Origin of the sequence: Dyadobacter linearis (genome assembly GCF_907165045.1) — a bacterium.
Lineage (GTDB): Bacteria > Bacteroidota > Bacteroidia > Cytophagales > Spirosomataceae > Dyadobacter > Dyadobacter linearis.
The window spans coordinates 922743-980413 of sequence record NZ_CAJRAU010000002.1 but is presented as its reverse complement, the minus strand read 5'-3'; the positions used below and the strand labels follow the sequence as shown (position 1 = coordinate 980413).

The window sequence follows — 57671 nt, the reverse complement described above, 5'->3', positions numbered from 1 at the left end:
GGCTCCTGATATGATCAATTGTCGCATCGGGAGCCAGTTTGGCAATATCATCTTACAAGTGCCAGGTCGGGCCGCTCGAATACTTCATTCTCGGGGCGGGTCTCCACCCACCAGATCTTCTCACATTTGGGATCGTAATAGCGGGCGAGCCGACCTTTGAACAGTGCAACCCTAAGAATATCTTTTTTTGCAGGCATCAGATTACTGCCGGCAGCAGAAGTTTGTCGGAACCCGTCAAGGAAATAAGGGGTTTCAGTCAGCTTTGCAAGATCAAAATCGGAAATATCAACCCATTCTACATTTCCAGAAAGTATCGCAGCCGGCGGAGGCGACTTGTACAGGTCGAATGTGAGGTAGGAAATCTCTTTGCAAACGCCGAGCCTTGCCCAGTTTTTTCGCACCTTATCCTCGCTGAGCTCATATGGATAATTAGCAAACGCATCATTGATTTCCTGATGTGTAGCCGGCTTCCCGTCCAGGAGCAGTTTCGTTTCTCCCTCGTACCCCATCAGCTCCTTTTTACGGTCGAAATACCCGTTTTTGAATTTGTTGATCACATTTTTTGGAAATCTTACCTGCGCCAGAAAATCCATTTTGAGTTTATGCTCGGCTAAAAGTGGCGGTAAATGAGTGAGCAGATATTCTTTTACAGCAGCTTTTTCATCGTTATCAGAACCTTTATAGTTAATGAAAAATTCGCGTTTATCTACACCATACATATCCGTTCTCCCCAGCGCATCTTTCGCATTGGGTTTCTGAAAAGTCACACCAAATCCACCAAAAAACAGGCTGTCAAAAACGGGTGTTTCCGTACGGATAAAAGGGTTATAACCGTCGCCGTCATAGCTAAGCGAATAATTGTAACTTGGATAAATGTGCTTTTTATGATCTATTTTGCCCGTCGGTTTCCGTACGGGAAGTGATTCATAATAATAACCGTCCGCGTCTGTTCTGATTGTCTTGACTATTTCATCTTCAAAGGAAATGTTGAGTGGCACATTAGCGAGCGGCTTACCGGTTTTTTGTTCCAACAGCAGGCCTGCAATGTAAATATTCTTCTGATAGATCTGAGGTCCGCCGTTTTCCCAAAACACAACGAAGGGATCCTGTTCCTTTTCCTTCGCAATATCATTCCTGAAAAACAGCAGTAACACGACGAGCAGCGGCATAGCGAACAAGAAACTGATCAGGAAAAATCTGGGCGTCCGCTTCTTATTCATCATGATGATACGTTCTTTCAGCGACGAAAAGTTGAAGCGGTTGGCGATCCGGAATTCGGGTACACCGGCAACTTTTAATAACAAATACTGATAATCTCGCGGGTCTACCTCATTTTGCAGCACCTGATCGTCGGCAATGTATTCCAGGTTCTGACGGATCGCGTGGCGGATCATCCAGGCAAACGGATTGTACCAGTTGAGCACGCAGAGGATTTCCGCCCAGATCACATCAAGCGTATGCCGCTGCCGGACATGGATATACTCATGTAAAATAATGTCCTTCAATTCATCTTCCCCATGCATTTCCGGGTTATAGAAAATCGAGCGGCCAAATGAAAACGGACTGATATTCCGCTTCACGTGATAAATCTTAATATCATCCTCCGAAACCAGCTCCGCCTTGCGCACGATCCTTCGGAACGAGTACCAGTGAAATAGCATTCTCAACAGCATTATCCCCGAACCGATTGCAAGCACAACCAGTATCCAGCTTTCCATCCCGAACTGCGCCTGAGGTGTACCCGCCTGACTGACAGTAACCTGCGGCTGGATCTGCGAGATAGTGGGCACTGCGCTGAACATAGCGGTGCTATCTGCATGTGAGATCGTTTCAATTGTGTGATTGATATCAATAAACGGTACCAGAAAACTGAGCGCCGAAAATTTAAGCAAATACAGCCGGTTCCAGTTATAAAACGTCAGGCGACGGAGGAAGAGCTGGTAGAACAGGCTGGTAAATGCCAGACTGACAGATAGTTTGATGAGATAGTCTAGTACAGGAGACATGGCGGAAAACGTTATATGCGTTATTTTTTACCCTCAATCAATCCGATGATTTCTTTAAGCTCGTCAGCCGAAATCTTGTTCTTCTGTACGAAAAAGCTGACCAGTTCCTTATATGAATTTTCGAAATAGTCTTTCACCACATTTCCCATAAACTTCTGTTTATAAGCTTCTTCGCTGATAGCCGGGGCGTACAGGTATGCATTTCCGATCAGCCGGCTGGCTACGAATCCTTTCTTTTCGAGGTTTTTTACCGTAGAGGCCACGGTGGTGTAGGGTGGAAGCGGCTCGCTCATTACTGCCATGAAAGACTTAATGCTGCCTTCTCCGGATTTCCAGATAGCCTGCATTGCGTCTTCTTCCTGCTGGGTTAACTTTTCCATTGTTACGATGTTTTCGTAAATCTACGAATGTTTCGTAATAGTGGAAGCTTTTCAGGAAAAAATTTAATTAAATCACTAATCCGCGTGCTCGCCTTTATAATACTGTACTTTTTTGAACATCTCGATCAGCGTGCTCACTTGCAGTTTTTCAAAGATCCTTGCCTTATAAGTGCTCACAGAGCTTTCAGTAAGGCCGAGATAGATCGCGATTTCCTTGGTCCAATATCCCTCAATGAGCATATCCATTACTTCCAGTTCCCGCTGGGAAAGGTTTTCAAGGGGATTTTCGCTGATTGTTTTGCTTTCCAGGGTGTTTTTGAGCAGTTGCTGCTGTACTGCGGCGCTCAGGTAGTGGCCGGTGTCCAGCATGGAAAGAATCGCCTTTTTTATCTCGTTTTGCGACGAGCTCTTGGAAAGAAACCCGTTTGCGCCTGATTTTATATAGTGCAGCGCATATATCTGCTCTTCGAGGCTCGAAAATACGAGGATCAGCAGCTTAGGATTCGCATCCCGCAGTTTGGGCATCATATTAAAGCCCTCACCATCGGGAATACTGATATCCAGTAAAACGAGGTCGATCGGGTGGGCCCCTGCGTGGATCATCGCCTCGCGGAACGAGGCAGCTTCGTGCACTACCACAGGCTGCAACAAGTCGGTGACCAGGTACTTCGTAGCCAACCTCACTATCGCATGGTCTTCAACAAGTAAAATATGCTTCATCTGCTAGAATAAAAGGCAAGCCGGAAGAGAATCAGAGTAGCTTTAATAAAACCAGAAGCTACGTAGTATTTCTTCATAAACTACGTAATAATTAGTCAATATTTTCGCAAGTATACAAATTATTTACTACCCTAAACACAAAAAAAGCGCTGCCGAGACAACGCTTTTCAATGCAGCAGCCCCGACTACTTCACGGGCTTTTTGAATATCGCCTGATCTACCGGCGGGTTCACCGCTATTTTGTTGGTGATGAATGACATCGTGCCCATTTGTGCATTCGAAACGTCCATAGTATTTGGAAATTTAACTCCATCTACTTCCTTATAATCGGAAAGATCGATTTCTCCTTCCTGACCATTCATCGAAGTTTTGATCTTGGTGATCAGGTACGTATTTGCGTCAACGTATTCGTCCATAGTCTGTCCTTCTGCGGTGGTCATTTTCAAATGGAAAACATCCTTTTTATCAATCTGCTCTTTGCCTACCAACTCAACTTTGTTGCCTTTTTCTTTGTAATTAACCAATCCTCCGAAAGGATCCAGTGAGCTAAGTTGCTGTTTCACAACATCTGCCGGCATATCCTCAGGTTCGCCGGTGCCGCCCATCATAGTCGGCCGGATCATCCAGCCTTTGGAATCGTCGACCACCTGTACCATCGAATTGCCCATTACCGTAGATTCGTTCCGGAAAGATTTTCCAACAACCAGGATGGTCTTATTCGGGATTTCCATGCCCTGAACCGCCAGGGAACGCTCTACTACCAATGTATTGATCGACTTGATTTTGTCAAGTCCCCCGAGGGCAGCGACGTGCTTGTCTACGATCTCATCGACAGTCTGGGCGAAGGTTCCTGCCGAGATCAGCGTTGCGGCAAAAGCCAGTATTAGTTTGTTCGTTTTCATATTGAAGCTTTATAGTTGGTTAATTAGGTGAAAAAGTTCGAATATAGGTTACCTCGGAGTACCGCCTCCGCCTGCCGGTGCGCCGCCGCCTGATTGTCCGCCGCCACTTCCATCACTCTTCACATCGTCGTTGTTCACCGACTTGGCTTTCCGTTTCGGAGCGTCCATCGTCATTTTGCCGATCTTGTAAGTGAAAGTCAGGCGCACGCCGCGATTGTACATATATATGTCACTTACCTGATTGAATTGAATCGAATTCAGCTCTGTGTGCATTCTGAAACGTTTGCTCAGGAAGTTTTCAGCCGCAAGACCTACACTTCCTTTCTTATTGTTAAACTCTTTTTTCACACCCACAGTGTAAAATCCGAAACCGCCCTGCATTCCCTGCAATTGTACCTGGTTACCCTGCATGAAGCCGAAAGCCTGCGCTCCCCAGCCATTTTTGAAAGTAGCCTGAGAAAAAACACCCCCGCTCACATTAAACCCGGTATTGGTCAGTTCAATTGTCTTTCTGTCCTGTCCGAGTGTCTGTCCGGCCAGTTTAGTATAAAATGCATTCAGGAATACCCCGAAGTTGATCTTGGAAGTAGCTGCAATATTGGCAAAAATGTTTGTACCATAAGCGTGCTGCTTTCCTATGTTCTCGTACGTAGTGACGATCGCGCCGGCGAGGGTATCGGAAGGTGCCCGGACCTGCGAAATTGCATTGTTAGTTACCCGGCCAAAGAAAGTAGCATTTACAAACGTTTTCTTGATGTTTTTGGACAAACCTACTTCAAAATTGTTCGTCAGTTCAGGACGCAGCTCGGGGTTACCGATCGTGATATTCTGCGGATTAGCCGAGTTGAAGTTGGGGTTCAGCTGCTGCAAGCCCGGCCGCTGGATCCTGCGGTTGTAGGCAAGTTTCACCGTGGTTCCCTTAAAGGTTTTGGATGCATTAAAGCTCGGAACAAGCACGCCGTAATTTCCCACACCAACCGAACCTTCATTCGTACTCGCGTCTATAAATGTATGCTCGTAACGGGCACCTCCTTTAAATGTATAGCGACTTTTCGTTGTATAAGTATAGGAAGTATATCCGGCCGCAATGTTCTGGTGGTACGTCAACTCACCTGCCGGCTGATCAGTTTCAGGACGAAAGTCGCCGACTGCCTCTGCAACCAGGAAGCTATAATCACTATTTACCTCGCGGAAAATGCCTTTTGCCCCAAATTCCAGCAATTGGTTCTTTTTGATCGGGGTCTGATAATCGCTCTGAAAAGTAAACTCCTGATTCAGGTTCTTGTTCAAATTCCGCTGGCGGGAAGTCAGTTCGCTGTTTCCGTTTAGAATGTTTGCGTCGAAATCGTTGGTCAGGTCGTTCCGGCTGTAAAGTGTCGAAACGCTCCATTCCTGCTGCGGTTTGAATGTGTGCAGGTAGTCCAGGTTCACATCGACAGTTCCCGACAAATTCCTCGCATCCACGTCGCGGCTCGTAGTAATGTCACTTGATCCCGTTTTCGACAGCCGGGTCATCAGGTCCTGCTGATTACTGAAATTGCGGACACCATATTTAACGCCCGCTGTCAGGCTCTGGTTTTTAGCAATATCATAATCAAAGCCCAGATTATAGTTCCCGAACAAACCACGGCTGCTTCCGTCGCCGGTCTGGCGGGTAACGGTCGACACATTTTCAACGGTACTGGTTTGCTCTAAAGAGGTTTTTGTGATCGTATTATACATTCCGCGACCAAATCCGCCGATCGTAAACCCAGCTTTTCCCTTGCGGTAGCCGCCATTCAGCGAAAGCATCGAGCCCCTGTTACCTACGCCCGCGTCCACATTCAGGTTGAGTCCCTGCAAACTGTTCTTTTTGGTGATGATATTGATGATCCCGCCTGATCCTTCTGCGTCGTATTTTGCTGACGGACTGGTGATTACCTCCACGCTCTTGATCTGATCTGCGGGGATCTGTTTCAATGCATCGGCTACGCTATTCGCGATGATCGTACTCGGTTTGTTGTTGATCAATACCCGGATATTCTGACTTCCGCGCAGCGAAACATTTCCATCCAGATCGACGGTCAGTAAAGGTACTTTACGTAAAATATCAGTTGCGTCGCCGCCTTTCGCAGTAATGTCTTTTTCTGCATTATAAACCAGCCTGTCCACCTTTTCCTCGATCAATGCGGCTTGTCCGGTAACTGTAACTTCATTCAGCGTTTTCGTAGTTGAACTCAGTTTAATGGTACCCAGATCCAACTCCTGACCTTTGGTAAGCTTGATATTGCTTATCGTTTTTTCGCCATATCCGATAAATGAAACCAGGATCTTGTATTCACCTTCCATAATTTTGGTCAGGCTAAACTTACCCTTTTCGTCTGCGACGGTTCCGTCCACTGCCTGGTTGGTCGTTTTGTTGTAAAGCGCAATGCTCACAAATTCAATAGGTTGCGAAGAAGTGGAATCTGCAACAGAGCCGCTGATTTTCGCTGATCCTTTTGGGGTCTGATCTCCGGCCGTGCCCGGAAGTGCTTTGGGTGCCGCTGCGCCCCCGACGGGAAATTGTGCAAAAGCTGGTGATTGAAGTGTAGCCAGTAGAATGGCAAATGCTAGGAGAAATTTCGTCATTTTCATGATATTGTTTTTAACAGCATAAAAATGCGACACAATTTACTGGGCGGAGTATAAATTATGATAAAGGCTAAAATAAGTGGGATAGATGCAGGATATCCGCAGATGAAAGAGAACCGGAATTTGCTCCGGCCTGCGCTTTTAGTAATTTGGGAAAATCGACCAACTGGCGGAGATGAATAAGGTTCGCGACGCCGGTGGAAATATATTTTTGGAAGTGAATTCCTAATTAGATACATTGCCTATGCAGTTGAGAGGTCCTGCCTGATGGACCGCGAGAACATGGTTTCTCCTTAACTGTTTTTTTTATGCACCTGCTATACTGCGACGAATCCGGAAGCGCGCCCGACCCCAATCAAAATCATTTTGTTCTGAGTGGAATATCGCTCTTCGAAAGGCAGGTATTTTGGCTTTCTAATGAACTGGACAGAATCGCGGAAAGGTTTGATCCTGCCGAAATACCTGATGTTGAGTTACACGGAAGTCCAATGATGGGCGGCCGCGGGATCTGGCAGCCTTTTACCAAAGCCGACCGTATTAAGGCGATTGAGGATGCTCTGCATGCATTGGCTAAATCACATCCCTCTAATCGTATTTTCGCATGCGTGGTAAACAAGGCCAAAGTAAGTCCCTTCGACCCGGTAGAGATTGCGTTCGAGCAGGTATCCAGCAGGTTTGACCATTACCTGGCCCGTTTACACAAGAATGGAGACCCACAGAGAGGTATCATCATTTTTGACAAATCAACCTATGAGACTGCATTACAGGGATTGACGACGAATTTCCGAACATTAGGGCATCGGTGGGGCTTGTTGCGCAATCTCTCGGAGGTTCCGCTATTCCTTAATTCAAAAGCGTCGCGACTGATACAACTGGCTGATTTAGTATCCTATGCTATTTTCAGACATTATGAACGTGGTGATGATCAGTTTTTTAAGATAATTGCAGATAGGTTTGACCAAGAGGCAGGCGTTCGTCACGGGCTTTGCGAGCGCTTATGATTTCGTTTACCAGGGTAACAATGCACCGAAATCGTCTTTTGTTTTAGAAATCAGCCAGCCTAATTATGCCTGAAAACGATAAGCAGTTACTAAACCGGCGGGACTTTGTGAAGAGTTCGGCTGCGCTGGCGGTGGCCGGTGCAGTGCCGGGTTCCATTTACTCAATGCCTTTGCAACCACAGAAGATCAAGATCACGCGCGTAGATTCAAATTTTGAAAGGGAGCCTCTAAACCCGTACAGATTCAAAGGAAGCGCGATCACCGACAGCTGGCAGGCGATTTCTATGCTGGAATCGGAGTCGGGTATTCGCAAAGTCGGGCTGGGTACGCAGGGAGTTTTGTGGTCTGACTCCAAAGTTTTCGCCGGGCATTCCGAAAGTGCCGGCAATGCATTAATGTATGCAATGAGCGAGAGAGCACTGCAAATGCTGAAAGGCACCACCTTCACCGACCCGGTGAGTTTACTGGATGATATTTTACCCGAAGTTTTGGAATACGGCAAGAAAATCACAGGCAATCCTGACCTGCGTAAAACGTTCGCTTTAAATGCATTGGTTAGTGTCGATAATGCCGCGTGGCTGCTGTACGCGCAGGAAAACGGTTTGAAGCAATTTGATGAATTGGTGCCGACCGCCTATAAGCCTGGCCTGTCATACAGACATGAGAAAGTGGCGAGTATCCCGTCGTTCAGCGTAGGTACCACCGCAGAAAGGATCAAACAGGCGGCGGAGGAAGGTTATTTTATCATGAAATTAAAAACAGGAGCCGCCGGAACCCAGCAGGAAATGATCGAAAAGGATATTGCATTCCTTACCGCGGTTCACAAGGCAGTCGGGCATTTTGAAACACCTTATACCAAAAACGGTAAGATACCTTACTATTTCGACGCTAATGGCAGATATGAAAAGAAAGAAACGCTGCTCAAATTTCTCGACCATGCAAAAAAGATCGGCGCATTCGACCAGATTGCGGTGATCGAAGAGCCTTTCGAAGAGAGTAACGAGGCATTTGTGGGAGATATGGGCGTGCGCTTGGCGGCCGACGAAAGTGCGCATACGGTGGAAGATGCAGCGAAAAGGATCGAACTCGGCTATACCGCAATCGCCGTGAAAGCGATCGCTAAAACGCTGAGTATGACTATGAAAATTACCCAGCTGGCTTATGAAAAGAAGGTGCCCTGCTTTTGCGCAGACCTCACCGTGAGTCCGATTTTGGTAGACTGGAACAAGAATGTTGCCGCCCGGTTGCAGCCGTTTCCGGGAATGACGGTCGGTTTGCAGGAAACCAACGGGCATCAATATTATAAAAATTGGGAGAGATTGATGAGCTACCACCCGAAAGCGAATAGCAGCTGGACGCGAACAAATAAAGGAGTATACCTGACTGACGCTTCTTTTTATGCGGAAAGCGGTGGTATTCTCGCACCCTCGGCGCATTATGACGCATTATTCGCAACGAACGGATAATACCCGTTCGTTGCGTTTTTCGGTTTATAAAGTCTGTTTCAACGTTTTGAATATCTCTGAATGCGGCTGCTCGCCTTCGTACGTTTTCACCAGGTTGCCCGATTTATCATAAATGGCAATATATGGGAATGAACGGATCTGGTAGTAGCGCTGCACAAGATAGGAGGTACCTTCCGTGCCGACTTTGAAATTCGGATAATTCGTCAGATTATACTGTTTCACAAACGGTTTAAGCATATCCATCGCCTGGAAAGTGACCATTACGACCTGCTTGTTGGCCACGACACTGTAATTTTTGATCAGGTCTTTTGTGAAATCCTGGCAATGGTCGCAGTCAGGTGAAAAATAGATCAGTACGGTCGGGCCTTTCGCGAGCTGGCTCGAAGTATATTGCTGACCGTTGGTAAGCCGGATCTGGAACGGAGCTATTTTGTTGGGAATTGATTGTGCGTAAACTGCCGTCGCAGCTACGAGCATTAGTAAACTAGAAGTCAATTTTTGGATCATTGTCTGGATTCTTTTCGTAAGAATCTGCAAGATATTAATCTTTTGATCGTCTAGCCCGCAACTTTTTCCGTTACTTTTTCAAGAATGTTACGCAGCTGGTGTGCGTGTCTTTTCGAATGACAAATCACGAAGTAAATCCACTCGTAACGCGTCAGTTCGCCAACCTCCGGAAAAGGAAACTCCATACAGGTAACTGATAGATCTTCCGAAATTGCAATCGCCTTAATGGCAGCCCTTTCAGTTTCAAAATCTCTCGTAATTTCTTCCGGATCGTGCGGACCATTCGATGGGATATTGAACTCGGGTGCTTGGAGTTTGGTAGAAAAATCCAGGAAAATATCTTCAATCACCGGTACCATCTGTTGTGGCGAACGCGAAGTAGGAGCGGTTTTGCCCATCAGGACATCCGGCAGGCCAGTTTCAGACTTTAACAAATGCTCCGTTACCTGCCCGGCTGTCCAGCTGCCGGTAAATGGAATATCGTTCACCTGATCGGGCGCGAACGAGGCAAGTACGGATAAATAGTCGGCCGTCGCTTTTTCCAGCTCGGCTGCAAGTTGTTGATTATTCATAATCCGCGCGGTTAATGCATTAATTTTCAGCCAGTTCTTTTATCTTGTCCAAAGCCTTATCCCAGGCTGCCGCCATGTCGTCGTAGTAGTCCACACCCATCGCACAGGTCATACTCATTCTCGCACCGCCTTCTTCTTCTTTCAGGATGTAAGTCTCCTGGTAACCAATCATTTGCTTGGCTATCTCGCTATCGTAATCTTCCACGCCGTCGGTAACGATTCCCGTATATTCAATTGTGATTTGTTCAAACGGGCGGCTTACCTCGATCACACCGACCAACCCGCTTTTCGACCCGTCCGTAAAAAGTGCTTTACTGCCTTCCCGCCAGTCCGTATCGGCGATATTGCCCGCTCCAAATTCGGCCAGCCAAATTCGGTTGAGCCGTTCTTCCGTGATCACTTCCCAGATTTTTGCAGCGGGTGCCTGGATCAATATTGATTTTTCAATGAGCTTGGTTTCCATATAAATTGCGTTTGTTATAAGTTATATTGCAAACTTAGATGAATTAGTAGGAATAAAAGGGGGGTGAAACTGTCAAATTTAGGGTTGAACGCGACAGGTTTTTTTTCTGATATTTGAATTATGAAGCACATATCTGTACTTGTTCCAAGAGGCGACGTTGCGCTCGGAACGATCGAAGGTCCGTTTAAATTTTTCTCTTTTGTAAATGATTTCCTGACCGCAATGGGCAGGGAGCCCGCTTTTCTCGTGCAAACGGTGGGCATTAATAATGATGTGCAAAAGTACGGCGGGGTATTTTCAGTAAGTCCGGAGGCAACTATTAAAAGCCTCAACCAGACAGACCTGATCATTATCCCCGCCGTGAATGGCGATCGGGAAAGTGTGATTGAATTGAACCAGGAGTTTTTTCCCTGGATAGCCGCTCAGCATAAGCAGGGAGCGGAAGTGGCCAGCTTGTGCGTGGGTGCATTTCTGCTGGCAGCGACGGGTTTACTTGCCGGCCGGAGTTGTACGACGCACTGGATGTCAGCGCCGGATTTCAGAAGAATGTTCCCGGATGTAAATCTCATGGACAATCGCGTGATCACCGACGAAAACCGCGTTTACACAAGCGGCGGCGCAAATACATTCTGGAATCTGCTCGTTTATCTGATTGAGAAATATATTGACCGTGAAATGGCGATCTACACGACTAAATTTTTCATGATCGAGATCGACCGCAATACGCAATCGTCATTTATGATGTTTACCGGCCAGAAAGAACACGAAGACGAGGTGATCAGAAAAGCGCAGGAATTCATTGAAAAGAGCTTTCAGGAGAAGATAACGGTTGACCAGCTTTCTGAAATGTTCGCGATCGGACGCAGGAGTTTTGAGAGACGGTTTAAAAAAGCGACTTCCAATTCTGTGATGGAATATATTCAGCGCGTGAAAATAGAAGCGGTGAAAAAGAGCTTTGAGGTAACGCGCAAAAATGTGACCGAACTGATGTACGAAGTAGGTTACACAGATACCAAAGCATTTCGCAGCACATTCAAGAAAATCACGGGTCTGTCGCCGATCGAGTATCGCAATAAATACAACAAAAGCGCAATGTCTGCTTAGGATTGCGCTTTGTAGAGTAATATATATGTTGACAAAAACTAGCCTTCGTGTGTTTGGAATGGCTGGAAACCCAGTTCCATGATAGAGGGCAGGTAGTAGACCTCGTCTTTAAGTACCTCCGCACTATAACCGAAATCCTGCATAAGCCTGATCATACTTGTAGCGCAGATAACGCAGTCTTTTGATGTGATCCGCATGATCCTGTCACAATCTTCCAGATCAAACGTGGCGCGGTAGTCGGGAAAAGAGCGGCTGATGAGCGCCACAAGGAGGTTTGCCTGGTGACGTTTTGATACATTGGTTTTGAAGACTTCTACCATATTCAAGTTCGTTAAGTTAATGTGTGGCCCTGATCAGTCGAATGTCCATCAGTTTCCGCCAGCTACCTTCGCTATACTGCTCCCAGCTCCCGGTTAAAGTTTTGTCGCTATCGCTAAAAGCGCCTTTGAACCGAAGTTCGGAGGAAGTTATTAACCAGTTATCTTCGTCAAAACCGCCGTGCATGACGCCGGATTCGCCTGCGTCATCATAAAAATGCATTGGGTAAGTCCCTGAAAGCGTATCGAATCCGATGATCTCAACACTCTGCTTGCGATCTTCGCCCATCATCACATCCACGGTATGCATAAGAAAATGCCCGCCGGGGAGCCACGCATAATGATCTGTTCCTGCAATATTTACGGTGCCTGACTTTGTAATTAAGGTACCGGTTGTATCCCAGTTTCCTGCAAATCTGTCTAGTAATGACAACTCAGCCGCATTGGTACCATTTTCCATCGCATTATCCAATTTTGAACTTTCGAAAAACCGCTTTGATCAACAATACAAACTAAACACGAAACACCCTGAATTAAAGATGTGTTTTGCGACATAAAAAGGGGGTAATTGTGACAATTGGCCGCAAAAAGCGACTTTTCGGCTTTGGCAAAAATATTATTCACCCCATGCAGTAATTACCAGACTTCGCGATCCGCCCGAATCGCGGTGCTCGCAAAGGTATATTCCCTGCCAGGTACCGAGCGCCAGCTTACCACGACGAATAGGGATCGTCACCGAGCTGCCAAGGAGCGCAGCTTTCAAATGGGCGGGCATATCATCCGACCCCTCATAATCATGTTCGTAATCCGGGTCATTTTCTGGTACAGATTTATTGAAATACATCTCAAAATCAATTCTGACGGTCGGATCGGCGTTTTCATTGATAGTCAACGAGGCGGAAGTGTGCTGGATAAAGACCTGGCAAATACCCGTATTGAGCTGCGCGATCTCTGGAAAAGCATGAAGAATCTCATTGGTGATCAGGTGAAATCCCCGGCGCTTTTCCCGCAAGCGGAGCTCGGTTTGAAATATCTTCATGCTTTTTTAAAGTCGGTTTGCGGCAAAATTACATTTAATTCAGCGCAGGATTAAGACTCCTGAATGACAGAAAGGATATTTCCGGCAGGGTCCGTAAACCACGCGACGACTGGCCCTTCTCCCCGGGAGATATTATCTGCGTCCGTTTTTAGTCCCGGAAAGTCGTAGCTTTCGAATTTCGTACCCTTGCTTTTCAAATCTGCCACCGCCGCTTCAATATCCGGAACCAGGAAATTAAGTACTGTATAAGTTGCAGGAGTATGGTTTGGCTTTTCGTAGATCATAAAATGATTAGCCCCCGGCGCTGCAATGTCCAGCGTGCCCATTTCTGATTCTTGCACCTGCAAGCCCAGCACGTTTTCATAAAATGCTTTTGCCTCTTGCAGATTATTCACCGAAAACCCGCCGAATGCTTTTGTTGGTTTAAACATAATCCTGTTTTTTAGTTATTGATAAAATGAAATACATTTCAGGAACCCGGCACCGTCACTTTTTCGGCATCGGGCTCTGGTTTTACGTACACTTTTGAAAGTTCGTGGTAAGCTGCCGACCGCATTGCAAACAGCGTGACAAACAGCCCGATAACTCCGGTTACTATGAATAAAAGTCCGAGTCCACGGTCTTGCCCGGTTCCAAACCACGGCCCGATCAGGTTCGCGCCGGCGCCGGTTGTCATAAAGGGGTTGAATACAAATTTGGCGATCGGGCCTATCATGAATGCAGTGACCGGAGAGGCGGCTTGCTCAATACTCTGCGCAAACCCAAAAACGCGACCCTGCCTTTCCGGCGGTATTACTTTTTGAAGTATCGTCTGTTCGGTCGCTTCCACGACAGGAATGAGGCAGAGATAAACGAACATTCCGACGGTCAGCAACTCAATAGAGGCTTGTATAGGAAACAGGATCGTGACAACCCACATGACGATATTGGCCAGGAAAAGGGTTTTTAGCGGCTTTTTACCCAAACCCTTTTTTGCAACCACCAGCCCGCCGACAATAAAGCCGAGGCTGAGCACACCCCAGAGAATTCCCCACGTTTGCACGGATACCAGCGCCAGACCGTAAGCGTCCATCAGCGACATAAATACGCCGCCCAGGAAGTTGTTGAAAGTATTGAAAAATATCAGCCCAAATAATCCTGGAACAAGTCCCACTACGCGGATAGTACCTTTAATATCAACACTTTGCGTATGTGGCCCTGCATGTACGATCCCTGGTTCGTGAATATGTATGGTGAGCAAATGCAGGATTACAAGTATCGTCAACCCGATTGCGATGGCGAGCATCCAGAAAATCCCCAGGAAGCCAATTACTAGTCCGCTAAAAATGGAAGCGACCAGAAATGAAACGCCGTTTGCGGTACCTACCATTCCGTTCGCTTTGTCGCGCCCGTCTTCCGGAATCAGTATCGTTACTACCGTCGACAATGCGATGGAGCGGATATTGCCGGTGATTGCGCCAAAAAGTGTCAGTATAATAAACGCCCACAGATTAACACTCGTGTCACTTTTAAACACTTCGTCGGGAGTGCTGGCATAAATGATCATCGCCAGCACATACAGGATCAATGTCAAAACGCCCGATAACATCATCGATGTTTTTTTCTTGTAGCGATCAACCAAAGACCCCAGAAAAAACCCTGAGAATGCGACCGTAGCCAGGTAAACGCCCGCCATCACCGAAGTAGCGATGACAGATTTTGTTTCAAGATAAACCCAGAAAGTAACCGCGAACCAAACGAAATTATTGGTCAGGGAAGCGGCGAGAGAATTAACCAGAACAGCGTAAAACGTCTTCATATTACTTCATGTCAGTTATTTCATGCTGATAATACAAAAGTAGTGATCGACAGGTTTCGTGCGGGAGGCGGTACGGGACAAATTCGGGGGCAGACGTGACAGTTTTAAGCGTCCATGAGGTTACATTTCAGAAAATCAACCAGAATTTTTCTTAAATTTATTCAAATAGTTCTGTTTTAAATTAAACAAGACGTCTCCATGAATAAAATCCTGCTCTTTCTGATTGTACCTGTTCTGCTTTGCTGTAAAAAGGCCCGGGAAGAGGTAGGTTCGGTCATTGAAGTTCCTATCGAAATTGAAGATGGTTTCGGACCGTTTAGTGCTAATTTTTCCATATTCAACGCAGAATACACCGCTGATAATGCGGATGGAGCTGGTTGGATACCTACGTATCGCCCTGTGCGCGGCGTACCGAAATGGGAAGGTGTGGTGAAAAGTATGATCTGGCTGGACGGTTATCAGCTCGTTTACCAAAATTTCCATGAGGGAAAGATCGGTAAGGAAATGTATGAACAACTACAAAAATCGTGGGACTGGGTTCCGGATGAAACTGTGCTATCGAAAAAGCCTCTCAAATGCTTCGTTTACACGGTTAGGGGTAGAGATGAAACCGGGAAGATCGCGGTGATGGTCGACACCAACAATAACCTGGATTTTAGCGATGAAACCGCATTTTATCCCGAACGAATTTATCTCAAAGAAGGCAAATATGACTGGGACTCGGCGGGGGTTTATAAAAAGGTTTTCATGGTGCAGCGGGAGCATGTATTGAGAGGAGAAGTAGTGAAAGACAGTATTCTGATGATTATCAAATATGCGCCAGACGATGAGGAATGGAAGCGTTTCTGGTATGCATTTCCCCGCTACGAAAAAGCCAGGTTCGACTGGAAAGGCAAGGAACACGAGATTGTGGTAAACAATTTTTTCACAAATGCAGGTTTTGAAGAATCAAACATTTTTGTAGAAAAGGATCTCGACTCAAAGAAAAGGCTGGCTGTAATGGACGGCGTTGAGAAGGGCGAACTGATCGAGGTAGGCGGCTTACTGGACAAGAGTAAATTCAGAAATCTGGGCGTCGATCCCCGTACAGGCTCCCTGCTATTGCAGGCAGAATCGGCGGATCTGGATGAATATTCCCTACAAAAAGGCTACGCAATGCGGCCTTTCAAAGCGAAGGATTTTAAAACTGGCAAAGATATCGCGCTGGCTGATTTTCGGGGTAAATATGTATTCATTGATTTTTGGGGAACGTGGTGCGGCCCTTGCGTACAGCAGCTTCCCGGGCTTCGCGAGATTTATAAGGAGACCAACAAAAACCAGGTACAATTTATCGGGATAGTCAAGGATACAGAAGAGCGGCTTGATAAATATTTGACCAAAAACAACCTTGAATGGCCGCAAATCCTGTCTGACAGTGTCAACAAGCTGATCGAAACTTATAAGATAACCGGTTATCCAACAACCATATTACTTGGTCCCGACGGTCGTGTTATTGATAGGAACATTCACGGAGAAGCATTAAAAACCCGACTGAAAGCGATTTCAGCCGGGCCGGTATTATGATGCAAATATTGTCAGATCAGGGATCCATTCGTTTCGGCGCGCCCGGGGCCGCCGCTGGTGCAGCCGGAGTTGCAGATTGTGGCTGCGTTGATAACTGAGAAGGAGATTTTTGCTGAGGCTGACCATTCATAGGAACCTGCTGCCCCGTTTGAGCAGGCTGCCCGTTTGGTGCCTGTTGTGAGTTAGTCTGAGTTCCGGGTGCCGTAGTCGTATTCGTCTGAGTGGTAACGCTGGTCTCCGTGGTCTGAGCGGGATAAGTGCCCGGCTGGCCGTTTTGAGCAGGTAACATTTGTCCGCCCTGTACTGTAATAGTTTGTTCAACCGGCGCAGTGGTGGTTGACTGATATCTTTCCGGAAATGTTCTTGGATCCTGGTTGGAATTTACCTTTGGAACCTGTCCCTCCGCAGTAATATCTCCTCTGGAAGGCTCGAACCCTAAGTTTTGTACCTGAGGAGCGCCTGCCTGCCTCGGCAGATTCGCGGGAGACTGTCCCGCTGCTGCCGGCGCAATCTGGCCCGTAGGCTTGGGTTGATAGCCGGTATGTGCGCCACCTTGCTGGCCGCTATACGCTTTCGGTACCTGGCCGGTAGGAGCGGGCCTGTTCTGGGCAAATCCTTGTGTTGTTACGGTGCCCAGCGCAATGCAAGTGACCGCAGCAATGTGTGTGAATTTCATTTTTTCTGGATTTAAATTGAAATGTGTCAGACTGTTACTGTCTGCGAAGGTACCTACTAAAATTATTCCAGAAAAATATCTGATGCTTAATATACCGGCTTTGGCCGGAGAAATCAGATTTGCGCTTATCACAAACTGATTCCCCAGGCCGATGCTGATTACTATTTACTAACGGTCCCAGAATGCCGGCGGCTCAATGCCGAGTGCTCGCAGGTACACATATCCTTGTCCCCGGTGGTGAATCTCGTTATCGACCAGATACAAAAACAGCGAGTAGATCGGGCCTTCGTACATGCCGTAGGCGTTGTCGTGCTCATGAAATCTTGCAGCCGGAATTTGCGGCCAAATGTGATCAATGTATTCTGTTACAAGGTCCCAAAGATCCAAAAGCTCCTTTTTAGTTGCTGGCGGGGGCGTTTGCGAATCCAGCTGCGGCTCGCCGAAAGTCCAGTCGCCAAATGCGACTCCCCGGATACCCGGCGCCGCGAGGCCGATCATTTCCATCGCCAGCTGAGCAAAAGGACGCATACCACCAATCGAAAAAGCATAGAGCTGTTCCTCAGGAAATGCTTCAATAACCTTGCGGCTGAGTTTACGATGGCCCTGCCAATGTTCCAGTAACTCCGCGGGACTGATAACAGTTGCGCTAATTTCGGTGTCGGTGGCTTGAATGCTGTTCGTTTCCATGTCAAAGGTTGTTTTAGTTTTGATTACCTCACAAACTAAATGCAGCCTTATGACAGCAGTATGTCAGCAGGTTTTTTCTGTTGTTTAAAAAAACCAAAAACTTTTCCGGTTGCCGAAAGGCACAATTTTTTTGACCTTTTATCAAACTAAAAACCAGAAATCATGGCTGAAAAAACCAGTTCAACATCCAGTACGACGGATCATGATGAAATCCGCGCCTGGGTAGAAAAAAGAGGAGGAAAGCCTGCAACCGTGAAGGGAACAGGCAGTAAAAATGACGATACCGGTATTCTACGCATCGATTTCCCCGGTTACAGCGGCGGGGATTCTCTCGAAGAAATCTCCTGGGAAGATTTCTTCGAGAAGTTCGACGAAAGCGGTCTTCAATTTCTGTATCAGGAAGAAACGAGCGACGGCAAGGAAAGCCGGTTCAACAAATTCGTATCGAAATGATCGGAGTGGAATAGATCAGAAAAAGCAGGCCCTTTTTACAGAGCCTGCTTTTTTATACGACAGTCCAGAGACTATCGGTAAAATAGTGTTTGCAGTCCAGAAAATGCTCCATGACAGTAAAGCCGTTTTTCGCAGCAACATTTTCAATTTCCTGTAAAGAATATTTCTTCGAAAGCTCCGTCCAGATCAGTTCATTCCGTTCAAAGGTGTAAACTTCACCCGTTTCTTTTACAAAAACCTGCTGGGGAACAAGGCTTACCAGATAACTTCTCACTTCGCCGTTCAGCGGATTATAGTGTGAATAGAAATCGAAATGATTCGTTTTAAATGTGCCGCCCAATTCGCGATTGATCCTATTTAACAGGTTCATATTGAAAGCTTTGGTAATTCCAGCAGGATCGTCGTAGGCGCAGCGGATCGTCGCTGGATTTTTCTTCAAGTCAAAACCGGTGAGCAACTTATCGCCAGCCTTCATGTTTTTTCTGAAATCGGCCAGAAGCCCATCCACATCTGCGGGTTCATAGTTTCCTATATTTCCACCCAAAAACAAAAATAAACACGGAATACTCGAACCAGACAGTTCTTCCATCATCGAAAAGTAGTTTCCGATTTTCGGTTCAATATGAAGTCCGGGTAAATGCTGCTGCATGTTGACCACCAGCTCGTCAATCGCTTTTTTAGAAATATCGATCGGCACGTAGGAAAACTCAGCGCCTTTCTCGATCAGTGTTTTGAGCAGCTGTCTGGTTTTTACACCATCGCCCGCGCCAAATTCGACGACACTGAAAGGCTTATCAAAATCCAGCATTTTAAAAATCCCTTCTCCCTGCAAAGACAAAATCTCAAATTCGCAGGCAGTAGGGTAGTATTCAGGCATTTTCATAATATCCTGAAAAATCCCGCTGCCAATATCGTCGTAAAAATATTTGGAGGAAATGTGCTTTAATGGGGCAGTTAAGCCAATATGTATATCTGTTGCAAATGAAGTGTCTGACATAAAATGGATAAAGACGATTATTTAGCCAGCCTGATTCCGGTATACTGCCAGCGTTCAGGGGCGTGAAAAAAGTTGCGGTAGGTCCTGCGCGCGTGGTTTGGTGAAGTGGCTACGGAAGCGCCGCGCAATACCATTTGATTGATCATAAATTTCCCGTTATACTCACCGACAGCGCCGGGTGCCTTGGAAAATCCGGGGTAGGGAAGGTAGGCGCTATTGGTCCATTCCCACCGCTGGCCCCAGTCGAGATTGACAGATGCGATCTCCCACTCGAATTCTGTCGGCAGCCGCATTTGTTTCCATTGTGCGAATGCAGCGGCTTCGTAATAGCTTACGTGTCCTAGTATTGCATAAGGATCTACTTTTTGCAGCCCGGCCAGCGTATAATAATGCCACTCACCTTTAACCTTGTGCCAGTACATGGGGGACTGAATACTATTTTCATTTACCCACGACCATCCCTCATCCAGCCAAAGGTTGAAATCCGAGTATCCGCCTGCATTCATAAATTCAATATATTCCCCGGTTGTGACCGGGGATTTGCTGATCTCGAATTCGTGCAGAAAAACCTTGTGTCTGCCCAGTTCATTGTCAAAACAGAATCCGTCGCCTGCAAAACCGATATCATAAACCCCCTCACTGATTTTCAAAAAGCCAGTGTCCGTGTTTTTGCCCGAAAGCAAATTGTGGTTCTCTTTGTAAACGGGGAAAAGCGGATTGTGGCCAAGAATGTATTTAATATCCGTAACCAGTAATTCCTGATGCTGCTGCTCGTGGTGCAAGCCTAGCGTAACCAGCGACAAAGTGTGTTCGTCCTGCTCCGATTCGAGCAACTCAACCATACAACGGTCTACATGCTGGCGGTAAGCGTAAACAGCCTTGGTAGTCGGTCGGGTCACATTTCCCCGGTCAGTGCGCAGGGTTCGCTCGCCGATATTGTTGTAATAGCTGTTAAAAAGGTAGTTGAAATCGGGATCGTATTCCTGGTAGCCGGGCTTGAATTGCTTTAATATAAAAGTCTCAAAAAACCAGGTAGAGTGCGCCAGGTGCCATTTCGGGGGACTTACGAACGGGACGGGCTGCGGAATGTAATCTTCTGTTTCGAGCGGAGCGCAGAGGTCTTCGCTGTATTTTCTGACACTTTGGTAATCGTCCCTAATGCGGTGGTTGGTCATTAGCCAGATAATTTTTTAAATCGGTAATGGTATTGATATGCAATGATTGTGCCTGCTCTTTCCGCATCATCAGCGCGTACGCATTATTGAAGCCGATCGGTTTCAGCCATTGCATCCGGTATTCTTTTTCAAACTCTTTTTGTACAAAAGCAAAAGCTTTTTCCGGGTCGCTGCTCACTTCCTGAATTTGCCTTGGCGTAGGTTTCAGGATCACCAGCAGGCCGGTACCGGTATATTCCGGGTACATATCAATTTCATTATTAGCCAATGCATCAAAGCAGATTTTTGTTCCGCCAAGTCCTGTCCGGCTCACGGTTTTTAGCTCCGTATTTCCTTCAATCAATATTTTATACATACTGATCAGGATATATTGTTCCGCAAAAATCTTCGATCCCAGCCTTACCTGACCCTTATTTCCATTTCGCGGCTCCTTGAAAAGCCCCCTGGAACGCAGAAAATCCGCAGCCACTTTTTCCGGCGACGCTTTCAGGTAGTCGACTTTGTAGTTCAATTCCGTCATCACCGAATCAGTAATCTGGCCCGCCAGCTGGTCGATGGCCGGTTGCAGTTCGGGATATTTTTCCAGTATTTCCCTGCGGATCAACGGAGAAGCGTAATAGGGTGGGAAAATGTGCTGATCGTCTTTGAGCGTGATAAGGTCGTACGCTTTCAGCCGGCCGTCGGTACTGTACCCGCTGATCACGTCGAGTTTTTTCTCAAATGCAGCCTTGTACATCACCGCATCGCTGATAACCACAGTCGGGATATTCAGTTTGTACTTTGATTTTAAACCCAGGTAACCGTCTTCACGCCCCATAAACTCCGGCGTAAAGCCGCCCAGAAGCTTCACATCGGCAATTGGAATAAGATAAAATCCTGAAAGTGTGAGCATTAATACCGGCATTACCACCAGTAACAGCCTGGCTTTGCGCAGGTTTATTTTTTGAACTAATGCGAGCAGCTGATCGATCAGAATGGCCAGTAATGCAGCCGGAATAGCGCCGGCGAGAATCATATTGGTATTGTTGAGGGCAATTCCACCGAAGATAAATTCCCCCAGTCCGCCCGCTGCAATGTAGGCAGCCAGGGTAGCCACACCCACATTGATCACAGCCGCCGTTCGAACCCCGGCCAGGATCACCGGCAATGCAAGCGGCAATTCTACGCCAAAAAGCACCTGCCAGTAGTTCATTCCCAAAGCGCGCGCCGCCTCGGTAACAGCAGGATCGACCTGGCGAATCCCGGTATACGTATTTCGGATAATGGGCAAAAGTGCGTAAAGGAACAAAGCTGTGATCGCAGGGAGCGAGCCAATGCCCAAAGCGGGAATTAAAAAACCCAGCAGCGCAATGCTGGGGATTGTTTGCAATACCCCCGCAATACCGAGCACGGCCCAGGCCAGTCTGTCTTTCCGGGCGATCCATATGCCCAGCGGCAACCCGATCATGACCGCAATCACAAGCGAAACGCAGGTCAACCCGACATGCGCCACCGTCTGGCTCCACAGCTTGTCAGACTGCTGCACCACGAATTCCCAAAGACTTTGCTGCCTGGTCATCTGGTGTTTTTATAGTTATTAAATGACTGAAATATAAGTGTTTGGCTCACCAATCGTATCTCGTTTTCTCTCTTTACCGACAATTCAGTTTGTCCCGCACCAAGTTGCTGCATTCCCTCCCACAAACTCAGGTCTGCCGAAACCGCGCCGCTGCCAATCACTTTCTCCGGTGGCAAACTATCCCAGATATCATGAAATGTAAATGCATTGAGTTCGAGAAACAGGCGCTGGTGATCGAAAAATGAACTGACGAAGCTGTTGGCAGGATTAAAAAGCAACTGCCGGGCAGTACCGGATTGGACGATCCGGCCTTTATCCATTACCGCAATATGGTCGCCCAGCTCAAACGCTTCCTGCACATCGTGCGTCACGAGCACGATCGTTTTACGCTTTAACTCGGGTAATTCGCGGAATTCCTGACGCAGATTGGCACGGGTTACCGGATCGAGCGCGCCAAAAGGTTCGTCCATTAATAGCACCGGTGGGTTGGCAATCAATGCCCTAGCCACTGCAACTCGCTGTTTTTGTCCGCCGCTTAGTTCATCGGGATATTTGGAAGCGAATTCACGGACCGGCAACCGCAACTGTTCGAGCAGCCTGTCGGTGTGCCGGGTAATTTCGGATTGTTCCCATTTCAGCAGTTTGGGCACAATACCTATGTTTTCACGTACTGTAAAATGCGGAAAAAGTCCGTTGTTCTGAGAAACGTAGCCGATCGTCCGCCGGAGCTGTTCGGGATTTTCTGTAAATATATCCTTCCCGTCAATTTCGATCGTCCCCGAACTTGCCTCGATCAGGCGGTTCATCATTTTCAGGGTCGTCGTTTTCCCGCAGCCGCTGGTACCAAGCAGTACCAGTGTTTCTCCTTCTTTTACCTCAAAAGAAATATCCCTGACCGCCTCAACATCTCCATACTGCTTGCTAATGTGGCTTGCCCGGATCATATTTTTTGTAAAGCGGTTCTCGTAAAATGGTAGGATTGGTTATTCAAGAAGCGAAAAAATGCTCGTTTTTACCAGTAAATGCACGTTTTAGTGCGGCTTCGACATGAACAGGTTATTCAAAGACTCGGCATAAGTTGGGTGGGCGAATATACCGTCACGCAGCTTGTCGAAAGTAATCCCACCCATTATTGCGAGTTCCAAAATCGTCACCACTTCGCCACCCTGCTCGGCCAGTACCGCCGCACCAAGTATTTTACCTGATTTTTTGTCTACGACCGCCTTCATCATTCCCCGGGTGTTACCCGTCTCGATGGAACGCGCGACGCTGTCGTTCTTGATTGTGTAAACGTCGATGTCTAACCCTTCGTCGCGTGCGTCCTGTTCGGTCATGCCGATACGTCCCAGCTGCGGGTCGATAAACATACAGTAAGGTTGCTGCCGGCCTTTGATTGTACTTTGCTTCTTGTCAATCACATTAGCCGCAACTACGCGGTAATCATCATAGGAAATATGTGTGAAGGCCATTCCGCCTTTTATATCGCCCAATGCGTAGATTCCTTTGGCGGAAGTTTCAAGCGAATCATTTACAACAATGAAACCTTTATCATCCAATTCGACGCCGGCTACATCCAGGGACAATCTATCGGTGTTAGGTTTTCTTCCTGTCGCAATCAAAATATGAGAATACTCGAAAGAATGCTCCTGGTCGTGTTTTTTAATTTTTGCCAGAATTTTTTCCTCGTTCCTAGTAAAAGCGGTTACCTTTGAATTTATGAGGATTTCAATATTCTCCTCAGCTAAAATCTTGGTGATCTCTGCTGCGATATCTTCATCTTCATGCTTCATGATCCGCTCGGAAGGTTCTATAATAGTTACCTTCGAGCCAAAGCGACTAAACATTTGCCCGAATTCCAAACCAATATAGCCGCTGCCCAAAATCAGTAAATGTTCGGGAATATCTTCAATATCCAGAATGCTGGTTGAGGTCAGATAATGGATTTCTTGTATCCCGGGGATATCCGGAATAACCGGACTCAGGCCGGTATTGATGAAGATAAGCTCGCCGCTGACTACTTCGCTGCCTCCGTCGTTAAGTGAAATCGTGATCTCTTTTTCTCCCGAAAAATGTGCGTCACCATATATCACCTCCAAATTTTCCGTTCCCGCAAATCCCTTTTCTAAACTTCCCCGCATGCTTTTGACAATCTCGTCTTTCCGATCGCGGATCGTTTCGAAGTCTATTTTAATATCACTTGCAGAAACACCCAGCTTGCTGCTATTGCGCGCTACCCAGGCCGCTTTGGCGGATGCAATCATCGCTTTGGTTGGGGAACAGCCGTCGTTTACGCAGGTACCACCTGCAAATCTCCTTTCAATAAGTGCGGTTTTCTTACCCGATTGTGCCAATTTTCTAGATAGAGGAGTTCCTGCCTGGCCGGAGCCGATCACAACTGCGTCGTAGTGCTTCATAGATCTGGGTTTTCTTTTACACTAAAAACAATAAAAGCGTGCCGTTACGACGCGCTTCCATGCAATCTAATATAAATAACGACTAGCTGGCGAAATAGGCGGCTGTACTTTCCCTGTCTATCTGAATCTGCTTTACCAGTAAATCCAGCCCGTCGAATTTCTGTTCGGGTCGGAGGTAATGCAGCAATTCCAGCGTCAGGTCTTCGCCGTATATCTCTTTGTCAAAATCAAATAAATGTGCTTCAATGGTTCTTATGGTACCATCTACTGTGGGGCGCACGCCAATATTGAGCATTCCTTCGTAACGGGTGCCCTGGTGCGTCGCGTAAATAACATATACGCCATTCATCGGTACCAGCTTGTAAGATTCGTGCAGAAACAGATTGGCAGTAGGAAAGCCGATCGTCCGGCCCAACTGTTTTCCTTTTACAACAGTTCCTGATAATGTATAAGGGCGGCCCAGCAGGCCATTTGCCTCTTCAATATGCCCGGTAACTAATGCTTTCCGAATGCGGGAGGAGCTGATCGCGGTGTCTTCAATATCTTCCCGGGGAATCTCTTCGACCTCAAAACCGTAGTTTGCGCAGTTCTTTTGCAAGAATTCGAAACTGCCTTCGCGGTTCCTTCCAAAACGGTGGTCATAACCAATTACCAGCTTTTTTGTACCAATCCTGTCCACGAGTATTTGTTGAATAAATTCGTCGGAAGACAGTTCGGAAAAGGCTCTGGTAAAAGGGATTATCAATAAGTGGTGAATGCCCAGCTTTGCAAACAACTCGATTTTCTCATCGATCGTCGACAGCATTTGGAGTCCCTGACTATCTTCGGAAACTACGGTGCGGGGATGCGGCCAGAAGGTTAGCACCACCGATTCTCCGCCCGATTGCCTGCTGATTTCTAGCAATCGTGAAAGTATTTTATGATGTCCAAGGTGCACGCCATCGAAGGTGCCGCTTGTTACTACGCCATATTCCAGTTTGGAAAAGGAATCCAGGCTGTGATAAATTTTCATTCGTCCACTTCTAAGTTCAGGGCGACCCGTTTCTGATGAATGAAATCGGTGAGGCTCCATGCATTTTTAAGTTCGAATGCGCCTATTCTCGTTCTGCACAATGCACTCAGATAGGCGCCGCTTCCGGCCAGTTCACCGAAATCCCGAACCATACTACGAATATAAGTACCTTTTGAACAAATGATCCTAAAATCGATTTCAGGAAAGCGGGCAGCGTCGATTTCAAAAAGTGAGACTTCCACATTACGCTTTTTGATTTCAGCCACTTCGCCGCGACGCGCTTTTTTATAAAGCCGCTCGCCATCTACACGAACTGCGGAGTAAATAGGAGGTACCTGCTCAATATGCCCTGTCAATTGAATGCGGGCACTTTCCAGAACTTCCTGTGTAATATGGTCGGTTGTATATTCGGCGTCGAACTCAGTTTCCAGGTCGACAGAAGGGGTTGTTTTTCCTAAAACGAAAGTACCGGTGTATTCTTTTTCCTGCGCCTGGTAAGTGTCAATCTGCTTCGTTTTTTTGCCCGTGCATAAGATCAGCAAGCCGGTCGCGAGTGGGTCTAATGTGCCTGCGTGACCGATTTTCTTGAATTTGCAGGCTCTTTTTAGTTTGTTGGCAACGTCAAACGAAGTCCAGGTCAAAGGTTTGTCAATTAAAATGACTTCTCCTTCGTCAGGAATATTGGGATCACTTTGCAAGGTAAAATGGAATGTTGATGAGATAAATGGCGTGACTTAAACTACATCGAGCTTATAGCCGGACGCCAGCAGGCCTAGCAATATCAGACCCAGAATAATACGGTAATAACCGAAAACTTTAAAGCCATATTTGGTTAAAAAGCTGATAAAGAACTTGATAGCTATCATTGCGACTACGAAAGCCACCAGATTACCAATCAATAGCGTTTGAATATCCTCTGCTTTGATAGTATCGTAAGTTTTCAACAACTTATATCCGCCCGCCGCAGCCATAGTTGGAACTGCAAGGAAAAATGAGAACTCAGCCGCCTGCTTCCTCGAAAGCCCCTGCAACATTCCCCCAATAATGGTGGAAGCGGAGCGGGAAACGCCCGGGATCATCGCAATACACTGAAAAAAACCGATTTTCAATGCAGTCCAGTAAGTGACCGGTTTCTCGCGCGTATCATTGGCGATACGGTCAATGAATATCAGGATAATACCGCCTACTAGTAGCGAAACGGCAACAACGACCACATTTTCAAGAAGCGCGTCGATAAAATCATTTAACAGGAAACCGATCACGGCAGCCGGAAGAAAGGCTACGAAAAGTTTGAAATAAAAATCAGCAGTTTGGAAAAAGCGTTTCCAGTAGAGTACAAGCACTGATAGAATGGCGCCAAACTGGATATTGACCGTGAACATTTTGGTGAATTCCAGGTGACTGATCCCCATGAAAGAGGAGGCGATGATCATGTGCCCGGTGGAGGAAACGGGTAGAAATTCTGTTATCCCTTCAACAATAGCTAAAATAATGGCCTGCCAAATACTCATGAATCAGATGGTTTACGTAAGATCGCCCAGAACTCTATAACAAAGCCGATGATCGTCACGATCGGGCCCAATGTCAGTCCCAGGAAGCCGAAACCAAATTCCGTCGAGTCAAAACTCATGATCAGGAAGCCTGCCAGTATTACGGCAATTCCTGTGAGCATCATCACATAATTGGAAGAAGCGAAAGGCAATTCACTTTTTTTGCTGTTCATAACGGTATCTTTTTGTCTTGGTTATTATCAATATAAATCGTCCAGCGCCATGCGAAGGTAGCGTGCAAGTGACTGGTAAGTGCTTGACACACCAATTAATACGCCGAGTGAAAGTACCACTGCTACCAGAATAACGATCTTGTCATATTCCTGCAACATCGCCAGCCCCTCCACATTCCTCACTGCAACCTGCTGCAATCCAATCAGCATCAAACCTGCTAAAACACCGCCAACCAGCCCCTGCACAGCGCCGCGAACTACGTAGGGCCGCTGGATAAATCCGTTGGTGGCGCCTACCAGCTGCATACTGCGAATCAGGAAACGTTGGGAATAAATGGCGAGCTTAATGGTATTGTTGACAAGCAACACAATGATTATCAGCATGATCAGTGCAAAGCTGGCCAGCACCACGTAGATTTTGGTAACATTCCGGTTGATATTGTCGGCCAGATCTTCCTGGTAAACTACCTCATACACGCCGCCGATCTTTTCAAGGTCTTTTTTGATCTGCGATAATTTCGCTTCTTCAAAATAGTCTTCGTGGATCTTCACGCGTAAACTGTTTCGAAGCGGATTTTCACCCAAAAAAGTAGCAAAATCTTCCTTGGTACCTTCTATAAATTCCTTTGCGGCTTCTTCTTTGGATACGTAAACGATAGGCTTTACATCAGGCGCATTCAGCACGAAAGGTTTTACTTTCACTACATTCAAAATCGAATCTTCACCCGCTTTGGTCAGCTGTTTGTCTAGGAAAATGCGGACTTCGATGTTCTGACGAATAATGGAAACCAGTTTTTTAGATTGGATAACAAGAAGTCCGCAAAATCCGATGAGGAAAAGGGCAGCCGTGAGGCTCATCACGATCATCGCATTCGGGTAACTTCCAATCTTCTTCTTTTTAGGCATATCGGCTCTGGATTTCGCTTATTTTAGATGGGATCTATCAGAAACGGACAGTGGCAAAAGTAAGGATTTAATATTCAAAAGAGCCTGATCCGACTGTACGCTTAACTATTTTTAACTTTCTGTTGTGAGAGGCTCAGTTCCTCCGGCCCATTTCATCGCGGATCTTCGCAGCTTTTTCGTAGTCTTCCTTAGAAAGTGCCTCGTCCAGCATTCGCTGCAATTCGTCGAGCGACAAATCGCGGATTACGTCTTTCGATCCGGTTGCCTTTATGGTCTCTTTTATAGCATCCTCATCCTCGTCTTCTTCATCGGTCAGCGAGCTTGAAACAATACCGGCTTCGGATAGAATCGCTTCGTAAGTGAAGATAGGAATGTCGAAACGGAGGCCGATTGCAATGGCGTCAGAGGGCCTGGCATCGATTTCAACTTCCCGCAAACTATCAGTACAAATGATCTTGGCGTAGAAAATGCCTTCTTTCAGATCGGAAATGACGATTTCTTTGAGCGTATAATTCATCCCATCGGCGAAAGACTTGAACAGGTCGTGTGTCATCGGGCGGTTTGGGACTATATTTTCTATCTGCACAGCGATTGCCTGGGCCTCGAAAACTCCAATGATAATAGGCAGGCGACGGTTGCCCAGTTCCTCTCCGAGTACGAGAGCGAAAGAGCCGGCCTGTGATTGGCTCGGGGAAAGACCCAGAATTTCTAACTTGATTTTTTTCACGTTAAAACTAAATGCGCAAGAATGATAAACAGTTGGTGAATTACTTCTGGGCGGAAATTTCATGCAAAAATAAATAACCCGTGCTGCATAAAAAAATCATGCACGGGTTAAGAACGGGTTACAAACGGCCTCGCCGGAAATATCAGCGGGTAATGGTCTGATTTCTAACGTATTTTAAATGTTTTATTTCATCAAATATTCCATTTCGATTGAAAATCACTAGAAATGCTACTTAATAGCCCTCGCCGCTTCCGTCAGCTTCGGCAGAATTTCAAAAACGTCGCCCACTATTCCATAGTCCGCCGCTTTGAAAAACGGAGCTTCCGGATCCTTATTGATCACTACAATGCATTTGGAACCGTTGACCCCAGCCAGGTGCTGAATAGCGCCGGAGATACCGCAGGCGATATAAAGGTTTGGCGCTACTTTGATGCCCGTTTGGCCAATATGCTCGTGGTGAGGCCGCCAGTCGAGATCAGAAACGGGCTTGGAGCAGCCCGTGGCCGCACCCAGTGCATTCGCCAGATCGACCAGCGGCTGCCAGTTTTCCGGTCCCTTCATGCCGCGACCGCCTGAAACGATCACCTGCGCCTCGGTAAGCGAAACTTCGCCGCTCGCTTTCTCGACTTCTACCACAGTGGCCTGAAAATCAGCGTCGCGGAGTTGGGGACTAAATGTCTCAACCGTCGCTTTTACAGTACCTACCGACGATTCATCCAGTTCAATCGCATTCTTTTTTACAACCAGGATTTTAATATCAGATTTGATCTCAACCGTCGAAAATGCTTTTCCGGTAAAAATACTTCTCGTAACCTTGAAACCGCCTTCTGTTTCCGGCAATGCAGTTACACCCGACACAATCCCTGCTTTCAACTTAGCCGCTGCGCGCGCCGCCATCGCATCGCCCAGGCCCGACTTTGGCAATATGATGATCTTGCTTTGGGTAGATTCGGCGGCCTGCACGAGAATATCAGCATACGCCATACTATTTTCGTGAGAAAGCTTTTCGTCAGACGCGTGGAGTACCTTTTCCGCTCCGAAATCGCCTGCTTTTTCCAGCTCGTCACTATCGGATTTTCCAATAGCCAGCACAATAGCCTGTCCGCCCGTTTGGGCAGCGACTTTGGCTCCATAAGCGACTGTTTCCAGTGATGTTTTTTTGATCGAACCGTTGTCCAGTTCTATATATATCAATACTGACATGATTTCTAAATTTAATGGTCAATGGTTTGAAAGGAAGGTTAAAGCACTTTCGCCTCCGTTTGCAAAAGCCGGATCAGCGTGCCCGCCTCGCTTGCAGGGATCATCTTGCAGGCACCTTTCGGGGCTGGCAGTGAATAGTGCTGAGGCTCCGTCATTTCAATTACCGAGACCGGTTCTACTACTTTTAGCGGTTTGGTCCTTGCAGTCATGATACCCCGCATATTCGGGATCTTCCATTCAGCAATCGGCTCCTGACATCCCAGAACAAGTGGCAAATTCGCTGTAAGTATCTCTTTTCCACCGTCGATTTCCCGCGCAATCGTTACAGTGTTTCCTGAAATGTCCAGTTTCATAACAGGCGAATAGGAGCTGATGCCCAGCATTTCGGCCACCAATCCGTGTACTACGCCACTGTTATAGTCGATCGATTCCCGGCCCATTAATATCAGGTCGTAATTTTCCTGCCTGGCGATATCCGCGATCTGAACGGCAGTAAAGTACGAATCCATTGGCTCTGCATTAACCCTAATTGCGTCATCTGCTCCGATGGCCAGTGCTTTACGGATCTGCGGCTCTGCGTCGGCTTCCCCAACGTGAAGTACGGTGAGCGTGCCGCCGGTTTGCTCTTTCAGCTCAACGCCGCGAGCCAGTGCGTAATCGTCATAAGGCCCGATGATAAACTGCACACCGTTTTTGTTCAGTTTGGTATCGTTATCTGTGAATGTTATTTTAGAAGTAGTATCCGGTACATTCGTAATACAAACGAGAATTTTCATGAGTATTTGGTTACCTGTATTAAGTTTGTGACAAAAGCTTCGGCGGGCAAATTAAAAGAAATCAAAATAGTATGCAAGCATAATACTTTGCAATGAACGATACCTTACTAGCCAATTTACTGACGTTTTACGAAGAAGATCCAAACGATCCGTTCAATATATATGCACTGGCGATAGAGTACACGAAATCGGACAGCACGCAGGCTTCCCGATTTTTCGATATTTTGTTGTCGGAGCATCCGGAGTACCTTCCGACCTATTACCACGCAGGCGCATTTTTTGCTGAAATGGAACAGTCCGAAAAAGCTGAGGAAATTTATCAAAAGGGTGTGGAACTGGCGCGCAAGCAGGGGAATATGAAGGCCCTGTCTGAGCTGCAGAGAGCCTATAATAATTTTCTGGACGAGCTGGACGACTGACTTTATTTGCAGCGAAATTTGGATCAGAGGGCCAAAAATCCGTATATTAGCACCTAGTTCTATATTTTGCCAGCTATCTTACGGCATTTATAAAATCTTCCTCATCACAATTTAGCCCGATTTTTTACAAACCTTTCCTTGTTACAGCTCGGAAAGACATTTATTCATGCACAGCATTATGGAAAAGGAGTTATTCATACCACAAGTGGTAAAGTGGGCCAAGGCTCACGGGTTTAAGGAAATCCAGGCAAACATGGAAGGATACGAAACCCCGAAATCGTACGAAAGAGCAGCCGACAACGCAAAGTTTACACCTGACGTTACAGGGGTGAACATGTTCAACCGCCATTATCTGGAAGTTTCGATGAAAACAGATCAGCTGCGGGGAAGTATCTCCAAGTGGAAACTGTTGAGCGAATTGGCAGGCATGAAAGGCGCAAAGCTATATCTCATGGCCCCAAGAGGTCACGTCCGTTTCACCCGCGAGATCATCGAACAGTACAATATTCCCGCTGAGGTGGTGAAGATTGACTGACATTTTGCAGAACGCAACTTGGTTTTGAGTGTCACTAGTTGTGATTAATTGTCACTGGTAGGCGTTGGTCATTAATTGTCACTGTTGTTATGGGTCATTAATTGTCATTCGTAGTCATTTGTTGCTTTATTATTTGGTAACCACAAATGACGAAAAATGACAATCAATGACAACAAATGACCACTAAAAATGACAACTAATGACCACGAACAATGCCAACTGCCACCGTCCAGCTCTCATCCCGGATACTTCCACTCCCCACGATAATCCCTGCTGAGCAATTTATTAGCCTCAGTGTCTCCTTCGATTACCTCTTTCTCTCCGTCCCAGACAATACTTCTTCCTAGTTTATAAGAAAGCATTCCCAGCAATGCGACGTTTGTCGAGCGCTGACCTATTTCTATTTCGCAAACCGGCGGCTTGTTGGTTTTAATCGAATCCAGAAAATTCGCCCATAATTCCTGAATATTCTGATCGTCGGGCTTATTTAATTTTGCGTCTTCATGTATAATTGGTTTGTTTGGATTGGTTGGGTAAAACGTCCAGCCGTCGAGCCAGCCCATGTGGAATGTACCTTCCGTTCCGTAGAAATAAACGCCTACTGCCTGCTGGGGGTGCGTTTTCTCTGCATTGTTAGCCGCAAAATTGCGATGTTCCCATTCTAATGTAAATCCGTCAAAATCGTAAACTGCGACCTGATGGTCGGGCGCGTCGGTACTGTCCTGGCGGATCGCGCGGCCGCCGGTGGAGTATACTTTCTTAGGATACTTTTGCTCCGACCACCATAATACCTGATCAAGCCAGTGAATGCCCCAGTCGCCGAGCGTACCGTTTGCAAAATTCAGGTAATTGCGAAAACCTCTTGGCGTGATCGTCTTGTTATAAGGTACCAGCGGCGCGGGCCCGCAGTAGAAATCCCAATCCAAACCTTTCGGCGGTTCCTGATCGGGCGTTTTCTGGCCTGGTCCGCCACCGTAATGCACAAATGCACGCGCCATTCCAATCTTGCCTGCTTTGCCGGATTTAAGAAATTCCATTCCCGAAACATTGTGAGGCGAAACACGCCGGTGCGTGCCCACCTGTACGATCTTTCCGTGCTTCCGCGTAGCATTCACCATCGCGCGACCTTCTTTAATGGTATGCGAAATAGGTTTTTCGACATAAACATGCGCGCCGGATTCGATCGCGGCAATGCAGCAGAGCGCGTGCCAATGGTCCGGCGTGGCGACGATCACGATCTCCGGCTTTTCTTTCAGGAGCATTTCACGGTAGTCGCCGTATAGTTTCGGTTTGTCAGGAGTCAGTTTAGAAAAAACTTCCGCGCAGGTTTTCAGCTGGTTCTGGTCCACATCGCAAAGCGCGACGAGTTTGGATTCTCCCGCCTGAATAGCACAGCGGAGGATATTGGTACCCCACCAGCCGGCGCCGATCAGGGCGGTTTTATAAGGTGCGGCTCGTCGCAAAGCCGTCAATAGAGGCAGCGCAGAAAAAGCAGCCCCCGCCAAGGTCGATTGTTCTATAAATGTTCTACGGTTCATGGGGGTGTTTTTGGTTCGGTTTTGGTTCGGGTGGTTCGGTGTTGTTAGGTATTGTTCTTATTTGCTTCTAGCAACTCCTAACCTATTTACCTTTTAGCTTCTCGACCAACCAGTTATTCATCACATCTTTTTCTTCCTGGTAAGTCCAGTGGCCGGTGTCTTGATACAGTTTGAGCTCTTTTGGGGCTGTGGTCACATTGTATGCAGAGTACATGGAAGTGGGAGGGCAGGTTTCGTCGTTGAAACCCCAGATGTAAAGTCCGGGTACTTTCACTCTTCTTGCGAAATTTACCACATCATAATAGCCTACTGTCGCCAGTTTTTCTTTTGTATTATTTGTTTTAATCCCGTTTTTGTCAAAATAATGCGGCCAGCCGCCGGCCCGTCCGTGCAGGTAGCCAGTCACGTCACTTAGTGCGGGGTAGAACGCGCCCAGCCATTTTACACGTGAGTCCAATCCTGCTGTGATGATCGATAATGCACCGCCCTGACTACCGCCGGTGACAGCCAGATTGGTACCGTCAAATTGAGGCAGGCTTACTAAGAAATCATTCGCCCGCACGCAGCCGAGGTAAACTCTTTTGTAGAAAAATTTATCCTTATCATCCATATTATAGGCAGGATAACCATTCAAAATGCCTTGTCCGAGATCTGTATAAACCGACGGGTCCATCGTTACGGGAATGCCGTGAATACCAATTTCAAGTGTAATAATATCTTTGTCCGCAGTGGATACATCGCCATAATAGGCCCGCACTCCCGCACCTGGCACGCGAAGTAACGCCGGATATTTTCCTTCTTTTTTAGGTATGCTCAAAATACCGTAAACGCGGGTACCCGGTCTGCTGTTTTGCAGATTCAGATGGTAAACGTTCGTCTTTTCAGTACAACGTTCGGGGATGAGGGTCATTTTCGCATCCATTGGCACGGCCGCCAGTTCCTTTTTTGCATTAGCCCAAAACGCGTCGAAATCTTCCGGATTTGAAACGGTAGGTTGTATTTTCAATGGATCAAAAGCAGCTGTTGCCAGGCCGCGGTATTCGCCTCCATCTACATTTGCCCAAACAATACATCTGAGAAATCCAGGCGTTTTCAATGTCCCACCGTCGATTGTGAGTTTTCCATCGGCGGCAGTTTTGGTTTCCTTAATTGTTGGTTCCAGCTTTTCCAGCCCAATTTCATATCGTAACTGCGCATTTTTGACGGGATACCCATTTCTGAGCACTTGTACGGAGAACTGTACTTTTTCACCCGTTTTATAAGTCCAGTCTTCCCGGTCGGCGGTGACGATCACTTCGATGGGCCGGCGGACAGGCTGTGCGTGTACGGATATGATCGTGATCCAAAGCAAAAATTGGAGGAGCAGCAAGCGATTTCTCATAGGGCAGGAATTGATCTGTCTTGTTTTATAGATAAATTTAACGTTGACAGGTAAAGTGACCAAACCGCCAAATCTTTGTCCGGTGGCCGATAATTTTTCCAAAACAGAGTAATTTGCTTCCTTGAACTGGAATTGTTTTGCCTCAAAAAATAAGAATGCATTGGAATTAACAAGAATCAACAAGTTCATCAGCGAAACGGGTTTCTGTTCCCGCCGTGAAGCGGACAGGCTGGTGGAGCAGGGAAAAGTGACACTGAACGGAAAAGTGGCGGTCTTAGGTGATAAGGCTTCCACAGAAGACGATGTGCGCGTGAATGGGAAACCATTGAAATCTAGGAAGCCGGCGGTTTACATTGCGTTCAACAAACCAGTGGGAATTACCTGTACTACGGAGCGGAACATAAAAGGTAACATCATTGACTATATCAGGCACAAGGAACGGATATTCCCGATCGGCCGGCTGGACAAGCCTTCGGAAGGACTGATCTTTCTAACCAGCGACGGGGATATCGTCAACAAGATCCTGCGCGCGGGCAATAATCATGAGAAGGAATATGTGGTAACTGTAAACAAACCTGTTACCGAAGAATTTATCAGGAGAATGAGCTCCGGAGTTCCGATCCTGGGAACAGTTACAAGAAAATGCGCTGTGCGAAAAGATGGAACGCACGTTTTTACGATCGTACTAACCCAGGGACTCAACCGCCAGATCCGTCGGATGTGCGAATTTCTGGGTTATCAGGTGACCAAACTGAGAAGAGTGCGTATTATGAATGTGAAGCTTGAAAACCTGCAAATCGGAAAATGGCGCGATCTGACCGAAACGGAGATGGAGCAGATCAATGCGGCGATTGCGGATTCGGTCAAAACAGAAGAAGGTTCTGCGATTGAAACCTGGGAAGAGTAGATAGTACTTCGAGATCAATCAATATGAGCTAACAAGAAAAAAGGGATTTGTGCGGGAATTGTCTAAATTTAAAATGGAATATTGATAGCAACTTTAAATCACCCGCCCGATGAAAATATTACTGATTTTTGTGCTATTCTTTTTTTTACCGCAAGTTTTGTCGGCGCAGAAAGGCAGAGAATCGTATCAGGTAGGCTCCGCGACTGATGTGAATAAGGTAATTCCGTATGCCGGGCGCTATCAAAATCCTGCATTTACCGATGGGCAGGTGCATTTCAGGAACGGGAAGACTTCTAATGCAAAAATGAACTACAATCTGGTGCACGGCGAGGTGATGTTCATCAGTTTACTCAGGGACACTCTGCTATTCGCTGACAACAATTTTGTCGACCGCGTGCAAATCGGAAACAGCGTGTATTATTACAATCCCGGCCACGGACACATTGAGATCGCAGGAGATTACGGCGATCTTAAGCTGGGTAAAAAGCAATTTCTTTCGCAACTGGGACACGAAAAATATGCTGCTTATGGACAGTATTCGAGTACTGCTGCCATTTCCAGCTATTCCACTTTTATGAATAAGCAAGGAGAATTCAGGTATCTGGATACAAATGAGAAAGTGTTGATGAAAAGAAGGGCTGTGTATTTTCTGATAGATAAAAACCAGCGTTTCTATCTGGCTAACCGGGCCAATCTATTGAAAATATTCCCTTCGCAGAAAAGTGCGATCAGCAGGTTTTTGAGGGATAACGAGATCAATCTGGAAGTTGAGCCGGATCTTGAAAAAACACTTGAATTTTGCAGTACTCTTTGACTGCTACGGTTGGTTTAAGTTCGCTGCCCGCGAGCTTTTCCAGCATAAGGGTTTACATTAAAATGTTATTGACAGGTGTAATAGGAGCGGGGATATTTGTTTCTTTCAGCATCTCACGCAGGTCTATCTCGATCGTGCGGCAGATGGACGTCATCGGAACATCATTTAGCGCGTTTTCAAATGGATTTTCGCTGGTATCGCCTACAATTTCCATCGTATAAAAAACCCAGGAAATAACCATATAACTGGGAATAGCGAGCCAGATAAATATGTTTCCCAGCTTGGCAAATTCGTTGATCAATCCAAAAGGCAATGCAATAATGAACAGCCACACGAAAACCTTACTGAAGTAGGCATATTGCCGTGGAAAAGGAAAATTCTTGATTCGTTCGGCTGCACCCTGCTGGTTATAAAATTCCTGCAGCACATTCATCATATGGAAAAAGAATCGCTCTCTGATCCTCCCGGCCTTGAATTCTACATCCAGTTCGCTAGCCTGCGCCTTCATGATATGAGTCGCGGGGTTCTTGCGTTGCAGGTAATAGGCAGCTTCGTTTTCGGGCAAAAACCGGGCAAGCATGTCCTGCATGGATTGGTCCGGATCAATATGTTGCGCTTCCACCACGTGATGCTCCACCGTATTCAGATCATTCCACACACTTTTTGAGCGAAGCTGAATGCGGACTGCGTTGATATAGGCAATATGCCGGTGGATCAACCTGGCTTTCACCGAGCCTTCGCCCGTTTCCTCCGATTGAATGTAGGTACATGTGAACGCACCCCAGGTTCGGCTCGCATTCACGATCGCTCCCCACACTTTCCTGGCCTCCCATAACCTTTCGTAGGAAGAATTATTTTTAAAGCCGACATAAAAAGCAACCGCCGTACCAATTAACCCGATAGGAACAAATGAAAAACCAAGTGGTACTCCGGTCCAAACGCTGATCCAGCAAAGGACAGCCGAATAGAAGAAGAAAAATAAGAGCATTTTCCAGGAGAAGGAAAGTACGATCCGGAGCTTTATCTCACGTGCGGTATACATAATAGGTATGGTAAAAAACGAATAGGAATGTAATCTGTCAGAATATAGGACATGCGGAGCCAACTATTTCCGTGAACCGGAAAATAATGCGGATAAAACAGAAAAATCGGGCTGCTACTTCGCTATGCCAGTTCTTCAAACCACTTCTTGAAAACCGGCACCCTTTCCTTGCTGATCAGGATCTGATTGGCAGAAGCCGGCGATGTGCGGATCAGCAACCTGCCGTTGAAGTACAGTTCTATCTCGGTAATACATTGCCGTGAAATAATGAACTGGCGGTTGGCGCGGAAGAAATTGTTTGTGTCAAGCTGATTTTCGAGCTCTTCCAGAGACTTATCTATCACAAAATTCCGGTCGTCGTGCAGCGTTGCGACTACTAGTCCATTTCGGATCGTCAGCCACGCAAAGTCCAGGTCACGCAGCGGGATCAGCTTGTCGCGATAAGGGACCAGAAAGCTGCGCCGCGGACTTCGTTGGTTCAAAATCTGCGTGTGCATCAGCTCTTCGAGGTATTTCACTTTCGTGATCGCATTCTCTTCATTAAGCTGGTAATACTTGTCCAGACCGAATTTCAGAGCTTCCGGGCGGATCGGTTTCAACAGATAATCGATGCTATTGAGCTTGAAAGCACGCAATGCATATTCGTCGTGGGCGGTCGTGAAAATGACGGGACAGCCGATCGAGATTTGTTCAAATATCTGAAAACAGGTGCCGTCGCCAAGCTGCACATCGAGAAAGATCAGGTCGGGTACTACATTGTTTTCAAGCCAGGCTACCGCCGTTTCCACACTTTCAATAACGTCCAGTATTTCAGTTTTCGGGTCGATCTTCTGGATAAGCTGCGTCAAATATTGCCCTGCCGGCTGTTCGTCTTCTACGATCAGGATTCTAGTCATGGAGCTTCAATCAAAGGTACTTTTACTGTAAATTGTTGTTCGTCTTCCGTGAGGGAAGGTTTTTGCCCGGTCTGTATCTTGTAACGTTTGTCGAGGTTTTGCAACCCAATACCCGTCCCGCCCGAGTTGGCTTTCTTGTTGAGTGTGTTCATTACGATCACCTGTTTGGCCTGCTCATTAAGTCTGACCTCAATAAACAGGATCTGGGAAGAAGTGATCACGTTGTGTTTGATCGCATTCTCGATCAGGATCTGCAACGAAAGTGGGATCACGTACCACTGTTTGGTGGTTTCGGTACCCACAAATTCGAAGGCCAGTTTTTCCCCAAAACGCGCCTTATGAAGGTCCAGATAAGCTTTCGCTGCGGCCAGCTCATCACTTAAAAGGATCAAACTCTGGTTTTGTACTTTCAGGTTGTACCTCAAAATGTCAGAAAGATCGAGCACAATGCGCTGCGCGAGGTCAGGGTTCGTCGCGATTGAGATATTAAGGATATTTAACGCATTGAATAAAAAATGCGGATTAAGCTGATTACGAAGGGCTTCCAGTTGCGCTTTGAGCTGCTCCCGCTTTAACTGCTCGTTTTCCAGTCCGATCCTGTGATTTTCCTGGGTGGTCAATAAAAAATTGCGAAATGCAAGGATCGCGAGCAGTAAGAGCAGATGGTACAGGTAATAAACGACCCGAAAAATGAGGATATCCGAGTTATTATCATCCAGTGCGAGTTTAAGCTGAAAAAGGATTTCATTAATCGAAAAATAAAGGAAAACCATACTCAGGATCTGCACCCAGGTACGCTGCCTGTTGAACCAGCTCGGAACCCGGTAAGTGTAGTGCAGGCAGATATAGATAAATATCCAGGAAAACTCGAAACTGATAACGAACTGAATGCAAATATCCAGGAGTCCCGACCAGATACGGGCGCGGTCGACCAGGTTGGGCCAGGTGAAGATCAGCCTGGGAATGGTGGCAAAGAGACTTAAGATAAAACAGAGACGCCAACCTAATGACATCCCGTTTTTGTAATTCAAATCCTGGTTCATACCGGACTGGCGAAGAGTTCAGTTTCTATCCGGGATGATTTCGAAGTGAGGAAATAATGTTGGGGAAGGAGATTGGCTACGGCCACGATGAGTTCAGTCTCGGCAGGAGTCCATTCTCTGATGTTCAGATTGTCTTCAATGGCCATATAGCCCAGCCATTTCGTGCCTCTTCCGATCGGTGCCGCCATTAAAGACTGGATTCCGTGACGCCCCAGCCACTGTCGCTCGGTTGCTGGAAAAGCGTCCAGCCGTTCAGCAACTGTATGGCCCTGTTCAAATGATTTTGTCCAGTGATCGAAAAAGGGTATTTCTTTAGGATTTTCAGTGAAAAGCATTTTCGCAGCCACACCCGCTGCGGATACCTCGATCATTTGACGGATCACAAAGGTATTGTCGGGCGCATGCAGGGCGGAGCACAGGTAGATCCTGCTCAGGTCCATTACTTCCAGCAGCATTTCAAACGCTTCTGTCGTGAGCGCGTCCGCTTCTTTCTGGGTACTTGCCCCCGAAAGCAGCTCCATACAGCGGTTCAGGGATTTTTTATATAAACTATCGTGATTTCTAAGATGTGCATTGATATCCTGGCGCGCATTACTCTGCCACTTTTCGATCGTATTTTCCAATGCAGGTATCCAGTCGAGCCGGCTATAACAATTAATGTAGTAGTTACTGTCCTGAATAGCGAGCACTTTTTCAGAGCTTACCGGGCATTGTCCTTCCGAAACCACCATGCAGGGAAGCTGGCTGCCCAGCACAGTCGCCAGGTCGCTGATCGCGCCGTCGGGCAATGCATAATTTGAAATGAGCAGGTCGTATTTCGACTCGCGGAATGCCTTGATCGCAGCTTGTTTTGAATTAACCTGCCTGATTTGAAAATGATAGCCCGCGTTCGTGAGGGATTCTTCCAGAAGATTGAGCCATTGTTCATTCATCGCTACAATCAGAAGCTTCAACGGTTTCATTTAGAAGGGATTTTTAGGTGGAAATGGGTAAGGGAAAGACTTAGCATGTGCAATTACAATAATACTGATAATAGTAGAAATAATACTAAGAGAAATCTGCAAAAATGGGCAAAAAAGTGAAAATACACTTTACAGGAATATAATGTGAATTGACTACGGATTCAACATCGTACGTAGCAGCCTGTTCTACAATGCTTTATTGCCAAAAAGCCGGTTTTGCCACATTTGTGGAAGCTTCGGCCGCTGAATGTGAAATTTCATAATGCGTTTTGGCAACTTCACAGAAACATCGTCGGTTTGAGGTCAGGAATCAACCGGTTCAACCTAAGTTTTTTCAGTTTCAATAACTATTTGGAACCCTGCGGCCCTTCTTGTAGAGATATTTATGAAACGAAACGCAAACAAAGTGCTGAAAAGGGCGATAGGCGCCGCTCATTCCCGGTCCGGCCAGACGATATTCTTACTCAACGTTAACTTAAATTTCTAAACCTTACCCTTAATCATTTCCACTCTTTATTCCATTAAAAACCGCTCTCATTATGTCTAAAAAAATACTGGCTGTTCTTTCTGAGTATGGATACTGGGGCATTGAGCTCGTAGGTCCCCTCGAAAAGCTTGAAGAAGCAGGCTACACGGTTGAATTCATTACCCCAAACGGCAAAAAAGCCGAAGCCCTGCCCCCCAGTTACGATACTACTTATGTAGATCCTCCTCTCGGTGTTTGTGTTACCACCCCGCTCGCAGCGGAAAAAGTGAAAGCGTTTGAAGTGTCTAACAGACTGGAAACAAGGCGTAATTTGTCGGAAGTGATTCCGCAACGCCCGTATTTCTCGACGCCCGACTTCCTGCGCGCATTTGAAAAGTATTACAGCGACCTCAAAATCGCCCAGGAAAGTGTAACAGAAGAATATGCTGCATTACTCCTTGTAGGCGGCAGCGGCCCGATCATTGATATGGTCAACAACCAGCGCGTTCACGATTTGATCCTTGCGTTTTACAACAAACAAATGCCCGTTGCCGGAATCTGTTACGGCGTTGCGCCCCTTGTTTTTGCAAGAGATTTCAATGAAAGAAATTCAATTATTAAGGGAAAGCACGTGACCGGTCACTGTATCGAGTACGATTACCAGGACGGTACCGGCTTCCTGCACACAGATCTGAATATGGGCCCTCCTCCATATGTGTTGGAATACTTGCTTGCCGATGCAGTTGGCCCCGAAGGTCAGTACCACGGCAATTTTGGAAAAGAAACTTCTGTTATTGTTGACTACCCGTTCATTACGGCCCGTTCGCTTCAATGTTCATTTGAGTTTGGTGAACAGTTTGTGAATGTGCTGGACAAAGGTCTCACGCGTTATGGCTGGTAAAACCGGGAATCAGAAGATCGTCGAACAGTTTCTGGCCGACGGAATGGACTTCATGTTTGGCAATCCCGGCACCGTGGAACAAGGTTTCCTCGACGCGCTGGCTGAGTACCCGGACATGAAATACATATTGACCTTGCAGGAAACCATTGCGGTAATGATGGGCGACGGTTATGCGCGGGCCACTCAGAAACCCACCTTGGTACAGCTGCACAGCTCGCCGGGAATCGGTAATGCGGTGGGTGCGGTGTACCAGGCCAAGCGCGGACACGCGCCGCTGGTGATCATCGGCTCCGACGCAGGGGTGCAGTACATGAATATGGATGCGCAAATGGCGAACGATCTGGTAGCGATGATGGCGCCGGTAACCAAGTATGCGACCATGGCCACTTCGTCAAAATCGCTTTTGCGGACTTTGCGCCGCGCGGTGAAAATAGCTACTACTGCGCCAATGGGGCCGGTTTATGTGTGTTTGCCCATGGACGTGCTCGACGAGATCAACGACGAGCCGGTATTTCCAAGCTGCATTCCTTCCACCCGCGTAATACCTTCTTCTGATTTGATCAGACAGTCGGCGGAAATGCTTTTGAGCGCTGAAAAGCCGATGATATTCGTCGGTGACGGCGTGGCTTATTCTGATGCAATACCCGAACTGACCAAAGTAGCTGAGCTGCTGGGTGCCGAAGTGTACGGGGTTGAATTTGGTGACGTGGTGATGGACAATACCCACCCGCTTTACCAGGGAACGACGGGCCACATGTTTGGCTCATACAGTCACCCGATCACGACAAAAGGCGATGTAAACCTGATCGTCGGGACCTATATGGTGCCCGAGGTTTTTCCTGAGCTGGGGGATATTTACGCGCCTGATGCCAAAGTGATCCACTACGATCTGAATGCGTACGAAATCGCCAAGAACCACCGGGTAGACCTGGGCATTGTGTGCGACCCTAAACTTTCGCTGATTGAACTTGCAGAAGTGATCGAAGCAATGATTTCGCCTGAGCAAATGGCGGATGTGATCCAACGTATAGAGGACATCGGTAATGCGAAAACCGAGCGGATCAGGAAGGAAAAAGAAGCCGATGAACAACGGAAAGGAAAGTCGCCGCTGACTATGGCGCAGTTTTCCAAAGTACTTGCTGAAAAGCTTGATCTGGACGAAACGATCATATTTGACGAAGCATTAACAAGCTCCCCGGCTGTCAGCAGGTATATTCCACCGAAAAAAGCAGGACAATACTTCACGACCCGCGGCGGTTCGCTGGGTGTAGGGTTTCCGGGCGCAATAGGAGCGAAGCTGGCGAATCCTGAAAAGACCGTGATCGGTTTCTCGGGCGACGGCGGCAGTATGTATACGATACAAACGTTGTGGTCGGCAGTGAGACACAATGCGGGGGCGAAATTTGTAGTTTGTAACAACGGTTCCTACAAATTGTTGCAGCTCAATATCGACCAGTACTGGAAAGAACGCGAGATTGAAAAACACAATTTCCCGCTTCCTTTTGACCTTTCTTACCCTGCTATCCGCTTTGATATCATGGCTCAGTCAATGGGCGTAGAGGCGGTGAGGGTGGAAAAAGAGGAAGATATATTGCCTGCGATCGAGCGGATGCTGGCTGATGACAAGCCATTTCTGATTGATCTCGTACTCGAAGGCGACCACCATTCCGAATGGATCAAAGTGAATTGTTCACAGTAGTGAATACCAACCTCCACCATTGAAATGTTGAATAATCAGATTTACGATTACATTATAGTAGGCGCTGGTGCAGCAGGTAGCGTTTTGGCTAACCGGCTGAGCGCCAATGAAATGAACCGAGTCCTTTTGATAGAAGCTGGGTGTAAAGATCATATTCCTGCTATCCACGATCCGGGTGGATTTGTGAGCCTCTGGGGATCGGAGATGGACTGGAAATTGGAAACCACCCCGCAGGAAGGCTTAGGCGGACGGAGTATCACGCTGAACCAGGGTAAGGTCCTGGGCGGAAGTACCTCCATCAATGCCATGATGTACGTGCGCGGCAACCCAAAGAATTTTGACCAGTGGGCCGAAATGGGCGCAAAAGGCTGGGCATACCAGGATATATTAACCTATTTTAAAAGATCAGAAAATTTCGAAAACGGCGCTTCCGAATTCCATTCGACGGATGGGGAGCTTAGTATTCGTGATTGTCCGGATGAAGTAATGCGTTCGGAGCATTTTCTGGAAGGTGCAATGCAGCTTGGTTACGACGGTCCCAACTGGGACTATAATGGTGAACGTCAGGAGAATGGGGCAGGTTTGCTTCAATTTCATATTGACAAAAACAACCAGCGTGACAGCGGCGTATCTGCCTTTTTAGACCCTATTGAAAATAGAAAAAACCTCTCGATCCTGACCGATGCGCGGGTTACCAAAATTCTGATCCAGGACGGCAAGGCTTTTGGAGTGGAATTTGTGGCTAATGAGCTGGAATGGCACGCATTAGCTGAAAAGGAAGTAATTGTTTCCGCAGGTGCGCTGGCTTCGCCGAAGTTGTTAATGCTCTCGGGAATCGGTCCGGCGGCAGATTTACAGGCGCTGGATATTCCGGTAGTAGCAGATTTACCGGGCGTGGGAAAGAATTTGCAGGACCATTTGCAGCTTCCGATGATTTTTCGGTCTAAAATCCCGATGCCGGAAACGACTTTACTGACTGGTAATGCACTGTTTATCAATACAAAAGAAAACGGCGAACCGGTTGATTTACAGATCAACTTTACCCCAAGTATGCCGCGACCGCTCGCGCCGCTATTACCAGATATGGGCGGGCCGATCTGCATATTTCTTCCTATTCTGGTACAGGGCGAAAGCAGGGGAGAGGTGAAGTTAAGGTCGAAAAATTCGGTTGATCCGCCTTTGATAAACCCCGCTTACCTCACTGCCCCGGCAGACCTGGAAGTGTTTTTCAAAGCGATCGAACTGGTCAGAAAACTGGCAAATACCACAAAATTCCTCGAATTGAATGGTGGCGAAATGATGCCGGGAGAAGGCGCCGATCTGGAAGGATATATTCGCAGCCAGGCTTCAACACTCTGGCACCCAGCGGGTACCTGCAAAATGGGTGTGGACGGAATGTCGGTCGTGGATCCGGAACTGAGGGTTCATGGAATAGCGAACCTCCGGGTAGCCGACGCTTCCGTAATGCCGACGGTAACCAGCGGAAATACAGTCGCAGCCTGTTTTATGATCGGCGAAAAAGCGGCTGATATGATTTTGAACACAGTACCCAATCCTTAATCTACAAAAAGCATGTTGACACAAGAAGCAATAAAAGAACTGGCGATCGACTGGTACAAGAAACTGGACGTACACGTACCGATGGTTGAGGTATTACCGCTATTGGCAGACGCCGAGCTGGAAATGGTATTTCCGGAGGCAACTATATATGGTTACGCAGGTTTCGAAGGCTGGTTTCAGCGCGTAATCCGCATCTTTTTTGACGAAGTACATACTGTGAAACTGGTTGAATCTCAGATCGATGGTGACAAGGCAACTGTAAAAGTGGTGGTACAATGGGAAGCGAGTGTCTGGAATGCACCGGAACCTTTCAGCAAACGCATTAAGTGCGACGCTTTCCAGACCTGGGAGGTTAAATTGAATGAAGCAGGTAAAGTGATCATTACCAAATATATAGTGGACGGGCTGGAATACCACGAAGGTTCGGCGACGCTTTAATATCGATTTTCTCAACCCCCTTATCTCTTAAAAATTATGAAAAACGTACCCGATACCAAGCTTGGTAAAATGTACAAAGAGCATATTCAGCATATTCTGGACAAGAATATCAATGCGCTTTTAGACCAATATACTGACGATGCAACGCTGATCAGCAGCTTTTCCAAATCGCCGGTTATCTATAAAGGCCGCGACCAGGTGAATGAGCACATGCAGGGAATCCTGGGAATTGACGGACTGGAAACGGAGATCGTTTTCTGGGCTGAAACAGAGAATCCTGAAACATTAATGATCACCGAGCAGATCACGATGACTGTTGGCGGTGAAAAAAGTGAAATGCGCTTCGCAGATAGCTGGGTGCTGGAAAATGGCAGGATCGCGATCCATTTCGCTGGAATGGTGCAGCATCCTGACGGAACACTTGCTTAAAAAACGAGTCCCATAACTATTCTCAACCTTCTACAATTATGAAAGATTTCTATGACGAACAGGTGGCGCTGCTGGCCGAGAGAAATGCAGATGCGCTGATTGACAAGCACTACGCGGCCGACGCGGAAATGGTCGTACTGAGCGGCGACGAGCCCATTATTGTCAAAGGAAGTGAAGCCTTGAAGACGATGTTCTCCGGCTACCTGGAACATGTATACCGCGGTTTTATCTCTACCGAAAAATTCGCTTCAACCGACGACAGCATCATGTTCGAGGCGACGATCGATACGGTGACCGGGCCGGTGAGAATCTATGACGCGATGTTGCTGAGAGACGGAAAGATCGTCAAGCACTATTCGGGCGTCAAATAGCAGCTAAATAAGTAAATCCTCCTTAATGTATTTGCCCATGAAACTTGCCGGAAAGAAGATCGGAGTCCTGTTTGAAGCCGATTTCTTCGAGAATGAAATTTTTTACTACAAATTCCGATTTCCCGAAGAAGGAGCGGAAATACACTTTCTGTCAAGGCTCTGGGGGCAGGATAAGCTGACTTTTCTTGGTCACGAATACCGCGCTCCGATGGACTGCTGGGAAACTTTCGAGAATATGAGCGACGAGGAACTCCGGAGTTACGATGCGATCATCGTTCCTTCGGGAATGGTTTCCGACCGGCTTCGTTATACTGAGGATGTAGAAAAAATACCGCCTGCCACTGAATTTCTGAAACGCGTTTTTGCCGAGCCGGGCATTATCAAAGGCATTATCTGTCACGGATTATGGCTTGTCGCGCCTGCTACCGAGCTGGTAAGAGGCAGGAAATTGGTTTGTCACAACAACCTGATCGGCGACGCGAAGGCTTACGGGGCTATTTACACCAATGAGGACGTGGTAGTTGACGGCGACCTGATTACCGGGCGTTCGGGCGGGCATGCCCATTTATTTGCCAAAAAGATCATCGAAACGCTCTCCGTAAACTAACTACCACTATGGATCCCTCATTTTTTCACCTTGCCCTTACCGTGAAAAACCTCCCTGAGTTCGAGGCTTTTTATGCCAAGCATTTCGGCTTTTTTCGCGCCAGAACCATCAATCTCGGCGACGACGCGGAGCTGGTTTTTCTCAAAAACGACAAGAATATCTACCTCGAAATTTTCCCGCCGGAAGAAGATCGTCCTTATGCGATGTCGGAAGCTGACGGGCCGCATTATCCCGGCTTGCGTCACATTGCCTTTTCGGTCGACGATATTGATGAGAAAGTGAAATCAATGGGCGAGGACGCCGTGATCACGCTCGGTCCGCTGCATTTCGACGATGTGATTGAAGGCTGGAAAACCGTCTGGCTGAAAGACCCGGAAGGCAATATCATCGAGATCACGCAGGGCTACCGGGACCAGTAATTCAAAACAGAACACCTTAACGTTTAAAGCATGAATATAGATTTCACTTTTTCAGATACCATCGCAGGTTATATCACGGGATATGACGCGAAAGAGCGCTGGTTTACATTGGAAACTTCCGATAAAAGACCCTTCAAGCTCAACCTGATCCCGTCTACTTACGCCCGCAGCGTGCAAAACCTGACCGAGGGCTGGCAAGATCCCGGCGATTTCGGCCCGTTTCTGTCGACCAACGGACAATACGTTTTTGCTTACGGAACATTTTACCCGAACGCAGGCGAGAGCGAAGTTGCATTTGAAGCACAGCAGCTGATCTTTCCTGGTAAAGAACCGAAAGTATACCGCCACGAAGAGCAAAACTGGTGGATCACGCAGATCAGCTCGATCGCTTCCAGCTATTTGAAATGGCAGTTTGATTATCCCAAAGAGGAGATCAACTATAAGAATTACCGCACAATGCTGCATTTGGGAGGCTCCAAAAAAGGGGACTACCTGCAGGAAACCGACACGATCTCGCGGATGGTGTACGGATTTGCATCGGCTTACCTTTTGACCGGAAAAGACGAATACCTCGAAGGCGCAGAGCTGGGGACCGAATACCTACGCGACCACATGCGGTTTTTTGATACCGACGACGATCTGGTTTACTGGTACCACGGACTAAAAGTAGAAGGTCAGAAGGAAACGAAATTGCTTACTTCTGAATTCGGCGATGACCTCGATTCGCTGCCGATGTACGAGCAGATCTACGCTTTGGCCGGGCCAACACAAACCTACCGCATAACAGGAGATCAGCGGATTCGTGACGATATTGACAAGACCATTGACCTTTTTGAAAAATACTTCAAAGATCCGAATGGCGTAGGGTATTACTCTCACTTACACCCGATTACGCTGGATGCGCACGAGGAATCGCTGGCGCATAACAAGGCGCGTAAAAACTGGAACTCCGTGGGTGACCACGCGCCGGCTTACCTGATCAACCTATACCTCGCTACGGGCGAAAAGGCTCATGCGGACTTTCTGGAATATACTTTTGATACTATTACAAAGTATTTCCCAGATTACGAAAACAGCCCGTTCGTTCAGGAGAAATTCTTTGAAGATTGGAGCAAAGACCAGACCTGGGGCTGGCAGCAAAACCGCGCGGTAGTTGGTCACAACCTGAAAATCGCCTGGAATCTGATGCGTCAGCAATCTCTGACACCGAAAGACGAATACCTTGATTTTGCTAAAAAAATTGCATCCCTGATGCCCGAAGCTGGTTCTGATCAGCAGCGCGGAGGTTGGTATGATGTGGTCGAAAGGGTTAAGAAAACGGGTGGAAAGCACCAATTCGTGTGGCACGATCGCAAGGCGTGGTGGCAACAGGAGCAGGCTATTCTGGCTTACCTGATCATGTACGGTGTTTTGGGTGATAAAGAATACGAAAAACAAGCCCGCGAAGCTGCTGCATTCTACAATGCATTCTTCCTGGATAACGACGATGGCGGTGTTTATTTCAATGTGCTTTCAAATGGGATGCCTTACCTGCTCGGTACCGAGCGTTTCAAGGGAAGTCACTCGATGAGCGCCTATCACAGTACCGAATTGTGCTATCTGTCAGCGGTTTATATCAATTTACTGATCACAAAACAGCCTACCTGGTTTTACTTTAAACCTTATCCAAACGGCTGGAAAGACAATATCCTGCGCGTATCTCCGGATATCCTTCCGCCGGGCAGCATTTACATCAGTGAAGTATTTATCGACGAGCAGCCTCACTACGATTTCGACGCACAGGGACTTACTGTGAAACTACCTGAAACAGAGGAGCGGGTCAAAGTGAGAGTATTGATCAGTCCGAGCAAGTAAAAAAGGCCGATCTAAACCAATACAAACTATGAAAGTTACCATTACGGATCAGGACGAAATTACTGTTGTTGAGGTTTCCGGCGATATTGACAGCAAAACAGCGCCCGAATTTGAACGGAATGCCAAAGTGGCGATGGACAAGAGCAAGCACATTGTCATTGATCTGACGGACGTGGGTTTCATGTCCAGCGCCGGGCTGCGCGTATTGCTGATGGTGTACCGGAATATCCGGTCGCAGGAAGGCAAAGTAGTACTTGTGGGTGTTTCGGAAGAAATTCAGGACGTGATGTCGACCACCGGTTTTATCAACTTTTTTACGATTGTTGAAAAGCCGGAAGATGGAGTTGCATTTTTAAAACAAGACTAATCCATGGCGACAGATATCAGGATCGACTATTACCCGACCCACGAGCAGCAGGGTATCAAGTTCCGGCGAGGGCACGTTTTGCCTTTCGGGGCGACAATGGTGCCAAACGGAATCAATTTCAGCATTTATTCCAGCGAAGCGATCGATTGTACATTGGTTTTGTTCGAAAGAGGGGAAGCTGAACCCTTTGCAGAGATCCGTTTTCCGGAAGAGTTCAGAACAGGTAACGTGTATTCCATGATCGTTTTCGAACTCGATTACGAGCGGCTGGAATATGGTTACAGGATGGACGGACCGTTCAAACCGGAAGAAGGGCATCGTTTTGACAAAAGCATCATACTCAGTGATCCTTACGCCAAAGCAATAGGCGGCCGCGACAGCTGGCTGGCCAAACCAAACTGGGACAATATTTATCCTTATCGTTCGCGACTCGTTTTCGAGGATTTCGATTGGGAAAATGATCACCCGCTGGAAACGCCGATCGAGGATCTGGTGATCTACGAAATGCACCTACGCGGCTTTACGCAGCACCCTTCTTCGAATGTCAAAAACCCGGGTACATTCGCAGCGATCCGCAGTAAGATTGCCTATCTGAAAGAACTGGGCATTAATTGCGTGGAGCTGATGCCGATCTATGAATTCGACGAATGGGAAAACAGTAAGGAAAACCCGGTTACAGGTGGCCTGATCGTCAATTTCTGGGGTTACAGTACCGTCAATTTCTTTTCGCCAAAGGCGGGTTATGCCGCTACCGGTAAGTTTGGAATGCAGGTCGACGAGCTGAAAACGCTGGTAAAAGAGCTGCACAAAAACGGCATTGAAGTCATGCTGGACGTAGTATTTAACCATACTGCCGAAGGAGATCACCGCGGGCATACCATTTCTTTCCGTGGCATTGATAATAAAACCTATTACATGCTCACGCCTGAGGGTTATTATTTCAATTTTTCGGGGACTGGAAATACGCTGAACTGTAACAATCCGGTGGTCAGGAACATGGTACTGGACTGTCTGCGCTATTGGGCAGCCGATTACCACATCGACGGTTTCCGTTTTGACCTTGCCGCCATTCTCGGCCGCGACCAGAACGGCGCACCACTGAGCAACCCGCCTTTGCTGGAATCGCTAGCTTACGATCCGATCCTTGCGAAATGCAAGCTCGTGGCCGAAGCCTGGGATGCTGGCGGATTGTACCAGGTAGGTTCTTTTCCCGCTTACGGTCGCTGGGCCGAGTGGAATGGAAAGTACCGCGACGGTGTACGCAAATTCCTGAAAGGTGACGAAGGTCTGGTCGGTGATATTGCGCAGAGCATTCAGGGCTGGCCGGATCTGTACTATTACCGCGGCCCAACTGCCAGCATTAACTTCATTTCCTGTCACGATGGTTTTACCCTTTACGACCTTTTCGCCTACAATGAAAAGCACAACGAGGCGAATGGAGAAAATAACAACGATGGCGGGAATGACAACCATTCATGGAATTGTGGGGTGGAAGGTGAAACAGATGATGTATTCATTAATCAACTCAGACACAAGCAAATAAAAAATGCATTGTCTATTTTGTTTGTCAGCCAAGGTGTGCCGATGATCCTTTCGGGTGATGAAATGGGTGTGACCAAAAATGGTAACAACAATACCTATTGCCACGATAACGAGCTGAATTGGGTGGACTGGGGCTTGCTGGAAAAGAATTCGGATCTGTTTAATTTCTCAAAACACATCACGCATTTCCGCCGCGCGCACCCTGTACTACGCAGCCGCACGCATTTCCAGCACCGCGACTATGTAGGCAGCGGTTATCCGGATATCAGTTTCCACGGTACGCAAGCCTGGCAGCCCGACTTTTCCGAGTCCAGCCGCTGCCTCGCATTCATGCTCGACGGCGCCCACGCAAAAGGCGGTACCATCGTGGATGATACCATTTACGTAGCACTAAACTCCTATTGGGACGCACTGTACTACGAACTCCCAGCATTACCCAACGGCCGCAGCTGGCACCTTTCCGTGAACACGGACATGCCAGCAGGTCAGGACTTCTTCGAAATCGGAAAAGAACCCCGGCTGGACGATCAGGGAAGGTTTCTGGTAGGGGGAAGGGCTACGGTGGTGTTGGTGGGGAAGTAGAGGGGGGATTTTAGTCATTTGTGGTCGATTTTAGTCATTGGTTGTCATTGGTGGTCAGTTTTAGTCACTTGTGGTCATTTTTAGTCATTGGTTGTCATTTGTGGTCATTTTAGTCATTGGTTGTCATTTGTGGTCATTATAGTTAGGTGTTGTCAACTGTCCGCGATTCTGTAAGACAGGCTGCCGAATATTGACAATAAATCAGAATGAACAGCAAGAACACAAGTCACGACAATCACCATTAATGACAACCAATGACAAGTAATGACAACGAATGACAATTAATGACAATTAATGACAATTAATGACAACCAATGACAACCAATGACAACCAATGACCATCAAGTAACCATCAGCGCGTCCTGCCACACACAAATCAATTTACTTTAACCAAAAATCATTAACCAAATAAATCATGGCATTTCAAATAGAATCAGTTGTAGGAGAGCAGGTTGCGCGGTTGACTTTGCATGGGGAGCTGGATTCGCTTTCGGCGCGGGTATTTCAGACCGAGATTGAAAAGATTGCGAACCAGCCGATCGAGGCATTGGTATTGGATATGGAAGACCTTAGTTTTATGTCTTCCGCAGGCCTTCGCGTTCTCATTTATTCAAAGCAAAAAATCGGCCCGAAACTGGCCATTTACATTGTGAAACCACAGGAACTGATCGTAGATACCCTGACAAAAACAGGTCTGCAACACAGCGTTACGATTGTTGATCAATATCCTGTTTAACCTCCGTCATGATGGAATCGAAAAGTTTTCCCGGCAATGTGGATTCCCTGGATTCGCTGCGGGAATACGTTGGTGAGCGTGCGCAGCAGGCCGGGTTGGCTAAAAAACCGACCTATGCCCTCAAACTGGCTGTTGATGAAATAGCCACGAATATCATTTTGTACGGATATCAGGAGGCTGGGTTAGTGGCGGATTTTACTGTTTTGAGCGAGATAACAGAACAGGCACTCATGGTGATCCTGGAAGATATCGCCGCGCCATTTGACCCGCTCGCCAGAGAACTGCCCGATTCCGGCGATCTTACAAAATCACTGGAAGACAGGGAGATTGGAGGATTGGGTATCTATCTGACGATCAATGGAGTAGATGAATTTTCCTATGAGTATTTGAATGGGAAAAACAGAAATAAGTTTGTAATGAAAATCGCCTCAACCTGAGTATGATGGTTGAAAAATCTACGCTATCCAATCCTTTTCCCGGCCTGCGCAGTTATGACCGGGAAGATCATGCCCTGTTTTTTGGCCGCGACTCGCATATACGGCAGCTGAAAAGCAAGTTATTGGATGGTCGTTTTTTGGCATTAATCGGTTCTTCCGGAAGCGGAAAATCCTCCTTGATCAAAGCGGGGCTTGTTCCTTCTCTTGAAAAAGACGAAGACAATAACTCCTGGAAAGTGATCATGTTCCGGCCGGGTGGAAATCCCGTCCGGAACTTTGCTATTGCATTGAAAGCTGCTTTGCGGCCTGACAATCCTGCCTGGGAAAGCCGCGATCCGACGGTGCTGGAAGAAGAATTCTCGGCCAATCCGCAGCGCGCCCTCGACTTGCTTTCTGAGATCCGCGACCGGAATATCCTGCTCGTCATCGATCAGTTTGAAGAGCTTTTCCGGTACGAGCTTGCCGAGGATTTTTCGGGTAAAAACAATACAAACAAATTTGTGCACTTACTGCTGGCGTTGATCAACCAACGGCAATTTCCTATTCACGCGGTGATCACGATGCGTTCGGATTACCTCGATCACTGCACGGAATTCAATGGGCTGACGGAGGTGATCAACAGGGGCTATTATCTTTTGCCAAAAATGAACCCGGCGGAAGTAAGGCAGGTGATCGAGGGTCCGGTAGCAGCTTTCGGTGCGAATATCGAGCCTGAACTGGTCGACGGACTTTTGAAAGAGCTTGCCGAAAATCCGGATTATCTGCCGATCCTGCAACACGCGCTGATGCGAACCTGGGATCGCTGGAAAGCCACGAAAACATTCGCTGTGCCCGTTTCACGCGCAGATTACGAGGCGATAGGTACCATGCAGCAGTCGATTTCCCAGCACGCCGAGGAAATTTTCACCCAGCGGCTTGACGATAAAAGGAGGAATGCAGCGGCGAAACTTTTCAAGGCGCTGATCGTGCTGGGCCCGAGTGACACTTCTTCGCTCCACCCGACAGCTCTGCGCGAAATCATTCAGATTACGGGCATTCCCGATTATTTGCTGATCGATGTAGTGCTCGTTTTCCGTGAGCACGGGGTTTCCTTTTTAACTCCAAAACCAGGTGTAAAAATTGATCACGATTCCATTATTGATGTTTCGGTTGAAAAAATACTTCTGTTTTGGGACCGATGCAGGAAGTGGATAGAGGAGGAACTGGAATCGGCTAAATTGTACAAACAGATCAGCTACTCGGCCCTCCTTTATCAGGAAGGTCGCAGCGGTTTGTGGGTAAATCCTGAACTCGCTTTGGGGTTGAAGTGGCTGAGAGAATGCGAGCCGACACTCGAATGGGCGCAACGCTACGATCCGTTTTTCGAGCGTGCGATCAATTTTCTGGATTATAGTAAAAAACAATTTGAACTTGATGTAAGGCAGAAGGAAGACCGCCAGAAGAGAGAGCTGCGCAAGGCCAGGGTATTTGCTTCGGTGCTCGGTATCAGTTCATTAGTATCATTATTATTCCTGATCGTCGCGCTTGTGTTGAGGACGCAGGCGCAGCAGAGTGAGAAAACGGCTCTGGAAAAGGAAAGTTTGGCCTTGGAAGAGAGAAAACGTGCAGAGGACCAGACGCGCGAGGCAGTTTCCCAAAAGAAAATAGCAGAGCAGCAGGGTACTTTTGCCGAGCTGCAAAAAGAATTAACCGAGGAACAAAAGTCGATTGCGGTAAGGGAACAGGAAAAAGCGGTGAATGAAAGCATTGCTGCGAAATTGGCACGGGAAGTAGCCGAGGACCAAAGAGTGCAGGCGGAAAATGCAAGAAAGGCCGCTGTGCAATCACAGAGAGAGACGGAGGTGCAGAAGGAATTTGCGGTAAGCGCGCAAAAAGAATCCGAAAGACAAAAACTATACGCACAAAGCGCACAAAAAGAAGCAGAAAGTTCTCGGAACGATGCATTGAAACAACGCTCAAAAGCAGTCGCGCGGTTTATTGCGATCCAATCTTTTCAAATGCCGGCAGGCGACGATCTCGCTGCATTGCTGGCTTTGAAAGCGTACGATTTTAACCTAAAAAACGGCGGAGAAAAAGAAAATCCCGACATATTCAATGCACTGTCCAAAGCTGCCGGGGCGAAAGCTACTTTGTTGGGACACAATGATATAGTGCGCGTAGTGGCCGAGCCGCAGGCAGGCAATGCGGTATTTGCAAGTGCGGGTGACGATGGGGTAGTGAATTTGTGGAACTACCTCGTGCCGGCAACCAGGCCGGTCGCATTCAGAAATCCGAAACAGACATTTAAAAGTATCCGTTCGCTGGCATTTACACCCGACGGAAAAACGGCGTTTACAGGTTCTTCAAACGGACAGATCGTTCGCTGGGACAACTTTTCGGCAGGAAGTACGCCTACGAAAACACTGGTCGCGCACGACGGGATCATTTTGTCGATGGAGATCCGGGACAACAAGCAGCAGCTGATTTCGGTGAGTTCGCCGGGGCAGGTGAGGGTTTGGGATATTAGTGACAAAAAGCTGGACGTGCGCAAAAACCTGGATCTCGGAACCGAAATATCCTGCGTGGAGGCAATGGCGGGCACCTCCTATCTTTTCTTCGGAACCGGAACCGGTAAAATGCTGCGCGCAGACCTGGACAAGCCGGAAGCAAAACCGACCGAATACAATCTTGGAAATATCCGCGGGAGGGTGATTTCAATGACACTGTCGCCCGACCAGAAGCAGCTTTATTTCGGTACAAGCTCAGGAATGCTGTATTCAGTAAAAATGCAGCGCGGTGAGCCGGTGCCTAATTCTCTGACCGGCACACAGGGAACACATACTTCCGGTATTACCAAAATTGCATTCACGCCCGACGGAAGCCGCATTGCCACAGCCTGTTACGACTGGAAGATCAGGATATGGAGTACGCAGGACGATCTGTCTAAACAGCAGCCGGTTGTATTGAGCGATTTTGATTACTGGGTAATGGATATCCGGTTTACAAACGACGGGAATAAGCTGCTGGCGACCGGTGCGGATAAAACGGTGCGGCTGTGGGACATTAACTCTGCTGCACTTTTCGCAGAAGTTGCCAAGAAAGTTTCAAGGGATTTGACAGAAGAAGAATGGGACCAGTACATCGGAAAGGACATTCCTTACGAAAAGCTTTCCCGAAATATCCGATAGCGCGAGATGAGAAGATTTGTATTCCTGTTTTTATTGACGATTCCGGCATTGAGCCAATACACTTTTGCGCAAAATGATTGCGACGCGTCCGTGATCGTGCCGGAAGCGGATCGCAAATACCGTACTGGTAATTTTGATGAGGTATTTCAAATATTGAATCCCTGCCTGAAAACTAAATTCTCTCCGAATGCGCAGGTACAGGGTTACAAGATTATCGCATTGACCTACCTCGCCCTCGACTCGCTTCCCGAGGCAGCGCAGGCGGTACGTAATCTGCTGATAGCCAACCAGAACTACGAACCGGAATTCTCTGCTTTGCCTCAATTCAAAGAACTGGTTGCGCAGCAAAAGAATATGATGGACCGGATCGTCCAGATCACTTCGGTTTCCAAGAAAGCAGAAAACCTGTTGCAGGTACCTGCTACGGTGACTGTTCTGACAAGTGATGATATCTTGAAAAGAGGGTACAAAGACCTGACGCAAATGCTGAGCGATATTCCGGGCTTTGATGTGATCCGCGGGAACGGGCCTTCTTATGTTACTTTCTACCAGCGCGGATACCGCTCCACTTCTAATGACCGCACGATATTACTTGTGGACGGAGTCGAAGAAAACGACTTGAATTCTGATAATATTCCTATTTCGCGCCAATATGCATTATCGGATATCGAGCGCGTGGAAGTGATCTACGGGCCGGCCTCCACCATGTACGGAGCGAATGCATTTATGGGTGTGATCAACCTGATAACCAGGCGACACCTGGATAAAGAAATGCCCGAAGGAAAGAAAATCGACGTTTCAGGAAACGGGCAGATCAGGTACGGATCAATGAACACAAAGATGGTTGACGGTACAGTTACACTACGTTCAAAAGATGTGGCGGTGTCGGTAACTTCCCGCTATTTTCTCTCTAATGAATTGGATTACAGTAAATATGGTGAATGGGATTATTCTCCAAGAACTGCGAATAGTTATGCCACACAGCAAAATCTGAGCGGCAATGCGGCGCAGCAATATCTGACCAATAATAAACTTACCACGCTTTTCCCGAACAGCAACCTGTACCAGATCGGCTACGACGGTGCCGGAATTGTGAATGCATTGAGCCTCACAGCAGCCGGAAAAGCAAAAGCGGCGGAGCTGGACAACCAGCATTTGTTCCAGACCAATATCAATGGGAACCCAGTGGAATTCAATGACGATTCCAGAAATTTTTATATCCGTGCCAAAGTAGAGTTTAAGGATTTTATGATCTCGCTGATGAGCTGGAAAACCGACGAAGGCGCTACACCCTGGTATACCAACCGCTCGCGGATCGTGACGCAGGATCTTTCGCGCTGGGTTGCGAATAATAAGGCATTTTCACTGACTTACAACAAATATCTGACCGACAAGGTACAGATCATGAATCTCACTTCGTACCGGCTCCACGAGCTGAGCGGGGAGACGAATCTTCCGACTTACAGGGGATATTTCAACGGCAGCTACGGTATTGTCGACCTTTTGAACCAGAGAAAACCAACCGTTTCTGTCCCATACTGGTACCGCGTTTCCAATCAGCTGCGAAATGAATTCCGGGTACTCTGGACACCGCTTCCGAAGCTGGATATCAACAGCGGGATCGAGATTCGCAACAGTATCATTCAGGCCAACTACATTACCTCGGCATTTGAAGGCGCAGACGAAACCGGGCGGCCCGATTCAACTTTGGCGGGCGGGGATAACTTCCGCGTTTTTGACATTGGCATATTCAGTCAGGGAACATACAACTGGACGGATAATTTAAAAATGGTACTGGCTT

At 47.3% G+C, this 57671-nt stretch carries 58 protein-coding genes (1 of these 58 only partly in view); 24 read left to right on the top strand and 34 right to left on the bottom strand.

Translation table 11 applies throughout. The features are described from left to right. Positions 1 to 47: 47 nt before the first annotated feature. The 5 genes from KOD92_RS10150 to KOD92_RS10130 form a co-directional block, all read right to left on the bottom strand. A complete protein-coding gene (locus KOD92_RS10150; RefSeq protein ID WP_215233429.1) occupies positions 48 to 2006 on the bottom strand; it encodes a M56 family metallopeptidase in 1959 nt (652 codons plus the stop codon). Between the two features lie 20 nt (positions 2007 to 2026). Next, positions 2027 to 2386: a BlaI/MecI/CopY family transcriptional regulator gene (locus KOD92_RS10145; protein ID WP_215233428.1), complete on the bottom strand. Its 360-nt coding sequence runs from the start codon at positions 2384 to 2386 to the stop codon at positions 2027 to 2029. A 75-nt stretch (positions 2387 to 2461) separates the two neighbouring features. Beyond that, on the bottom strand, positions 2462 to 3106 hold the full coding sequence (locus KOD92_RS10140) for a response regulator (protein ID WP_215233427.1): 645 nt from the start codon (positions 3104 to 3106) through the stop codon (positions 2462 to 2464). Between the two features lie 185 nt (positions 3107 to 3291). Continuing rightward, positions 3292 to 4008: a LolA-like protein gene (locus tag KOD92_RS10135; RefSeq protein ID WP_215233426.1), complete on the bottom strand. Its 717-nt coding sequence runs from the start codon at positions 4006 to 4008 to the stop codon at positions 3292 to 3294. 48 nt (positions 4009 to 4056) lie between these two features. Next, on the bottom strand, positions 4057 to 6624 hold the full coding sequence (locus KOD92_RS10130) for a TonB-dependent receptor domain-containing protein (protein ID WP_215233425.1): 2568 nt from the start codon (positions 6622 to 6624) through the stop codon (positions 4057 to 4059). A gap of 305 nt (positions 6625 to 6929) precedes the next feature. Between KOD92_RS10130 and KOD92_RS10125 the strand changes: the two genes are divergently transcribed. Then, positions 6930 to 7622: a DUF3800 domain-containing protein gene (locus KOD92_RS10125; RefSeq protein ID WP_215233424.1), complete on the top strand. Its 693-nt coding sequence runs from the start codon at positions 6930 to 6932 to the stop codon at positions 7620 to 7622. A gap of 65 nt (positions 7623 to 7687) precedes the next feature. Continuing rightward, positions 7688 to 9088 (top strand): enolase C-terminal domain-like protein, encoded by a 1401-nt coding sequence (locus KOD92_RS10120; RefSeq protein ID WP_215233423.1) that lies wholly within the window; start codon positions 7688 to 7690, stop codon positions 9086 to 9088. 24 nt (positions 9089 to 9112) lie between these two features. Here KOD92_RS10120 and KOD92_RS10115 read toward each other — a convergent pair whose 3' ends face one another. From KOD92_RS10115 to KOD92_RS10105, 3 genes are read right to left on the bottom strand one after another with little or no spacing between them, the layout of a single operon-like run. Further along, positions 9113 to 9595 carry a TlpA family protein disulfide reductase gene (locus tag KOD92_RS10115; protein WP_215233422.1) on the bottom strand — a complete coding sequence of 161 codons (483 nt, stop codon included), beginning with the start codon at positions 9593 to 9595 and terminating at the stop codon, positions 9113 to 9115. 50 nt (positions 9596 to 9645) lie between these two features. Next, positions 9646 to 10167 carry a DinB family protein gene (locus KOD92_RS10110; RefSeq protein WP_215233421.1) on the bottom strand — a complete coding sequence of 174 codons (522 nt, stop codon included), beginning with the start codon at positions 10165 to 10167 and terminating at the stop codon, positions 9646 to 9648. Positions 10168 to 10186: 19 nt separating this feature from the next. After that, positions 10187 to 10630 carry an SRPBCC family protein gene (locus KOD92_RS10105; protein WP_215233420.1) on the bottom strand — a complete coding sequence of 148 codons (444 nt, stop codon included), beginning with the start codon at positions 10628 to 10630 and terminating at the stop codon, positions 10187 to 10189. Positions 10631 to 10750: 120 nt separating this feature from the next. Here KOD92_RS10105 and KOD92_RS10100 point away from each other — a divergent pair, with 120 nt between their 5' ends. Then, positions 10751 to 11734, top strand: coding sequence for a GlxA family transcriptional regulator (locus tag KOD92_RS10100; protein ID WP_215233419.1), 984 nt, complete (start codon positions 10751 to 10753; stop codon positions 11732 to 11734). A gap of 38 nt (positions 11735 to 11772) precedes the next feature. Here KOD92_RS10100 and KOD92_RS10095 read toward each other — a convergent pair whose 3' ends face one another. The 5 genes from KOD92_RS10095 to KOD92_RS10075 form a co-directional block, all read right to left on the bottom strand. Then, complete coding sequence (locus tag KOD92_RS10095) at positions 11773 to 12054, bottom strand: hypothetical protein (protein ID WP_215233418.1); 282 nt, start codon at positions 12052 to 12054, stop codon at positions 11773 to 11775. Between the two features lie 16 nt (positions 12055 to 12070). Beyond that, a complete protein-coding gene (locus tag KOD92_RS10090; RefSeq protein ID WP_215233417.1) occupies positions 12071 to 12511 on the bottom strand; it encodes a DUF1579 family protein in 441 nt (146 codons plus the stop codon). A 156-nt stretch (positions 12512 to 12667) separates the two neighbouring features. Beyond that, positions 12668 to 13090 (bottom strand): secondary thiamine-phosphate synthase enzyme YjbQ, encoded by a 423-nt coding sequence (locus KOD92_RS10085; protein ID WP_215233416.1) that lies wholly within the window; start codon positions 13088 to 13090, stop codon positions 12668 to 12670. A 50-nt stretch (positions 13091 to 13140) separates the two neighbouring features. Continuing rightward, entirely contained in the window at positions 13141 to 13521 is a 381-nt protein-coding gene (locus KOD92_RS10080) for a VOC family protein (RefSeq protein WP_215233415.1), read from the bottom strand. 38 nt (positions 13522 to 13559) lie between these two features. Then, on the bottom strand, positions 13560 to 14888 hold the full coding sequence (locus KOD92_RS10075) for an MFS transporter (RefSeq protein WP_215233414.1): 1329 nt from the start codon (positions 14886 to 14888) through the stop codon (positions 13560 to 13562). A gap of 198 nt (positions 14889 to 15086) precedes the next feature. Between KOD92_RS10075 and KOD92_RS10070 the strand changes: the two genes are divergently transcribed. Then, positions 15087 to 16451 carry a peroxiredoxin family protein gene (locus KOD92_RS10070; RefSeq protein WP_215233413.1) on the top strand — a complete coding sequence of 455 codons (1365 nt, stop codon included), beginning with the start codon at positions 15087 to 15089 and terminating at the stop codon, positions 16449 to 16451. A 16-nt stretch (positions 16452 to 16467) separates the two neighbouring features. On the opposite strand, the gene KOD92_RS10065 is transcribed toward KOD92_RS10070, so the two are convergent. Both KOD92_RS10065 and KOD92_RS10060 read right to left on the bottom strand, forming a co-directional pair. Further along, the gene (locus tag KOD92_RS10065; RefSeq protein ID WP_215233412.1) at positions 16468 to 17127 is read right to left on the bottom strand and encodes a hypothetical protein; all 660 of its coding nucleotides are present in this window, start codon (positions 17125 to 17127) and stop codon (positions 16468 to 16470) included. 168 nt (positions 17128 to 17295) lie between these two features. Further along, a complete protein-coding gene (locus tag KOD92_RS10060) occupies positions 17296 to 17814 on the bottom strand; it encodes a DinB family protein (protein ID WP_215233411.1) in 519 nt (172 codons plus the stop codon). Between the two features lie 162 nt (positions 17815 to 17976). Between KOD92_RS10060 and KOD92_RS10055 the strand changes: the two genes are divergently transcribed. Next, positions 17977 to 18267, top strand: coding sequence for a hypothetical protein (locus tag KOD92_RS10055; RefSeq protein WP_215233410.1), 291 nt, complete (start codon positions 17977 to 17979; stop codon positions 18265 to 18267). Positions 18268 to 18319: 52 nt separating this feature from the next. Here the strand turns inward: KOD92_RS10055 and KOD92_RS10050 are convergent, their stop codons facing one another. The 13 genes from KOD92_RS10050 to KOD92_RS09990 all read right to left on the bottom strand — a co-directional run bounded on the left by KOD92_RS10050 (position 18320) and on the right by KOD92_RS09990 (position 30758). Beyond that, complete coding sequence (locus tag KOD92_RS10050) at positions 18320 to 19264, bottom strand: L-histidine N(alpha)-methyltransferase (RefSeq protein ID WP_215233409.1); 945 nt, start codon at positions 19262 to 19264, stop codon at positions 18320 to 18322. A gap of 17 nt (positions 19265 to 19281) precedes the next feature. Then, positions 19282 to 20439, bottom strand: coding sequence for an ergothioneine biosynthesis protein EgtB (gene egtB / locus KOD92_RS10045; RefSeq protein WP_215233408.1), 1158 nt, complete (start codon positions 20437 to 20439; stop codon positions 19282 to 19284). Continuing rightward, positions 20420 to 21997 (bottom strand): ABC transporter permease/substrate-binding protein, encoded by a 1578-nt coding sequence (locus tag KOD92_RS10040; protein ID WP_215233407.1) that lies wholly within the window; start codon positions 21995 to 21997, stop codon positions 20420 to 20422. The genes egtB and KOD92_RS10040 overlap by 20 nt, the downstream gene beginning before the upstream one ends. Beyond that, a complete protein-coding gene (locus tag KOD92_RS10035) occupies positions 21994 to 22941 on the bottom strand; it encodes an ABC transporter ATP-binding protein (protein ID WP_215233406.1) in 948 nt (315 codons plus the stop codon). Before KOD92_RS10035 ends, KOD92_RS10040 begins: the two co-directional genes overlap by 4 nt. Positions 22942 to 23028: 87 nt before the next feature. Then, complete coding sequence (locus tag KOD92_RS10030) at positions 23029 to 24411, bottom strand: mercuric reductase (protein WP_215233405.1); 1383 nt, start codon at positions 24409 to 24411, stop codon at positions 23029 to 23031. 82 nt (positions 24412 to 24493) lie between these two features. Next, positions 24494 to 25423 (bottom strand): bifunctional riboflavin kinase/FAD synthetase, encoded by a 930-nt coding sequence (locus KOD92_RS10025; protein WP_215233404.1) that lies wholly within the window; start codon positions 25421 to 25423, stop codon positions 24494 to 24496. Beyond that, positions 25420 to 26121, bottom strand: coding sequence for a tRNA pseudouridine(55) synthase TruB (gene truB / locus KOD92_RS10020; RefSeq protein ID WP_215233403.1), 702 nt, complete (start codon positions 26119 to 26121; stop codon positions 25420 to 25422). The genes KOD92_RS10025 and truB overlap by 4 nt, the downstream gene beginning before the upstream one ends. Positions 26122 to 26157: 36 nt before the next feature. Continuing rightward, entirely contained in the window at positions 26158 to 26934 is a 777-nt protein-coding gene (locus KOD92_RS10015) for an undecaprenyl-diphosphate phosphatase (RefSeq protein WP_215233402.1), read from the bottom strand. Continuing rightward, the gene (locus KOD92_RS10010; RefSeq protein ID WP_215233401.1) at positions 26931 to 27146 is read right to left on the bottom strand and encodes a DUF3098 domain-containing protein; all 216 of its coding nucleotides are present in this window, start codon (positions 27144 to 27146) and stop codon (positions 26931 to 26933) included. The genes KOD92_RS10015 and KOD92_RS10010 overlap by 4 nt, the downstream gene beginning before the upstream one ends. Positions 27147 to 27173: 27 nt before the next feature. After that, complete coding sequence (locus tag KOD92_RS10005) at positions 27174 to 28052, bottom strand: cell division protein FtsX (RefSeq protein WP_215233400.1); 879 nt, start codon at positions 28050 to 28052, stop codon at positions 27174 to 27176. Between the two features lie 133 nt (positions 28053 to 28185). Then, on the bottom strand, positions 28186 to 28779 hold the full coding sequence (locus KOD92_RS10000; protein WP_215233399.1) for a bifunctional nuclease family protein: 594 nt from the start codon (positions 28777 to 28779) through the stop codon (positions 28186 to 28188). 228 nt (positions 28780 to 29007) lie between these two features. Further along, complete coding sequence (locus KOD92_RS09995; protein ID WP_215233398.1) at positions 29008 to 29982, bottom strand: electron transfer flavoprotein subunit alpha/FixB family protein; 975 nt, start codon at positions 29980 to 29982, stop codon at positions 29008 to 29010. A 38-nt stretch (positions 29983 to 30020) separates the two neighbouring features. Beyond that, positions 30021 to 30758, bottom strand: coding sequence for an electron transfer flavoprotein subunit beta/FixA family protein (locus KOD92_RS09990; protein ID WP_215233397.1), 738 nt, complete (start codon positions 30756 to 30758; stop codon positions 30021 to 30023). 92 nt (positions 30759 to 30850) lie between these two features. On the opposite strand from KOD92_RS09990, the gene KOD92_RS09985 reads away from it, so the two are divergent. Further along, positions 30851 to 31177 carry a tetratricopeptide repeat protein gene (locus KOD92_RS09985; protein WP_215233396.1) on the top strand — a complete coding sequence of 109 codons (327 nt, stop codon included), beginning with the start codon at positions 30851 to 30853 and terminating at the stop codon, positions 31175 to 31177. 178 nt (positions 31178 to 31355) lie between these two features. Next, positions 31356 to 31712: a hypothetical protein gene (locus KOD92_RS09980; RefSeq protein ID WP_215233395.1), complete on the top strand. Its 357-nt coding sequence runs from the start codon at positions 31356 to 31358 to the stop codon at positions 31710 to 31712. Positions 31713 to 31948: 236 nt separating this feature from the next. On the opposite strand, the gene KOD92_RS09975 is transcribed toward KOD92_RS09980, so the two are convergent. Both KOD92_RS09975 and KOD92_RS09970 read right to left on the bottom strand, forming a co-directional pair. Then, positions 31949 to 33250, bottom strand: a complete 1302-nt coding sequence (locus KOD92_RS09975) for a Gfo/Idh/MocA family protein (RefSeq protein WP_215233394.1) — start codon at positions 33248 to 33250, stop codon at positions 31949 to 31951. An 82-nt stretch (positions 33251 to 33332) separates the two neighbouring features. Beyond that, the gene (locus KOD92_RS09970; RefSeq protein WP_215233393.1) at positions 33333 to 34631 is read right to left on the bottom strand and encodes an acetylxylan esterase; all 1299 of its coding nucleotides are present in this window, start codon (positions 34629 to 34631) and stop codon (positions 33333 to 33335) included. A 160-nt stretch (positions 34632 to 34791) separates the two neighbouring features. Here KOD92_RS09970 and rluF point away from each other — a divergent pair, with 160 nt between their 5' ends. After that, positions 34792 to 35538: a 23S rRNA pseudouridine(2604) synthase RluF gene (gene rluF / locus KOD92_RS09965; protein ID WP_215233392.1), complete on the top strand. Its 747-nt coding sequence runs from the start codon at positions 34792 to 34794 to the stop codon at positions 35536 to 35538. Positions 35539 to 35647: 109 nt separating this feature from the next. Then, on the top strand, positions 35648 to 36352 hold the full coding sequence (locus KOD92_RS09960; protein ID WP_215233391.1) for a hypothetical protein: 705 nt from the start codon (positions 35648 to 35650) through the stop codon (positions 36350 to 36352). A gap of 52 nt (positions 36353 to 36404) precedes the next feature. On the opposite strand, the gene KOD92_RS09955 is transcribed toward KOD92_RS09960, so the two are convergent. The 4 genes from KOD92_RS09955 to KOD92_RS09940 all read right to left on the bottom strand — a co-directional run bounded on the left by KOD92_RS09955 (position 36405) and on the right by KOD92_RS09940 (position 40295). Beyond that, entirely contained in the window at positions 36405 to 37394 is a 990-nt protein-coding gene (locus tag KOD92_RS09955) for a bestrophin family protein (RefSeq protein ID WP_215233390.1), read from the bottom strand. A 122-nt stretch (positions 37395 to 37516) separates the two neighbouring features. Then, complete coding sequence (locus KOD92_RS09950) at positions 37517 to 38290, bottom strand: LytR/AlgR family response regulator transcription factor (protein ID WP_215233389.1); 774 nt, start codon at positions 38288 to 38290, stop codon at positions 37517 to 37519. Further along, positions 38287 to 39333 carry a sensor histidine kinase gene (locus KOD92_RS09945; protein WP_215233388.1) on the bottom strand — a complete coding sequence of 349 codons (1047 nt, stop codon included), beginning with the start codon at positions 39331 to 39333 and terminating at the stop codon, positions 38287 to 38289. The genes KOD92_RS09950 and KOD92_RS09945 overlap by 4 nt, the downstream gene beginning before the upstream one ends. Beyond that, positions 39330 to 40295 carry a GAF domain-containing protein gene (locus KOD92_RS09940; RefSeq protein WP_215233387.1) on the bottom strand — a complete coding sequence of 322 codons (966 nt, stop codon included), beginning with the start codon at positions 40293 to 40295 and terminating at the stop codon, positions 39330 to 39332. The genes KOD92_RS09945 and KOD92_RS09940 overlap by 4 nt, the downstream gene beginning before the upstream one ends. 539 nt (positions 40296 to 40834) lie before the next feature. On the opposite strand from KOD92_RS09940, the gene KOD92_RS09935 reads away from it, so the two are divergent. The 15 genes from KOD92_RS09935 to KOD92_RS09865 all read left to right on the top strand — a co-directional run. Continuing rightward, on the top strand, positions 40835 to 41662 hold the full coding sequence (locus KOD92_RS09935) for a type 1 glutamine amidotransferase domain-containing protein (protein WP_215233386.1): 828 nt from the start codon (positions 40835 to 40837) through the stop codon (positions 41660 to 41662). Next, entirely contained in the window at positions 41625 to 43361 is a 1737-nt protein-coding gene (locus KOD92_RS09930) for a thiamine pyrophosphate-binding protein (protein WP_215233385.1), read from the top strand. The genes KOD92_RS09935 and KOD92_RS09930 overlap by 38 nt, the downstream gene beginning before the upstream one ends. A gap of 24 nt (positions 43362 to 43385) precedes the next feature. Further along, a complete protein-coding gene (locus KOD92_RS09925; protein ID WP_215233384.1) occupies positions 43386 to 44921 on the top strand; it encodes a GMC family oxidoreductase in 1536 nt (511 codons plus the stop codon). A 12-nt stretch (positions 44922 to 44933) separates the two neighbouring features. Beyond that, the gene (locus KOD92_RS09920; protein ID WP_215233383.1) at positions 44934 to 45359 is read left to right on the top strand and encodes a hypothetical protein; all 426 of its coding nucleotides are present in this window, start codon (positions 44934 to 44936) and stop codon (positions 45357 to 45359) included. 36 nt (positions 45360 to 45395) lie between these two features. Beyond that, entirely contained in the window at positions 45396 to 45788 is a 393-nt protein-coding gene (locus KOD92_RS09915; protein WP_215233382.1) for a nuclear transport factor 2 family protein, read from the top strand. A 38-nt stretch (positions 45789 to 45826) separates the two neighbouring features. Beyond that, the gene (locus tag KOD92_RS09910) at positions 45827 to 46159 is read left to right on the top strand and encodes a nuclear transport factor 2 family protein (RefSeq protein ID WP_215233381.1); all 333 of its coding nucleotides are present in this window, start codon (positions 45827 to 45829) and stop codon (positions 46157 to 46159) included. Positions 46160 to 46196: 37 nt separating this feature from the next. Continuing rightward, on the top strand, positions 46197 to 46766 hold the full coding sequence (locus tag KOD92_RS09905; RefSeq protein ID WP_215233380.1) for a DJ-1/PfpI family protein: 570 nt from the start codon (positions 46197 to 46199) through the stop codon (positions 46764 to 46766). Positions 46767 to 46774: 8 nt separating this feature from the next. Next, complete coding sequence (locus KOD92_RS09900; protein WP_215233379.1) at positions 46775 to 47185, top strand: VOC family protein; 411 nt, start codon at positions 46775 to 46777, stop codon at positions 47183 to 47185. 30 nt (positions 47186 to 47215) lie between these two features. After that, positions 47216 to 49039 (top strand): AGE family epimerase/isomerase, encoded by a 1824-nt coding sequence (locus KOD92_RS09895; RefSeq protein WP_215233378.1) that lies wholly within the window; start codon positions 47216 to 47218, stop codon positions 49037 to 49039. A gap of 28 nt (positions 49040 to 49067) precedes the next feature. Next, entirely contained in the window at positions 49068 to 49406 is a 339-nt protein-coding gene (locus KOD92_RS09890; RefSeq protein WP_215233377.1) for an STAS domain-containing protein, read from the top strand. Between the two features lie 3 nt (positions 49407 to 49409). Continuing rightward, positions 49410 to 51530 carry a glycogen debranching protein GlgX gene (gene glgX / locus KOD92_RS09885; protein WP_215233376.1) on the top strand — a complete coding sequence of 707 codons (2121 nt, stop codon included), beginning with the start codon at positions 49410 to 49412 and terminating at the stop codon, positions 51528 to 51530. A gap of 415 nt (positions 51531 to 51945) precedes the next feature. Continuing rightward, on the top strand, positions 51946 to 52266 hold the full coding sequence (locus tag KOD92_RS09880) for an anti-sigma factor antagonist (protein WP_215233375.1): 321 nt from the start codon (positions 51946 to 51948) through the stop codon (positions 52264 to 52266). Positions 52267 to 52274: 8 nt separating this feature from the next. Then, positions 52275 to 52703 (top strand): ATP-binding protein, encoded by a 429-nt coding sequence (locus tag KOD92_RS09875; protein ID WP_215233374.1) that lies wholly within the window; start codon positions 52275 to 52277, stop codon positions 52701 to 52703. 2 nt (positions 52704 to 52705) lie between these two features. After that, positions 52706 to 55870 carry a WD40 repeat domain-containing protein gene (locus KOD92_RS09870; RefSeq protein WP_215233373.1) on the top strand — a complete coding sequence of 1055 codons (3165 nt, stop codon included), beginning with the start codon at positions 52706 to 52708 and terminating at the stop codon, positions 55868 to 55870. Between the two features lie 6 nt (positions 55871 to 55876). Further along, positions 55877 to 57671 carry the 5' portion of a TonB-dependent receptor plug domain-containing protein gene (locus KOD92_RS09865; RefSeq protein WP_215233372.1) on the top strand. 830 nt of this gene lie beyond the right edge of the window, so the window shows 1795 of its 2625 coding nt (coding positions 1–1795); its start codon is at positions 55877 to 55879; the stop codon falls past the right edge of the window.

Coding starts and splice junctions, on each gene's coding strand:
- egtB (WP_215233408.1), bottom strand. CDS start 20,439: ATGACCAACCACCGCATTAGGGACGATTACCAAAGTGTCAGAAAATAC.
- KOD92_RS10115 (WP_215233422.1), bottom strand. CDS start 9,595: ATGATCCAAAAATTGACTTCTAGTTTACTAATGCTCGTAGCTGCGACG.
- KOD92_RS09895 (WP_215233378.1), top strand. CDS start 47,216: ATGAATATAGATTTCACTTTTTCAGATACCATCGCAGGTTATATCACG.
- KOD92_RS10110 (WP_215233421.1), bottom strand. CDS start 10,167: ATGAATAATCAACAACTTGCAGCCGAGCTGGAAAAAGCGACGGCCGAC.
- KOD92_RS10015 (WP_215233402.1), bottom strand. CDS start 26,934: ATGAGTATTTGGCAGGCCATTATTTTAGCTATTGTTGAAGGGATAACA.
- KOD92_RS10105 (WP_215233420.1), bottom strand. CDS start 10,630: ATGGAAACCAAGCTCATTGAAAAATCAATATTGATCCAGGCACCCGCT.
- KOD92_RS10005 (WP_215233400.1), bottom strand. CDS start 28,052: ATGCCTAAAAAGAAGAAGATTGGAAGTTACCCGAATGCGATGATCGTG.
- glgX (WP_215233376.1), top strand. CDS start 49,410: ATGGCGACAGATATCAGGATCGACTATTACCCGACCCACGAGCAGCAG.
- KOD92_RS09960 (WP_215233391.1), top strand. CDS start 35,648: ATGAAAATATTACTGATTTTTGTGCTATTCTTTTTTTTACCGCAAGTT.
- KOD92_RS10070 (WP_215233413.1), top strand. CDS start 15,087: ATGAATAAAATCCTGCTCTTTCTGATTGTACCTGTTCTGCTTTGCTGT.
- KOD92_RS09915 (WP_215233382.1), top strand. CDS start 45,396: ATGAAAAACGTACCCGATACCAAGCTTGGTAAAATGTACAAAGAGCAT.
- KOD92_RS09925 (WP_215233384.1), top strand. CDS start 43,386: ATGTTGAATAATCAGATTTACGATTACATTATAGTAGGCGCTGGTGCA.
- KOD92_RS10040 (WP_215233407.1), bottom strand. CDS start 21,997: ATGACCAGGCAGCAAAGTCTTTGGGAATTCGTGGTGCAGCAGTCTGAC.
- KOD92_RS10080 (WP_215233415.1), bottom strand. CDS start 13,521: ATGTTTAAACCAACAAAAGCATTCGGCGGGTTTTCGGTGAATAATCTG.
- KOD92_RS10010 (WP_215233401.1), bottom strand. CDS start 27,146: ATGAACAGCAAAAAAAGTGAATTGCCTTTCGCTTCTTCCAATTATGTG.
- KOD92_RS09970 (WP_215233393.1), bottom strand. CDS start 34,631: ATGAGAAATCGCTTGCTGCTCCTCCAATTTTTGCTTTGGATCACGATC.
- KOD92_RS10145 (WP_215233428.1), bottom strand. CDS start 2,386: ATGGAAAAGTTAACCCAGCAGGAAGAAGACGCAATGCAGGCTATCTGG.
- KOD92_RS10090 (WP_215233417.1), bottom strand. CDS start 12,511: ATGGAAAATGGTACCAATGCGGCTGAGTTGTCATTACTAGACAGATTT.
- KOD92_RS10050 (WP_215233409.1), bottom strand. CDS start 19,264: ATGTCAGACACTTCATTTGCAACAGATATACATATTGGCTTAACTGCC.
- KOD92_RS10060 (WP_215233411.1), bottom strand. CDS start 17,814: ATGGAAACGAACAGCATTCAAGCCACCGACACCGAAATTAGCGCAACT.
- KOD92_RS09945 (WP_215233388.1), bottom strand. CDS start 39,333: ATGAACCAGGATTTGAATTACAAAAACGGGATGTCATTAGGTTGGCGT.
- KOD92_RS10025 (WP_215233404.1), bottom strand. CDS start 25,423: ATGAAAATTTATCACAGCCTGGATTCCTTTTCCAAACTGGAATATGGC.
- KOD92_RS10150 (WP_215233429.1), bottom strand. CDS start 2,006: ATGTCTCCTGTACTAGACTATCTCATCAAACTATCTGTCAGTCTGGCA.
- KOD92_RS10065 (WP_215233412.1), bottom strand. CDS start 17,127: ATGAAATTCACACACATTGCTGCGGTCACTTGCATTGCGCTGGGCACC.
- KOD92_RS09880 (WP_215233375.1), top strand. CDS start 51,946: ATGGCATTTCAAATAGAATCAGTTGTAGGAGAGCAGGTTGCGCGGTTG.
- KOD92_RS10075 (WP_215233414.1), bottom strand. CDS start 14,888: ATGAAGACGTTTTACGCTGTTCTGGTTAATTCTCTCGCCGCTTCCCTG.
- KOD92_RS10130 (WP_215233425.1), bottom strand. CDS start 6,624: ATGAAAATGACGAAATTTCTCCTAGCATTTGCCATTCTACTGGCTACA.
- KOD92_RS10125 (WP_215233424.1), top strand. CDS start 6,930: ATGCACCTGCTATACTGCGACGAATCCGGAAGCGCGCCCGACCCCAAT.
- KOD92_RS09990 (WP_215233397.1), bottom strand. CDS start 30,758: ATGAAAATTCTCGTTTGTATTACGAATGTACCGGATACTACTTCTAAA.
- KOD92_RS10140 (WP_215233427.1), bottom strand. CDS start 3,106: ATGAAGCATATTTTACTTGTTGAAGACCATGCGATAGTGAGGTTGGCT.
- KOD92_RS10035 (WP_215233406.1), bottom strand. CDS start 22,941: ATGATCCGGGCAAGCCACATTAGCAAGCAGTATGGAGATGTTGAGGCG.
- KOD92_RS09920 (WP_215233383.1), top strand. CDS start 44,934: ATGTTGACACAAGAAGCAATAAAAGAACTGGCGATCGACTGGTACAAG.
- KOD92_RS09995 (WP_215233398.1), bottom strand. CDS start 29,982: ATGTCAGTATTGATATATATAGAACTGGACAACGGTTCGATCAAAAAA.
- KOD92_RS09955 (WP_215233390.1), bottom strand. CDS start 37,394: ATGTATACCGCACGTGAGATAAAGCTCCGGATCGTACTTTCCTTCTCC.
- KOD92_RS09975 (WP_215233394.1), bottom strand. CDS start 33,250: ATGAACCGTAGAACATTTATAGAACAATCGACCTTGGCGGGGGCTGCT.
- KOD92_RS09910 (WP_215233381.1), top strand. CDS start 45,827: ATGAAAGATTTCTATGACGAACAGGTGGCGCTGCTGGCCGAGAGAAAT.
- KOD92_RS10030 (WP_215233405.1), bottom strand. CDS start 24,411: ATGAAGCACTACGACGCAGTTGTGATCGGCTCCGGCCAGGCAGGAACT.
- KOD92_RS09940 (WP_215233387.1), bottom strand. CDS start 40,295: ATGAAACCGTTGAAGCTTCTGATTGTAGCGATGAATGAACAATGGCTC.
- KOD92_RS10120 (WP_215233423.1), top strand. CDS start 7,688: ATGCCTGAAAACGATAAGCAGTTACTAAACCGGCGGGACTTTGTGAAG.
- KOD92_RS09935 (WP_215233386.1), top strand. CDS start 40,835: ATGTCTAAAAAAATACTGGCTGTTCTTTCTGAGTATGGATACTGGGGC.
- KOD92_RS10085 (WP_215233416.1), bottom strand. CDS start 13,090: ATGAAGATATTTCAAACCGAGCTCCGCTTGCGGGAAAAGCGCCGGGGA.
- KOD92_RS09980 (WP_215233395.1), top strand. CDS start 31,356: ATGGAAAAGGAGTTATTCATACCACAAGTGGTAAAGTGGGCCAAGGCT.
- KOD92_RS09900 (WP_215233379.1), top strand. CDS start 46,775: ATGGATCCCTCATTTTTTCACCTTGCCCTTACCGTGAAAAACCTCCCT.
- KOD92_RS10055 (WP_215233410.1), top strand. CDS start 17,977: ATGGCTGAAAAAACCAGTTCAACATCCAGTACGACGGATCATGATGAA.
- KOD92_RS10100 (WP_215233419.1), top strand. CDS start 10,751: ATGAAGCACATATCTGTACTTGTTCCAAGAGGCGACGTTGCGCTCGGA.
- KOD92_RS09905 (WP_215233380.1), top strand. CDS start 46,197: ATGAAACTTGCCGGAAAGAAGATCGGAGTCCTGTTTGAAGCCGATTTC.
- KOD92_RS09930 (WP_215233385.1), top strand. CDS start 41,625: ATGTGCTGGACAAAGGTCTCACGCGTTATGGCTGGTAAAACCGGGAAT.
- KOD92_RS09890 (WP_215233377.1), top strand. CDS start 49,068: ATGAAAGTTACCATTACGGATCAGGACGAAATTACTGTTGTTGAGGTT.
- KOD92_RS09870 (WP_215233373.1), top strand. CDS start 52,706: ATGATGGTTGAAAAATCTACGCTATCCAATCCTTTTCCCGGCCTGCGC.
- KOD92_RS10095 (WP_215233418.1), bottom strand. CDS start 12,054: ATGGTAGAAGTCTTCAAAACCAATGTATCAAAACGTCACCAGGCAAAC.
- KOD92_RS09950 (WP_215233389.1), bottom strand. CDS start 38,290: ATGACTAGAATCCTGATCGTAGAAGACGAACAGCCGGCAGGGCAATAT.
- KOD92_RS09985 (WP_215233396.1), top strand. CDS start 30,851: ATGAACGATACCTTACTAGCCAATTTACTGACGTTTTACGAAGAAGAT.
- KOD92_RS10135 (WP_215233426.1), bottom strand. CDS start 4,008: ATGAAAACGAACAAACTAATACTGGCTTTTGCCGCAACGCTGATCTCG.
- KOD92_RS09875 (WP_215233374.1), top strand. CDS start 52,275: ATGATGGAATCGAAAAGTTTTCCCGGCAATGTGGATTCCCTGGATTCG.